This is a genomic window from Luteibacter sp. PvP120, assembly GCF_054055715.1.
This window is the reverse complement of record NZ_JBSRXP010000008.1, coordinates 1-56,303: the sequence shown is the minus strand read 5'-3', so window position 1 is coordinate 56,303 and position 56,303 is coordinate 1. Positions and strand designations below refer to the sequence as shown.

At 66.5% G+C, this 56,303-nt stretch carries 53 protein-coding genes, 2 tRNA genes and 1 other RNA gene (1 of these 56 running past the window's edge); 45 read left to right on the top strand and 11 right to left on the bottom strand.

From position 1 onward, the window contains the following. The 6 genes from ACVKN3_RS15715 to recR all read left to right on the top strand — a co-directional run. On the top strand, positions 1 to 728 hold the 3' portion of the coding sequence (locus ACVKN3_RS15715) for an MBL fold metallo-hydrolase (protein WP_354516395.1). It extends 31 nt beyond the left edge of the window; only the last 728 of its 759 coding nucleotides appear in the window; its start codon lies off the left edge, out of view; its stop codon occupies positions 726 to 728. Between the two features lie 80 nt (positions 729 to 808). Beyond that, a tRNA-Ser gene (locus ACVKN3_RS15710) sits at positions 809 to 899 on the top strand. Positions 900 to 921: 22 nt separating this feature from the next. After that, positions 922 to 1,018: signal recognition particle sRNA small type (gene ffs / locus ACVKN3_RS15705), an RNA gene on the top strand. Positions 1,019 to 1,094: 76 nt separating this feature from the next. Beyond that, on the top strand, positions 1,095 to 2,885 hold the full coding sequence (gene dnaX, locus ACVKN3_RS15700; RefSeq protein WP_354516393.1) for a DNA polymerase III subunit gamma/tau: 1,791 nt from the start codon (positions 1,095 to 1,097) through the stop codon (positions 2,883 to 2,885). After that, a complete protein-coding gene (locus ACVKN3_RS15695) occupies positions 2,882 to 3,205 on the top strand; it encodes a YbaB/EbfC family nucleoid-associated protein (RefSeq protein WP_036142510.1) in 324 nt (107 codons plus the stop codon). The genes dnaX and ACVKN3_RS15695 overlap by 4 nt, the downstream gene beginning before the upstream one ends. A 13-nt stretch (positions 3,206 to 3,218) precedes the next feature. Then, the gene (gene recR / locus ACVKN3_RS15690) at positions 3,219 to 3,821 is read left to right on the top strand and encodes a recombination mediator RecR (protein ID WP_036142506.1); all 603 of its coding nucleotides are present in this window, start codon (positions 3,219 to 3,221) and stop codon (positions 3,819 to 3,821) included. Position 3,822: 1 nt separating this feature from the next. Here the strand turns inward: recR and ACVKN3_RS15685 are convergent, their stop codons facing one another. The 6 genes from ACVKN3_RS15685 to ACVKN3_RS15660 all read right to left on the bottom strand — a co-directional run bounded on the left by ACVKN3_RS15685 (position 3,823) and on the right by ACVKN3_RS15660 (position 9,383). Further along, the gene (locus ACVKN3_RS15685; protein ID WP_354516390.1) at positions 3,823 to 4,167 is read right to left on the bottom strand and encodes a histidine triad nucleotide-binding protein; all 345 of its coding nucleotides are present in this window, start codon (positions 4,165 to 4,167) and stop codon (positions 3,823 to 3,825) included. A 97-nt stretch (positions 4,168 to 4,264) separates the two neighbouring features. Next, complete coding sequence (locus ACVKN3_RS15680) at positions 4,265 to 4,693, bottom strand: GFA family protein (protein ID WP_354516388.1); 429 nt, start codon at positions 4,691 to 4,693, stop codon at positions 4,265 to 4,267. Between the two features lie 165 nt (positions 4,694 to 4,858). After that, positions 4,859 to 5,455, bottom strand: coding sequence for a Slp family lipoprotein (locus ACVKN3_RS15675; RefSeq protein ID WP_354516386.1), 597 nt, complete (start codon positions 5,453 to 5,455; stop codon positions 4,859 to 4,861). A 42-nt stretch (positions 5,456 to 5,497) separates the two neighbouring features. Continuing rightward, positions 5,498 to 7,489, bottom strand: coding sequence for a transglutaminase TgpA family protein (locus ACVKN3_RS15670; protein WP_354516384.1), 1,992 nt, complete (start codon positions 7,487 to 7,489; stop codon positions 5,498 to 5,500). Beyond that, positions 7,486 to 8,430, bottom strand: coding sequence for a DUF58 domain-containing protein (locus ACVKN3_RS15665; RefSeq protein WP_285400903.1), 945 nt, complete (start codon positions 8,428 to 8,430; stop codon positions 7,486 to 7,488). The genes ACVKN3_RS15670 and ACVKN3_RS15665 overlap by 4 nt, the downstream gene beginning before the upstream one ends. A gap of 11 nt (positions 8,431 to 8,441) precedes the next feature. After that, positions 8,442 to 9,383 carry an AAA family ATPase gene (locus tag ACVKN3_RS15660; protein WP_354516382.1) on the bottom strand — a complete coding sequence of 314 codons (942 nt, stop codon included), beginning with the start codon at positions 9,381 to 9,383 and terminating at the stop codon, positions 8,442 to 8,444. Positions 9,384 to 9,388: 5 nt separating this feature from the next. Between ACVKN3_RS15660 and ACVKN3_RS15655 the strand changes: the two genes are divergently transcribed. Further along, positions 9,389 to 10,996, top strand: a complete 1,608-nt coding sequence (locus ACVKN3_RS15655; RefSeq protein WP_354516380.1) for an ArnT family glycosyltransferase — start codon at positions 9,389 to 9,391, stop codon at positions 10,994 to 10,996. A 43-nt stretch (positions 10,997 to 11,039) separates the two neighbouring features. Here the strand turns inward: ACVKN3_RS15655 and ACVKN3_RS15650 are convergent, their stop codons facing one another. Further along, positions 11,040 to 11,618 carry a Maf family protein gene (locus ACVKN3_RS15650; RefSeq protein ID WP_285400897.1) on the bottom strand — a complete coding sequence of 193 codons (579 nt, stop codon included), beginning with the start codon at positions 11,616 to 11,618 and terminating at the stop codon, positions 11,040 to 11,042. A gap of 1 nt (position 11,619) precedes the next feature. Then, entirely contained in the window at positions 11,620 to 12,066 is a 447-nt protein-coding gene (locus ACVKN3_RS15645; protein ID WP_354516378.1) for a hypothetical protein, read from the bottom strand. Positions 12,067 to 12,300: 234 nt separating this feature from the next. On the opposite strand from ACVKN3_RS15645, the gene ACVKN3_RS15640 reads away from it, so the two are divergent. The 27 genes from ACVKN3_RS15640 to ACVKN3_RS15510 all read left to right on the top strand — a co-directional run bounded on the left by ACVKN3_RS15640 (position 12,301) and on the right by ACVKN3_RS15510 (position 36,989). Further along, entirely contained in the window at positions 12,301 to 12,738 is a 438-nt protein-coding gene (locus ACVKN3_RS15640) for a YceD family protein (RefSeq protein ID WP_345782875.1), read from the top strand. Between the two features lie 18 nt (positions 12,739 to 12,756). Then, entirely contained in the window at positions 12,757 to 12,951 is a 195-nt protein-coding gene (rpmF, locus tag ACVKN3_RS15635) for a 50S ribosomal protein L32 (protein ID WP_036112167.1), read from the top strand. 90 nt (positions 12,952 to 13,041) lie between these two features. Then, on the top strand, positions 13,042 to 14,010 hold the full coding sequence (locus tag ACVKN3_RS15630; RefSeq protein WP_036144697.1) for a beta-ketoacyl-ACP synthase III: 969 nt from the start codon (positions 13,042 to 13,044) through the stop codon (positions 14,008 to 14,010). Between the two features lie 91 nt (positions 14,011 to 14,101). Continuing rightward, positions 14,102 to 15,052 carry an ACP S-malonyltransferase gene (fabD, locus tag ACVKN3_RS15625; protein ID WP_354516375.1) on the top strand — a complete coding sequence of 317 codons (951 nt, stop codon included), beginning with the start codon at positions 14,102 to 14,104 and terminating at the stop codon, positions 15,050 to 15,052. 46 nt (positions 15,053 to 15,098) lie between these two features. Continuing rightward, positions 15,099 to 15,842, top strand: a complete 744-nt coding sequence (gene fabG, locus ACVKN3_RS15620) for a 3-oxoacyl-ACP reductase FabG (RefSeq protein WP_354516373.1) — start codon at positions 15,099 to 15,101, stop codon at positions 15,840 to 15,842. Between the two features lie 169 nt (positions 15,843 to 16,011). Next, positions 16,012 to 16,257 carry an acyl carrier protein gene (gene acpP, locus ACVKN3_RS15615; protein ID WP_285400887.1) on the top strand — a complete coding sequence of 82 codons (246 nt, stop codon included), beginning with the start codon at positions 16,012 to 16,014 and terminating at the stop codon, positions 16,255 to 16,257. A 159-nt stretch (positions 16,258 to 16,416) separates the two neighbouring features. After that, on the top strand, positions 16,417 to 17,706 hold the full coding sequence (fabF, locus tag ACVKN3_RS15610; RefSeq protein ID WP_285400885.1) for a beta-ketoacyl-ACP synthase II: 1,290 nt from the start codon (positions 16,417 to 16,419) through the stop codon (positions 17,704 to 17,706). Beyond that, entirely contained in the window at positions 17,706 to 18,731 is a 1,026-nt protein-coding gene (gene mltG / locus ACVKN3_RS15605) for an endolytic transglycosylase MltG (protein WP_354516370.1), read from the top strand. Before fabF ends, mltG begins: the two co-directional genes overlap by 1 nt. Continuing rightward, positions 18,722 to 19,684 carry a DNA polymerase III subunit delta' gene (gene holB / locus ACVKN3_RS15600; protein ID WP_285400881.1) on the top strand — a complete coding sequence of 321 codons (963 nt, stop codon included), beginning with the start codon at positions 18,722 to 18,724 and terminating at the stop codon, positions 19,682 to 19,684. The genes mltG and holB overlap by 10 nt, the downstream gene beginning before the upstream one ends. Before the next feature lie 62 nt (positions 19,685 to 19,746). Then, on the top strand, positions 19,747 to 20,709 hold the full coding sequence (locus ACVKN3_RS15595) for a PIG-L deacetylase family protein (RefSeq protein WP_285400879.1): 963 nt from the start codon (positions 19,747 to 19,749) through the stop codon (positions 20,707 to 20,709). A 34-nt stretch (positions 20,710 to 20,743) separates the two neighbouring features. Then, positions 20,744 to 21,103, top strand: a complete 360-nt coding sequence (locus tag ACVKN3_RS15590; RefSeq protein ID WP_354516367.1) for a PilZ domain-containing protein — start codon at positions 20,744 to 20,746, stop codon at positions 21,101 to 21,103. Between the two features lie 318 nt (positions 21,104 to 21,421). Beyond that, complete coding sequence (locus ACVKN3_RS15585; protein WP_036142456.1) at positions 21,422 to 21,778, top strand: NADH-quinone oxidoreductase subunit A; 357 nt, start codon at positions 21,422 to 21,424, stop codon at positions 21,776 to 21,778. Further along, entirely contained in the window at positions 21,769 to 22,323 is a 555-nt protein-coding gene (locus tag ACVKN3_RS15580; protein WP_036142453.1) for a NuoB/complex I 20 kDa subunit family protein, read from the top strand. Before ACVKN3_RS15585 ends, ACVKN3_RS15580 begins: the two co-directional genes overlap by 10 nt. A gap of 15 nt (positions 22,324 to 22,338) precedes the next feature. Continuing rightward, entirely contained in the window at positions 22,339 to 23,067 is a 729-nt protein-coding gene (locus ACVKN3_RS15575; protein ID WP_285400874.1) for an NADH-quinone oxidoreductase subunit C, read from the top strand. Positions 23,068 to 23,094: 27 nt separating this feature from the next. After that, positions 23,095 to 24,324 carry an NADH-quinone oxidoreductase subunit D gene (locus ACVKN3_RS15570; RefSeq protein WP_285401204.1) on the top strand — a complete coding sequence of 410 codons (1,230 nt, stop codon included), beginning with the start codon at positions 23,095 to 23,097 and terminating at the stop codon, positions 24,322 to 24,324. 21 nt (positions 24,325 to 24,345) lie between these two features. Continuing rightward, a complete protein-coding gene (gene nuoE / locus ACVKN3_RS15565; protein WP_036142443.1) occupies positions 24,346 to 24,873 on the top strand; it encodes an NADH-quinone oxidoreductase subunit NuoE in 528 nt (175 codons plus the stop codon). Positions 24,874 to 24,883: 10 nt separating this feature from the next. Further along, complete coding sequence (nuoF, locus tag ACVKN3_RS15560; RefSeq protein ID WP_354516364.1) at positions 24,884 to 26,227, top strand: NADH-quinone oxidoreductase subunit NuoF; 1,344 nt, start codon at positions 24,884 to 24,886, stop codon at positions 26,225 to 26,227. Then, positions 26,224 to 28,536, top strand: a complete 2,313-nt coding sequence (nuoG, locus tag ACVKN3_RS15555; protein WP_354516362.1) for an NADH-quinone oxidoreductase subunit NuoG — start codon at positions 26,224 to 26,226, stop codon at positions 28,534 to 28,536. The genes nuoF and nuoG overlap by 4 nt, the downstream gene beginning before the upstream one ends. A 3-nt stretch (positions 28,537 to 28,539) precedes the next feature. Further along, complete coding sequence (gene nuoH / locus ACVKN3_RS15550; protein ID WP_285400869.1) at positions 28,540 to 29,562, top strand: NADH-quinone oxidoreductase subunit NuoH; 1,023 nt, start codon at positions 28,540 to 28,542, stop codon at positions 29,560 to 29,562. A 5-nt stretch (positions 29,563 to 29,567) separates the two neighbouring features. Further along, positions 29,568 to 30,059: an NADH-quinone oxidoreductase subunit NuoI gene (nuoI, locus tag ACVKN3_RS15545; RefSeq protein WP_036112213.1), complete on the top strand. Its 492-nt coding sequence runs from the start codon at positions 29,568 to 29,570 to the stop codon at positions 30,057 to 30,059. Positions 30,060 to 30,080: 21 nt separating this feature from the next. Then, entirely contained in the window at positions 30,081 to 30,746 is a 666-nt protein-coding gene (locus ACVKN3_RS15540; protein ID WP_285400867.1) for an NADH-quinone oxidoreductase subunit J, read from the top strand. Further along, positions 30,743 to 31,048 carry an NADH-quinone oxidoreductase subunit NuoK gene (gene nuoK, locus ACVKN3_RS15535; protein ID WP_036112219.1) on the top strand — a complete coding sequence of 102 codons (306 nt, stop codon included), beginning with the start codon at positions 30,743 to 30,745 and terminating at the stop codon, positions 31,046 to 31,048. The genes ACVKN3_RS15540 and nuoK overlap by 4 nt, the downstream gene beginning before the upstream one ends. A 4-nt stretch (positions 31,049 to 31,052) precedes the next feature. After that, positions 31,053 to 33,134 carry an NADH-quinone oxidoreductase subunit L gene (nuoL, locus tag ACVKN3_RS15530; RefSeq protein ID WP_285400857.1) on the top strand — a complete coding sequence of 694 codons (2,082 nt, stop codon included), beginning with the start codon at positions 31,053 to 31,055 and terminating at the stop codon, positions 33,132 to 33,134. Positions 33,135 to 33,148: 14 nt separating this feature from the next. Beyond that, positions 33,149 to 34,660, top strand: a complete 1,512-nt coding sequence (locus ACVKN3_RS15525; protein ID WP_036142427.1) for an NADH-quinone oxidoreductase subunit M — start codon at positions 33,149 to 33,151, stop codon at positions 34,658 to 34,660. A 13-nt stretch (positions 34,661 to 34,673) separates the two neighbouring features. Further along, complete coding sequence (gene nuoN / locus ACVKN3_RS15520; protein WP_036142424.1) at positions 34,674 to 36,134, top strand: NADH-quinone oxidoreductase subunit NuoN; 1,461 nt, start codon at positions 34,674 to 34,676, stop codon at positions 36,132 to 36,134. A gap of 440 nt (positions 36,135 to 36,574) precedes the next feature. Beyond that, positions 36,575 to 36,651 (top strand) — tRNA-Met (locus ACVKN3_RS15515). 95 nt (positions 36,652 to 36,746) lie between these two features. Next, positions 36,747 to 36,989: a hypothetical protein gene (locus ACVKN3_RS15510; RefSeq protein ID WP_185754441.1), complete on the top strand. Its 243-nt coding sequence runs from the start codon at positions 36,747 to 36,749 to the stop codon at positions 36,987 to 36,989. On the opposite strand, the gene ACVKN3_RS15505 is transcribed toward ACVKN3_RS15510, so the two are convergent. Continuing rightward, positions 36,950 to 38,224: an MFS transporter gene (locus ACVKN3_RS15505; protein ID WP_354516357.1), complete on the bottom strand. Its 1,275-nt coding sequence runs from the start codon at positions 38,222 to 38,224 to the stop codon at positions 36,950 to 36,952. The genes ACVKN3_RS15510 and ACVKN3_RS15505 overlap by 40 nt on opposite strands. A gap of 110 nt (positions 38,225 to 38,334) precedes the next feature. Here ACVKN3_RS15505 and ACVKN3_RS15500 point away from each other — a divergent pair, with 110 nt between their 5' ends. Both ACVKN3_RS15500 and ACVKN3_RS15495 read left to right on the top strand, forming a co-directional pair. Beyond that, positions 38,335 to 38,781: a winged helix-turn-helix transcriptional regulator gene (locus ACVKN3_RS15500; protein ID WP_285400848.1), complete on the top strand. Its 447-nt coding sequence runs from the start codon at positions 38,335 to 38,337 to the stop codon at positions 38,779 to 38,781. Between the two features lie 358 nt (positions 38,782 to 39,139). Then, positions 39,140 to 39,922 (top strand): hypothetical protein, encoded by a 783-nt coding sequence (locus ACVKN3_RS15495; protein WP_051938903.1) that lies wholly within the window; start codon positions 39,140 to 39,142, stop codon positions 39,920 to 39,922. An 88-nt stretch (positions 39,923 to 40,010) separates the two neighbouring features. Here the strand turns inward: ACVKN3_RS15495 and ACVKN3_RS15490 are convergent, their stop codons facing one another. Further along, positions 40,011 to 41,861: a glycoside hydrolase family 35 protein gene (locus ACVKN3_RS15490; protein ID WP_285400843.1), complete on the bottom strand. Its 1,851-nt coding sequence runs from the start codon at positions 41,859 to 41,861 to the stop codon at positions 40,011 to 40,013. A 138-nt stretch (positions 41,862 to 41,999) separates the two neighbouring features. Between ACVKN3_RS15490 and ACVKN3_RS15485 the strand changes: the two genes are divergently transcribed. Continuing rightward, positions 42,000 to 42,467, top strand: coding sequence for an antitoxin Xre/MbcA/ParS toxin-binding domain-containing protein (locus ACVKN3_RS15485; RefSeq protein WP_285400842.1), 468 nt, complete (start codon positions 42,000 to 42,002; stop codon positions 42,465 to 42,467). 380 nt (positions 42,468 to 42,847) lie between these two features. Continuing rightward, positions 42,848 to 45,115 (top strand): protease pro-enzyme activation domain-containing protein, encoded by a 2,268-nt coding sequence (locus ACVKN3_RS15480; RefSeq protein WP_354516353.1) that lies wholly within the window; start codon positions 42,848 to 42,850, stop codon positions 45,113 to 45,115. Between the two features lie 349 nt (positions 45,116 to 45,464). Here the strand turns inward: ACVKN3_RS15480 and ACVKN3_RS15475 are convergent, their stop codons facing one another. Continuing rightward, positions 45,465 to 46,094, bottom strand: coding sequence for a GIY-YIG nuclease family protein (locus ACVKN3_RS15475; protein ID WP_354516351.1), 630 nt, complete (start codon positions 46,092 to 46,094; stop codon positions 45,465 to 45,467). A gap of 332 nt (positions 46,095 to 46,426) precedes the next feature. On the opposite strand from ACVKN3_RS15475, the gene ACVKN3_RS15470 reads away from it, so the two are divergent. The 7 genes from ACVKN3_RS15470 (at position 46,427) to pnp (ending at position 55,898) form a co-directional block, all read left to right on the top strand. Continuing rightward, positions 46,427 to 46,972 (top strand): ribosome maturation factor RimP, encoded by a 546-nt coding sequence (locus ACVKN3_RS15470; protein WP_285403171.1) that lies wholly within the window; start codon positions 46,427 to 46,429, stop codon positions 46,970 to 46,972. Between the two features lie 44 nt (positions 46,973 to 47,016). Further along, on the top strand, positions 47,017 to 48,531 hold the full coding sequence (nusA, locus tag ACVKN3_RS15465; protein ID WP_036142412.1) for a transcription termination factor NusA: 1,515 nt from the start codon (positions 47,017 to 47,019) through the stop codon (positions 48,529 to 48,531). Between the two features lie 133 nt (positions 48,532 to 48,664). After that, on the top strand, positions 48,665 to 51,586 hold the full coding sequence (gene infB / locus ACVKN3_RS15460; RefSeq protein ID WP_285403174.1) for a translation initiation factor IF-2: 2,922 nt from the start codon (positions 48,665 to 48,667) through the stop codon (positions 51,584 to 51,586). A gap of 78 nt (positions 51,587 to 51,664) precedes the next feature. Beyond that, on the top strand, positions 51,665 to 52,039 hold the full coding sequence (gene rbfA, locus ACVKN3_RS15455; RefSeq protein WP_285403175.1) for a 30S ribosome-binding factor RbfA: 375 nt from the start codon (positions 51,665 to 51,667) through the stop codon (positions 52,037 to 52,039). A 395-nt stretch (positions 52,040 to 52,434) separates the two neighbouring features. Then, the gene (gene truB / locus ACVKN3_RS15450; protein ID WP_354516348.1) at positions 52,435 to 53,352 is read left to right on the top strand and encodes a tRNA pseudouridine(55) synthase TruB; all 918 of its coding nucleotides are present in this window, start codon (positions 52,435 to 52,437) and stop codon (positions 53,350 to 53,352) included. A 143-nt stretch (positions 53,353 to 53,495) separates the two neighbouring features. After that, a complete protein-coding gene (gene rpsO / locus ACVKN3_RS15445; protein WP_036142401.1) occupies positions 53,496 to 53,762 on the top strand; it encodes a 30S ribosomal protein S15 in 267 nt (88 codons plus the stop codon). 30 nt (positions 53,763 to 53,792) lie between these two features. Then, positions 53,793 to 55,898, top strand: coding sequence for a polyribonucleotide nucleotidyltransferase (gene pnp / locus ACVKN3_RS15440; RefSeq protein ID WP_036142398.1), 2,106 nt, complete (start codon positions 53,793 to 53,795; stop codon positions 55,896 to 55,898). The last annotated feature ends 405 nt before the right edge of the window (positions 55,899 to 56,303 follow it).

Here is a 56,303-nt window from a genome sequence, read left to right as displayed (position 1 = left end):
GTGCCGCCCACGCGGTCGAGCTGGGCTCCTCCGCCGTGGTCGTGGAGCGTGACGGCGCGCCGCTGCTGCTGGTCGATTGCGGTCCCGACACGCTCGATCGTTACGTGGCGGCGTACGGTGCACCACCGGCGGCCCTCTACATCACCCATGTGCACATGGACCACGTGGCCGGCATGGAGCGACTGTTCTTCCGCCTGTGGTTCGACGAGGCCCTGCGCGGGCGCACGAAGGTCTACCTGCACGCCGCCCTGTTGCCCTGGCTGCAGGGCAGGGTGGCCGACTACCCCGGCGCCCTGGCCGAAGGCGGCGTCAACTACTGGGATGCATTCCACCTCATCCCGTGCACCCGCGGCTTCTGGCACGAAGGCCACTGGTTCGACGTGTTTCCCACCCGCCACCACGTGCAGGGCACCTCGTACGGCCTGGCCCTGCGCGGCAGCCTGGTCTACACCGGCGATACCCGGCCGGTGCCGGAGGCGATCGCGCTGCACGGCATGCGCGGCGAGCTGATCGCCCACGACTGCGGCGTCGTCGGCAACCCCTCGCACACCGGCGTGGACGACCTTGAGCGCGAATACTCCGGCGAAGCCCGCTCGCGCATGGCGCTCTACCACTACGGCAGCGCCGCCGACGGCGAGGTGCTGGTCGCGCGGGGCTACCGTATCGCCCATCCCGGCGAACGCCTGCCCCTGCCGCAGCCCGAGCCACCCCACCCCACGGCCGGCTGAGACTTGCCCCGCCGCGGCGGGAACGTTATCCTTCCGCTTCTTTGCCGGACAGGATGCCGGGGAAGAGGATGTACCGGTGTGGAGAGGTGTCCGAGTGGTTGAAGGAGCACGCCTGGAAAGTGTGTATACCCTAATAAGGTATCGCGGGTTCGAATCCCGCTCTCTCCGCCAAATGTAAGTCTTATGGTGACCCTGTCGGTCCCCCCGCGACGATAGTCCGTAAACTCCGCCAGGTCCGGAAGGAAGCAACGGTAGCGGATGACTCGGGCGCCGGGGTGTGGCTGGCAGGGTCATCGCCTTTTCGGGGCTGGGGTGCGCCCGACGCGTGTCCTTGGCACAATCCACTGTCGCCCCAAGGTACTACGCATGTCCTATCAGGTCCTCGCACGCAAGTGGCGCCCCCGCAAGTTCGCTGAACTCGTGGGCCAGGAGCATGTGGTCCGGGCGCTGACCAACGCGCTCGACTCCGGCCGCATGCACCATGCCTACCTCTTCACCGGCACCCGCGGCGTCGGCAAGACCACCATCGCCCGCATCTTCGCCAAGTCGCTCAACTGCGAGCGTGGCGAATCGGCCGATCCCTGCGGCGTCTGCTCGGTCTGCACCGCGGTGGACGCCGGCCGCTTCGTCGACCTGCTGGAGATCGATGCGGCCAGCAACACCGGCGTGGACGACGTACGCGAAGTGATCGAGAACGCGCAGTACGCCCCCTCGCGTGGTCGTTTCAAGGTGTACCTGGTGGATGAGGTGCACATGCTGTCCAAGCCGGCGTTCAACGCGCTGCTGAAGACGCTGGAAGAACCGCCGCCGCACGTGAAGTTCCTGCTCGCTACCACCGACCCGCAGAAGCTGCCGGTCACGGTGCTGTCGCGCTGCCTGAAGTTCAACCTCAAGCGGCTGCTGCCGGACCAGATCTCCGGGCAGATGCGCCACATCCTCGGCGCCGAAGGCATCGAGTACGAAGAAGACGCCATCGGCGAACTCGCGCACGGCGCGGACGGTTCGTTGCGCGACGGGCTCTCGCTGCTCGACCAGGCTATCGCCTATGGCGGAGGCGCCGTGCGCGCCGACGACGTGCGCGCCATGCTCGGCAGCGTCGAGCGTGGCCAGGTGCTGGGCGTGCTCGAGGCGCTGGCCGCCGGTGACGGTGCCACCCTGATGGGCGAGGCCGAGCGCATCGCCTCGTTCTCGCCGGACTTCGCCGGCGTGCTCGACGACTTCGCCACGGTGCTGCACCGTATCCAGCTGATCCAGCTGGTGCCCGGGTACCGCGAGGAAGAAAGCGACGCCGGCCTGGCCGACCTCGCCGCGCGCATCGCGCCCGAGGACGTCCAGCTCTACTACCAGGTCGCCACCACCGGCCGTCGTGAGCTGCCGATGGCGCCGGATGCACGCATCGGCTTCGAGATGGCGCTGCTGCGCATGTTCGCGTTCCGGCCGGCCGAAGGCGGGCAGCCTGTCTCGGGTTCGCCGGCGCGTACGGCCGCCGGCGCCGCCGCGCCACGGGCGCCCGCACCGGGGGCCGCGGCAGGTCACGCACCGCAGCCTGTTGCGCCGACGCAGGCGTCTGCTCCGTCGCGTGCTGCCGCGACCTCGCATTCAGCCCCGCCGGCGCGTCCGGCATCGGCATCGGCACCGGCGGTTCCGGCAGCCCCGCGGCCCGCCGCACCCGCCGCACCGGAGCCCGCCCGCGCTGCCGGTCATTCCGCGCCGCCGCCCACGCCTGAGCCAGCTGAGCCGCCGCGTCCCATCACCCTCGGTGCGGATGGCCTGCCGGACTGGCACGAGGTGGTGGAGCGCGCCCACCTGCGCGGTCCCATTGGGCAGCTGGCGCAGAACTGTTCGCTGCGCGAGGTGGACGGCGAGAGCATGGTCCTCGCATTGCAGCCGCAGCACATGCACCTGGCCGTCGAGCCGTTGACCAGCCAGATGGAAGAAAAAGTCTCGCAGGCCCTGGGCCGGCGCATTCGCTTCCGCTTCGTGGCCGATCGCGGCAACCTCGGCACCCCGGCGGAGCGCCGGGCGCAGGCCGCCACCGATGCCCAGGCCCGCGCCGAGGCCTCGATGGAATCCGATCCCTTCGTACAGGCGCTCAAGCGCGACTTCGACGCGCGCGTCATTCCCCAATCGATCAAACCCGTGGAGCCAGGAACGTGAAAGGTCAAATCGGTCAGCTGATGCAGCAAGCCCAGCGCATGCAGGATGAAATGAAGCGTGCGCAGGACGAACTCGCCAAGACGGAAGTCACCGGTTCCGCCGGCGGTGGGTTGGTCACGGTCACCATGAGCGGTGGCCACGAAGTGCGCGCGGTGCACATCGATCGGCAGTCGTTCGCCGACGATCCGGAAATGGCCGAGGACCTGGTGGCTGCGGCCATCAACGACGCGGTCAACAAGATCGCCGAACTCAGCCGCAACCGGCTGGGCGGCGTTACCGCGGGGCTGAACCTGCCCCCCGGCTTCAAGATGCCGTTCTGATCGGCCTTCGGCGATGAGTAACGGGTCCCGCCTGCTGGGCGAACTGATCGACGCCCTGCGTTGCCTGCCGGGCGTCGGCGCCAAGAGCGCCCAGCGCATGGCCTTCCATCTGCTCGAACGCGAGCGGCAGGGCGGCCTGCGCCTGGCCTCGGCGCTGGAATCGGCCATGCGCGACGTGGGCAACTGCACGCGCTGCCGCAACTTCAGCGAGACGCCGGTGTGCTCCGTGTGCGCCAGTCCCACGCGCGACAAGCACGTGCTGTGCATCGTGGAGTCGCCGTCCGATCTGGCCGCCATCGAACAGGCGACGGGCTTCCGGGGCCATTACTTCGTGTTGCTGGGGCGCCTGTCGCCCCTCGACGGCCTGGGTCCGGACGAACTCGGCCTGCCGTTGCTGGTGGAGCGGCTGGGCGAGGGCGAGATCGAGGAAATGATCATCGCCACCAACCCCACCGTGGAAGGCGAGGCGACCGCGCATTACATCGGCCAACTGGCCCGTGCCGCCGGCATCCGTGCCACGCGTCTGGCCCACGGCGTGCCGTTGGGCGGCGAACTGGAGTTCGTCGATCGCGGCACGCTGGCGCACGCGTTCGGCAGCCGGCAGTCCGTCGGCTGATTCAGCCCGGCGGCCACTGCATCTGGCGCCCGGCCAGCAGGTGCACATGGATGTGGAACACCGTCTGCCCACCGTGCCCGTTCGTGTTGATCACGGTGCGATAGCCGTCCTTCGAGAAACCCTGTTCGCGCGCGTAGGCCGCGGCGGCGAGCAACAGCTTGCCGAGGACAGTCGCGTCGTCGGGTGTCGCATCGTCCAGCGTGGCGATGGCGCGCTTCGGGATGAAGAGCACATGCACCGGCGCCTGCGGGTTGAGGTCGCGGAAGGCCAGCACGTCGTCGTCTTCGTAAACGACGTCGGCGGGGATCTCGCGGCGGATGATTTTTGAAAAGATGGTTTCGGTCATGGCGCTTCTTCTGACGATGTGATTGGCGGGGATCGCGGACATCGTCCGCTCCTACCGAGGATTATGCAGGAGGGGCGATCGCGGACATCGTCCGCTCCTACACGGTGGGGATGTAGCGGAGGTGGGCGATGGGCTCGCCGGTTTTCCGGCCGTGGTCGGCGGGATGGTTGACGCCGTCCAGCACGGGGACATCCTCGAAGTCGAAGGGGCTGATACCTTCCAGGCAGGCGACGTTGATGCCGTACTGGGTGGTGTTCGACCGGCGCTGGTGGAAGGTGTAGATGCCGCACTTGGAGCAGAAGAAGTGCTTGGCCGTGCCGGTGTTGAACTGGTAGACGCTCAACGCGTCCTCGCCCTGTTCGATGGTGATGCCGTCGAGGTTGGCGGAGACGACCACGGCGCCGCGCATGCGGCAGTAGGAACAGTTGCAGCGGCGCGCGGTGCGCAGGCCGTCGGTGAGTTTCACCGTGAAGCGGACGGTGCCGCAATGGCAGGCGGCGCGGGATTCGGTGATGTCGGGGAGCATGGGAGCCTTTTTGGGTTTGGAGCATCGGGTTGTGTCCGATGCGGCGCATGGTGTCGTTCGCGGAGGTTGGGCTGAGGAGATCGCGGACATCGTCCGCTCCTACGGGGCGAGCATAAAAAAACCCGGCGCCTTGCGGCACCGGGTTTTTTTGCCGCCAGCCGGGGATCAGTGGGCGCGGGGCTGGGGCGGCGGGCGCACGATGATGGTGCGCGGGCGGTAGTAGAACGGATCACCCCATGGGCCGTAGCCGTACGGGCCGAAACCGGGGCCGAAGCCCGGACCCCAGAACGGGTCGTAGAAGCCCGGGCCGTAGGCGCGGTTGATCGGGACGCGTTTGGGCCAGAGGTAGACGACGTCGGCTTCGACACGCGGGTAGGCGTAGTCGAAATCGCCGACCTTCTGCGACACGGCGCCGTGCAGGGTGCCGGTGACAGTGATCTCGCGACCGCGGGTGAAGACTTCCGGATCGTAGAAACCGTCGCGGCAGGCGACGAAGCGACCCTGGCTGTCCGACTTGCTGGCCGTGGGGCGCGCCTCGGCGTCGAGCGGTTCCGACAGCACGAAGAAGCAGGTCTGCTGCGGGCCCGGCTCGGTCTTGATGATCTCGCCGCCCCAACGCACCTTGGCGCCGGGTGCGCCGCCCTGCTGGGCGCCGGAGGTGGACACGTTGTTGAACTGGCCCTGCAGCGGCTGGGGCACCGTGGCGCAGGCGCCGAGGGCCAGGGTCGCGGCCGCGACGGCCAGCGGTTTGAACATGGACATGAAACATCTCCCAGGGGTGCCGGGCACAGCCGGTACCATGACCTATTTGACCACGCGGCGCGTCTTTAATTCGTCCACCCCGCGCCTGAATTCGGTGACCAGTTCAGGCGGCGGTTTGTCATGGGCGTAACGCGAGCGCAAGTAGACCTCGCTCAACCTTTCCAAGGCATTTCGGTGTTCCGGCAGCGCACGGGCCGCCCGGGCCAGGAAATGCCTGGGTCCCTCGCCCGCGCGTCGGGAGACACCGGCCCTGGCGAGTTTGCGCCGCAGCCGCTGCATCGACGCATCCAGCGCATCGCCTTCACGCCGCTGGAACAGCGCCCAGCCCAGGGCACCCACCACCAGCACCGCGAAACCGACCGCGAGGACCAGGGCAAGGTCGCCCACCTCCGCACGGCGGATGCCGAACGGCTGCAGCAAACCTTGCTGACGAAGCGAATCGAAGCCGTTAACGGCCTGGTTCCACCATTGGTTGACCACATCCCAGCGATCGCGTGTGTTGCGCCACCAGGCGGCGTCGAACAGGCCCTCACCACCGCCGTCCCCTGCGGCCGCCGCCGCGGCGCCCAGGGTGACGCGTTCGGGACGCACGGCGCCGGTCGGATCGAAGCGAACCCAGCCGCGGCCCTCGATCCACAATTCGGTCCAGGCGTGCGCGTCGGCGCGGCGGACCAGGAGATAGCGGCCGAGCGAGTTCCAGTAACCGCCCTGGTAACCGGTGACGACCCGTGCCGGGATGCCTGCGGCGCGCATGAGGAAGGTGAAGGTGGAAGCGTAATGCTCGCAGTAGCCCTCGCGGGTACCGAACAGGAAATCGTCGATGCGATCGCGGCCCAGCGGCGCGGCGGCCAGCGTGTAGCGGAAGCCGCCATCGTGGAACATCGCCAGCGCCGCGCGGGCGATCGCCGGGGCATCGCCGCCGTACTGGCTCACCCACGCGGCGGCCTGGGCGCGTGCGCGGGGGCCGACGCGGTCGGGCAACTGCAACGTGGCGCGGCGGGCCAGGGGGTCCAGGGCAGCGTCGAGGCGGTAGTCGGCAACGGCACTCGCCTCGTAGTTGTAGGTCTTCTCCAGGCGCTGGTTGGCCACGGCCGTGCGATCGCCGCGCAACGTGGCGTCCGTGGGTGCGTCCGGGGGCATGTCGAGCAGGGGCAGGACACGCTCCCGCGTCGGCTCCAGGGTGACCCGGTAATGAAAACGCGGTTGGCCCTCCAGCGTGCCGGTGTCGCGGCCGCCGAACCCGGGGCTCCATGCCTGGCCGTCGAACCGTGTCATGGTGAAGGCACGGAAGTAACGTGACGACGCGATCGGCGTGGGGCCGTCGAAGGTCACCCGCATGGCGGGTGTGTCGTCGGTGAGCACCTCGGCCATGTCGCCCGGCGCCATGCGGTCGGACAGTCCCGTGGTGGCGCGGTCCATCGTCGGCGCGCCCCACAGGGGCGAGCTGAGGCGGGGAATGAACAGGAAAGCGAACAGCGCCAGCGGCACCGACACCAGCAGCGCGAGCAGTACCGGGGTGAGTTCGACGCGCCAGGACGGAACGCGCGGTCCGGCCGTTTCCAGTGCACGCAGCGTCATCATCGCGGGTACGACGCCGGCGGCCACGATGGCCGTGGCGACGATGCCCTGGTCGAACAGCAGCGCGCTCATGAGGGCGAACGCTGCGAACGCCACGCCGACACGCGCATCACGCAGGCGTTCGCTTTCCAGCAGCTTGAGCACCAGCAGGCCTACGGCGAACGCGCTGCCCGGCTCGCGGCCGAACAGGCTGCCGTAGGTGAGGATCACCAACGCCAGTAGCAGGCCGATCAGCGGCAGCTTGATCCAGCTCGGCGTGTGGCGACCGCCGCGACGGCGTTGTTGCCAGCGCGCGACCAGGATCACGGCCAGGCCGGCCGTCAGCCACCACGGCAGGTGCGGCGCATGCACGCCGAGGACGAAGGCCATGGTGAGGCACAGCAGGTCGAACGACCACGGGGTCAGCGGTGGCTCGCTGGCGGGGCGCTCGCGCAGCGACAGGCGGAAGCGGGTCATGGGCGCAGCGCCAGTGCCGTCATGCAGCGATGGTAGTGCTCGTCACCCTGGGCGATATCGAAATAGCCGTCCGGAAGCCTGAGGCTCCAGCGCCGGCCCGAGGCATGTGCTTCGTCCACCCAGCGGGCCAGTCGGGAGATGCGCGTCTCGTCGTCCAGCCCGTGCATGCTGTCCCAGTCCAGGCGCCAGTCTTCCTGCGGCGCGGGTTGCTCCATGTCCTTCACCAGCAGCGAGTGGTGGCGCGCACTCGGCTTCCAGGCGATCAGGCGGCGTGGATCGCCGGCACGGTAATCGCGCAACGATGCCAGCTCGTCGCCGGGCCGTGGTCGTCCGCGATCGGCATCGCCCTGCGGTTCGAACGGTGCCGGACCCATGCCCTCGGCGCGCGGATACACCAGCAGGGCGCGATCCGGATGGAGCCAGCTCCAGACGCGGAACATGCCCAGCGGCCAGCGGCTGTGCAGGCGCATGCGCGGCACGGCCTGCCACCCGCGAAAGGCCGTCGGCAGGCCGAATTCGACGGTGACGCTGCCGCCGGCCGGCACGACGACGACATGCTCGTGGCCTTCCACATCCAGGCGCACCGCCATGCGCTCGCGCTGCGAAGCACCAATGTCGAGGAACACGCGCAGGGTTTCGCCGGCGCGCGCGGAGCCGGCGCGCAGCCCGCCGATGGTGAGTCCGTTGAGTACGCGAAAGGCCACCAGCATGCTTCCCGCGCTCACCGATCCCACCAGGCAGGTGAGCAGGAGGGCGGCATTGTTGGCGTAGTTCAGCGCGCCGATGAGCATCACGCCGAGCAGCGCGGCGAACGCGAGGCCGAAGCCCGTGGGCAGGATGTAGATACGCCGACGGTGCAACTGGATCGGCAGCGGCTCGCGGGGGCGTAGCCGCGTGAGCGAAGGCAGGCGGCGCTCCGCCCAGGCGGTGAGTCGCTGCACCCCATCCGGCATCAGGGCACCGCGGTCTCGGCCAGGATGCTGCGGGCGATCGCCTCGCGCTGGCCGCCACGCCCCGGCACCAGTCGATGCGCCGCGATGGGCACGAACACCGCCTGCACGTCTTCGGGAATGACGTAGTCGCGCCCGCTCAGCATCGCCCAGGCGCGTGCGGCGGCGAGCAACGCCAGGCCTGCCCGCGGCGACAGGCCGACACGCACGTCGCCATGCTTGCGGCTGGCGCTGAGCAGGGCCTGCAGGTAGTCGAGCAGGGTGCCGGTGACCTTGATTGCCTGCGCCGCGGCATGCAACTGGTCGATGGCGGCGATGTCCAGTCGCGGGCGCAGGGTCGCCATCATGTCGCGGCGGTCCTCGCCGGTGAGCAGCGCGCGTTCCGCGGCCGGGTCGGGGTAGTCGAGGCTGAGGCGCAGCATGAAGCGGTCCAGCTGCGAATCGGGCAGGGGAAAGGTGCCTGCCAGGTCGATCGGATTCTGCGTGGCGACGACGAAGAACGGCCGTGGCAAGGCGTGTGTCACGCCGTCGACGGTGACCTGTCCCTCGGCCATGGCCTCGAGCAGCGCGCTTTGCGACTTGGGCGTGGCCCGGTTGATTTCGTCGGCCAGCAGCAGGCTGGTGAAGATCGGGCCGGGGTGGAAGCGGAATTCGCCGGTCTCGCGCTCGTACACGCTGACCCCGATAATGTCGGAAGGCAGGAGGTCGCTGGTGAACTGTATGCGCTGGAATTCGAGATCGAACGTGGCGGCCAGGGCGTGTGCCAGCGTGGTCTTGCCCACGCCCGGCACGTCTTCCAGCAGCAGGTGCCCGCCGGCCACCAGGCAGGTGAAGGCAAGCTTGACCTGGCGCGGCTTGCCCAGCAGCACGCCATTGACCTGGGCCAGCGCGGCGTCGAGCCGGTGGCGGAGCATTTCATCGTTGAGCGGATGCGTGGCGGACATGATCGATGCGTAAGCTCCCCGGGCGGGCCCTGTCGAAGCAGGACGGATTCAGTGTAGCGGTGCCCGCGCGATCGTGGCGAGGCGCCTTCCTGGTGCTGTTCACCGTCGTCTGCCTGGGCAAGCTCGTCATCGCATGCACCCTGTCGCCCTTTGGTGACGAAGCCTTCTACTGGCAGGAAAGCCTCGCGCCCGCCTGGGGCTATAGCGATCTTCCGCCGTTGACCGCGTGGCTGATCGCGGTGTCGGAGGCCTGCTTCGGCCACGGTCTTCTGCCGCTGCGCCTGCCGTTCCTGCTCATCGGTGCGCTGCTGCCGTGGCAGGTCGGCGCGATCGCGCGGCGCTACGGTGGCGAGCATGCGTGCTGGCAGGCGGCAACGTTCGCCCTGTGCCTGCCGTTGATCGGTTCACTCGGCGTACTGGCGCTGCCGGACGTGCCGCTGACCTTCGCCATCGTGCTCGCCACCCAGGGCCTGGTCGCGGCGCTTGAGGAAAACCGTATTCGTGACTGGGTGGTGCTCGGCGTCGGTCTGGGCATCGCCTGGGCAACCCACTACCGTGCGGCGATGCCGATGCTCGGCGGGCTGCTGTTCCTGCTGGTGACGCCCCGCGGCCGGACGCAGTGGCGGCGACCCGGGCTGTGGCTGGCCATGGCGATCGCGGCGATCGGCCTGCTGCCGCTGCTGCTCTACAACGCGGCATCACACGGCGCGGGACTGGCTTTCCAGCTGGTCGAGCGCAATCCCTGGCAGTTCCATGCCGATGCGCTGGTGCAGCCGCTGGAGCAGGCGGTGGCCTGCACGCCATTGGCCTGGGTGGTCGCGATGTGGGCACTTTGGCAGACGTGGCGCCGTCGCGACGAAGCGCCGTTCGACGTGATCTCGGTGCTGGCGGGAACCTTCGTTCTCGGCTACTTCGGACTCGGCCTGTTTGCCGATGACGTGCGGTTTCGCGCGCACTGGCCGTTGCCAGCCTACGCAATGCTGTGTGCTGGCCTGCCGCTGTTGCTGCGCGATGCGTCGCGGCGTGCCCGACGATTGACCTTCGTGGCCTTCGGCCTGGCCGCCGTGGGCCTGGCGATCGGCCTCGGTTACCTGGCGCTGGCCGCGTCGCCCTCCGGTGCCCGTGCGCTTTCCGGGGTGAAGGCGTTTCCGTCCAACTTCACCGGCTGGCGCGAATCGTCCGCGGCCGTGGCGCCCTTCCTGCACGAGCATCCCGACGCCATCCTGGTGGCGGACAATTTCATGCTGGCGGCGGAACTGCGTTTCGCGCTCGGTCGCGACCGCACCGTCTACAGCCTGGACAGTCCGCTCAACATCAAGCATGGCCGTGCGCCGCAACTGGCCGACTGGGGCCTGGACGAAAAGGGGTTGGCCGCGCATGCGGGTACGCCGCTGCTGCTGGTCGTGGACGAAACCGCGCTGCGCGAGCGGGAGCGGCGCGCGTGGCTGGGTTCGCTGTGCACGCGCGTTGCGATGGGCGACGCGGTCGCGCGGCGCGATCTGTTCGACGGGCGCCGCCGCTTCGCGTTGTATCGGGCGACCGTGCCCGCGCACGGGCCGGTCGACACCGATGCCTGCATGGTGTGGCAGGCCGCGGCCCGCGCCGGCGGTTGATGGCACGCGTCGGGAAGGTCGCGCAGCTTCGGCGACGGCGCCGTCAGGGCAGGGCGATTCCCGCCGCGCGCAGCAGTCGCGCCGTGGCGATCAGGGGCAGGCCCACGAGCGCGGTCGGATCGTCATTGGCGATGCGTTCGAACAGCGCGATGCCCAGGCCTTCGCACTTGAAGCTGCCCGCGCAGTCGAGCGGTTGCTCGCGGGCCACGTAGCGTTCGATGGTGTCGGCGGTCAGCGTGCGGAACGTGACCCGTGTCTCGTCGATATGGGTGAGCGCCTTGCCGGTCGCGTCGATCACGCAGACGGCGGTATGGAACACCACGTCCCGGCCGGAACTGGCCGCCAGCTGCTGCTGCGCTTTGTCGGCACTGCCGGGTTTGTCCAGCACCGTGCCGTCCAGGTCGGCCACCTGGTCCGAACCGATCACGACGGCACCGGGGCGCTGGTCGGCCACGGCGCGTGCCTTGGCCTCGGCCAGCCGTGCCGCGCGTGTCGCAGGCGCTTCGCCGGGATGCGCCGCTTCGTCGGTGCCCGGCGCGGCCTGGTCGAAATGATCGAGCAGTCGGCGCAGCATCGCCGCGCGATAGCGCGAGGTGGAGGCAAGCACGACGGGGGAAGGCATGTCAGAAGTCCTTGTGGATGTGTTCGCGAACCGCGGTGTCCAGCGCCGCGTGGGCGTCGTCCAGCGCGCGCAGCCGCGGTTCCAGCTGGTGCCTGGCCCGGACCAGGGCCGCGACGGCATCGTCCAGCTCCCGCTGACTGGCCTCGGCGCCGCGGTCGCGAATCCACAGGCGCTGCCGGAGCAGGGCGCGCAGGCCCGAGTCCACTGCCTGCTGGGCTTCGACCTCGCCCGCGGCAGGCACATCGGGGCTGACCGACATGACGGCGTGCGCGCGCTGGAGGCGGTCGCGGCAATCCTTCAGGTCGGCTTCCAGCCGGTCGGCGTTGTCCATCAGGCTTTGCAGGGCGCCGTGCCGGCGGTGGACGCGCTGGTGCCGCAGTACCCAGGCGCAGCCACCGATGGCTAGCGCTGCGACGACGGCAAGTGCATAATAAGCAAAGGAAAACACGCGACCTCTTTCGCCCCGGCGGGCATCCGCGCCGCCTGGGGCAGCCAGTGGGAAGTCTGCACGAAAGCCGTACATCGGCGCAAAACCGTGGTTCTCGCGCCCCGCATCGTCTAACCGGTTGACTTCAAGGGTGTTGATGCCTACCATTTCCCGATTATGTCCGTGACTTTGCCATCGTCCGTGGACGCCTGGCGCGAAGTTCGTGCGCGGCGTTCGTTCCAGGGTCAGCTTCCCGTGTCGGCGTTCACCCGCCTCGGTGAGGTCATTGCGTCCACCGAAGGTGACGTAACCTACGAACTGGACTTCGGCACCGACGACTTCGGCAGCAAATACGTAGCCGTGCGTGCAACAGCGCCGTTGACCCTGATCTGTCAGCGCTCGCTCGAGCCCTTCGTGCTGACGGTCGAAGTCGATACACGTCTCGGGCTGATCGTGCATGAGAACGAGGAAGCCGGGCTTCCTCCGGGGTACGAGGCCTTGCTGGTCGAAGAAGACGGCAAGCTCGATCCCCGTGCCACGATCGAAGATGAACTGCTGTTGGTGCTGCCCCTGGTTCCGGTCAACCCGGACTACGAGTTGCCCGACGACATGCTTGGAGCCGGCGAGGAAGAAGAACCCTCGCAGGATAAAACCGATAACCCGTTCGCGGCACTCCGCGGACTCATCAAGTAATTTCGCTGGAGATTAGCCATGGCCGTTGCCAAGAGCCGCAAGACCCCTTCCACCCGCGGCATGCGTCGTTCGCACGATGCGCTCACGACCGTGCAGCTGTCGACCGACCCGACCAGCGGTGAAGTCCACCTGCGTCACCACGTGACCAAGGACGGCTTCTACCGTGGCAAGAAGGTCATCGACACCCGCGGCGCGGTTGAAGTCGAAGACTGATCCGCTCCCCCTGGGGGCGATCGGAACGCAGGCGGCGCGGCAACGCGCCGTTTTGCGTTGCAGGACATACATAACGATGGGGATACGGATCTGAAATACGCCCGCATCATCGGTACCGGCAGTGCGCTTCCCGAGAAAGTGCTGACCAATGCCGATCTCGAAAAAATCGTCGATACAAGCGACGAATGGATTCGCACCCGCACGGGTATCACCGAGCGCCACATCGCTGCGGATGGTGAAACCACCGGCGACCTGGCCTTCCTCGCCGCGCAACGCGCGCTCGAGGCCGCCGGCGTCAAGGCGGCGGACATCGACCTGATCGTGCTCGGCACCACCACGCCCGACCTCATCTTTCCGTCCACGGCCTGCCTGGTCCAGCATCGGCTGGGCGCGAACGGCTGCGCCGCGTTCGACGTCAACGCGGCGTGCTCGGGCTTCGTCTACGCGCTGGGCGTGGCCAACGCGTTCATCCGCAGCGGCCAGGCGAAAAGGGCCCTGGTGATCGGTGCCGAAACGCTCACGCGCATGGTCGACTGGACGGAGCGCGAAAGCTGCGTCCTCTTCGGCGACGGCGCGGGTGCCGTGGTGCTCGACGCGTCCGACGAGCCGGGCATCTACACCACGCGCATGCGCGCCGACGGCGGGTTCAAGCACCTGCTGTTCAATCCCGTGGGCGTGTCCGCCGGCTTCACCGATGGCCCCAACCACGGCGTGCGTATCACCATGCTGGGCCGCGAGGTCTTCAAGGTGGCCGTCAAGACCCTGGATGCCCTGGTCGGCGAGACGCTGGCCGATGCCGGCATGACCGAGGACGAAGTGGACTGGCTGATTCCCCACCAGGCCAACCTGCGCATCATCGAGGCGACGGCCAAGCGCCTGAACATGTCGATGGACCGCGTCATCGTGACCGTCGACAAGCATGCCAACACCTCGTCCGGTTCGGTGCCGCTCGCGCTCGACTACGCCATTCGCTCCGGCAAGGTGAAGCGGGGGCAGAACCTGCTGCTGGAAGCGTTCGGCGGCGGCTTCACCTGGGCATCGGCGCTGCTGCGCTACTGACGGGCGGGGCGTCACCACACGCCCGCGAATGGTGCATTCCTCCCCGGGTTGCTGGCACCATTCGCGGTTTGACGCTCCGGAAACCCCATCGATGACCGCCACCCGCGCCTCGCTCGCCTTCGTCTTCCCCGGTCAGGGATCGCAGTCGATCGGCATGCTCGCCGACCTCGCCGCCGCGCATCCCGACGTTCGCGCCACGTTCGACGAGGCGTCGGCCGGCGCGGGGGTGGACCTGTGGCAGATCAGCCAGGAAGGTCCGGAAGAAAGTCTCAACCGCACCGAGAACACCCAGCCGGCGCTGCTGGCCGCCAGCGTCGCCCTCTGGCGTGTCTGGGTGAAGCAGGGTGGCGCCATGCCGGCCTTGCTGTCGGGTCACAGCCTGGGCGAGTACAGCGCGTTGGTCGCCGCGGGCGCCGTGTCGCTCACGGATGCCGCCGCACTGGTCGCGGAGCGGGGCAGGTTGATGCAGGCGGCCGTGCCCGCCGGTGTCGGTGCCATGGCCGCCATCCTCGGTGGCGACGATGCCCAGATCGCCCAGGTCTGCGCGGAGGTGGCCCAGGACCAGGTGGTGGCCCCGGCCAATTTCAATTCGCCCGGCCAGCTTGTCATCGCCGGCCATGCCGACGCGGTGGATCGCGCGTTGGCGCGGCTGGCCGAACTGGGCGTGAAGAAGACCGTCAAGCTGGCCGTGTCGGTGCCGTCGCATTGCATGCTCATGCGCGACGCGGCGGATCGCCTGGGCGAACGGATGGCCGACCTGGACTGGCGCATGCCGGTCATTCCGGTGGTGCAGAATGCCGACGCCGCCGTACACATCTCCGTCGAGGCCATCCGCGGCGCCCTGATGCGCCAGCTTTACCTTCCCGTCCGCTGGACCGAATGCGTCCAGGCGCTGGCCGCCGCAGGCGTCACCCAGGCGCTCGAATGCGGGCCGGGCAAGGTGCTGGCGGGGTTGATCAAGCGCATCGACAAGTCGGTGGACGCCCGGCCGCTCGGCACGCCGGCCGATCTGGATGCCGCGCTGGCCGCCGCACAGGCCTGACCCCGTTCCCTCATCCCTCTCCTCCCAGGTACGACAGGACATTCCCATGACCCAGACCCTCAAGGGCGAAGTCGCCCTCGTCACCGGTGCCAGCCGGGGCATCGGCGCGGCCATTGCCGACCTTCTCGCTGCGCAGGGCGCCACCGTGTTCGGCACGGCGACCAGCGAAGCGGGTGCGCAGGCCATCGGCGAGCGCCTGAAGCCCCACGGCGGCCATGGCCGCGTGCTGGACGTCACCGATCCGGCGGCCATCGAGGCGCTGGTCGAGGCCATCGGCAAGGAGGCCGGCACGGTCTCCGTCCTGGTGAACAACGCCGGTATCACCCGCGACCAGCTGCTCATGCGCATGAAGGAGGAGGACTGGAGCGCGATCATCGATACCAACCTCACCTCGGTGTTCCGCACCTCCAAGGCAGTGATGCGCGGCATGATGAAGGCACGCAAGGGCCGCATCATCAGCATCGCGTCCGTCGTGGGCCTGACGGGCAACCCCGGGCAGACCAACTACGCCGCCGCCAAGGCCGGCATCATCGCGTTTTCCAAATCGCTGGCCCGCGAGATCGGCTCGCGTGGCATCACCGTCAACGTCGTCGCACCGGGCTTCATCGATACGGACATGACGCGTGCCCTGCCGGACGAGCAGCGTGCCGGCCTCCTGGCCGGGATCGCCCTGGGGCACCTGGGCGACGCCGACGATATCGCCCAGGCCGTGGCCTTCCTGGCCTCGCCGGCGGCTCGCTACATCACCGGCGAGACGCTCCATGTCAACGGCGGTATGTACATGCCTTGACGATCGTCGTCGGCGGCAGTCGCCACCGGCACGTTTTTGAGAGACAATCGCTGTTTCGCGCCTGGCCCAGAAAAGTCGGGCGTTATCTACGTGGCGGCGTTGTGTTGGCGGGCTCCGGCCTTAGCGACTACAATGCCGCCGAATTTTTCCCTCGGGAGGTAAAGGCAACATGAGCACCAACGAAGAGCGTGTCAAGAAGATCGTCGTAGAGCAGCTTGGCGTTAAGGAAGACGAAGTCACCAACAACGCTTCGTTCGTAGACGATCTCGGCGCCGACTCGCTCGACACCGTCGAGCTCGTGATGGCTCTCGAAGAAGAGTTCGAGTGCGAGATCCCGGACGAAGAAGCTGAAAAGATCACGACCGTCCAGCAGGCTATCGACTACGTCACGAACCACGCTCCCAGCAAGTCCTGAGAAGGACACCCCGGCGGCGGTTTGTCGATCGGAGGCTTGCCTCCCGTCGATCTCCGAGCGACATGGAAGCTGCGCCTAACGGCGCAGTTTTCGTTTGCGGCAAACGCAACCTGCGCCCGCGTATGGTCTGTGTGCGGAAACAGTTGAGGATGAGAACGCATGAGTAAGCGACGTGTGGTAGTGACCGGCATGGGCATCATCTCGCCGGTCGGCAACGATGTAGCCACCGCCTGGAAGAACGTGGTCGAAGGCAACAGCGGCATCGGTCCGGTGTCCGAATTCGATGCCACCGCCTACTCCACCCGTATCGCGGGTGAGGTGAAGGACTTCGACCCGGTGGACGCCTTCTTCGTCGGCACCGACATGCCCGACGACGAGCGGCGCGCCGTGGCGAAGGACTTCAAGCGGATGGATCCGTTCATTCATTACGGCATCGTCGCCGGCACCCATGCCTTCCGTCAGTCGGGCCTGGTCGTCACGGCCGAGAACGCGGGCCGCATCGGCGTCGCAGCCGGTGCCGGTATCGGCGGCCTGCACACCATCGAGGGCACGGCGCTGGAGCTGGCCGAGAAGGGGCCGCGCAAGGTCTCGCCGTTCTACGTGCCCAGCTCGATCATCAACATGGTGGCCGGCAACCTGTCGATCTACCACGGCCTGAAGGGCCCGAACATCGCACTGGTGTCGGCATGCACCACGGCTGCGCACAACATCGGCATGGCCATGCGCCTGATCCAGTACGGCGACGCCGATGCCATGATCGCCGGCGGCGCGGAGTTTGCCACCACGCCCACGGCCATGGCGGGTTTCTGCTCGGCCAAGGCCATGTCCACGCGCAACGACGACCCGGTGCACGCCAGCCGTCCGTGGGACACGGGGCGTGACGGCTTCCTGCTGTCCAACGGCGCGGGCATGCTGATGCTCGAGGAATACGAGTTCGCCAAGGCGCGGGGTGCCACCATCCTCGCGGAACTGGTCGGCTTCGGCATGAGCGGCGATGCGTTCCACATCACCTCGCCCAGCGGCGACGGTGCGGAACTGGCCATGCGCAACGCGCTGCACGACGCCGGTCTGAAGGCCGAGGACGTCCGCTACGTCAATGCGCACGGCACCTCCACGCCGGTGGGCGACCTGGGCGAAGCCAAGGCCATCCGCAACGTGTTCGGCGACCACGCCACGAAGAAGGGCGCCTTCTCGGTCAGCTCGACCAAGTCGGTCACCGGTCACCTGCTGGGTGCCGCGGGCGGCGTGGAAGCCATCTTCTCGATCATGGCCATCCGCGACGGCATCATGCCGCCGACGATGAACCTGGAAACGGTGGATCCCGAGGTCGCCGCGCTCGGTATGGACCTCGTGCCCAACCAGGCGGAGAAGGCGGATATCGACGTCGTCGTATCCAACTCGTTCGGCTTCGGCGGCACCAACGGTACGCTCGTATTCCGTCGCCTCTGATGCGCGGCATCGCCCGGTGGCGGGTCGTCCTCCTGCTCGTGTTGCTGGGAGGTATCTTTGCGGGCGGCTGGCTGTGGTTCGACTGGGCGCGCTTCGCCCGTACGCCGTTGACCGTCGCCGCCGCCGGACAGAGCATCGACGTGGCGCGCGGCGCGTCGTTCCGGGACATCGTGCGCGACCTGCGCTCGCGTGGCGCCACCCGCGCCTCGCCGTTCTACTGGCGGCTGCTGGCCATGGAAATGCGCGTCGCCGGTCGTCTCCATGCCGGCGAGTTTGCCCTGCGTCCGGGCATGACGCCGCGTGACCTGCTGGGCGACATGGCCAACGGCCGGGTCATGCAGCGCAACCTGACCATCGTGGACGGCTGGACCTTCGCCGACCTGCGTCGCACGCTGGCCGCGGCACCCGTGCTTACCCACGACACCGCCGGGCTCGACGATGCCGCCATCATGCGACTGGTCGGCGGCCCGGAAGGCGACAATCCGGAGGGGCGTTTCCTTCCGGAGACCTATGCCTACGTCAAGGGCGACAAGGATTCGAGCATCCTCAAGCGGGCCTATGTGGCGATGGGCAAGACGCTCGACACCGCGTGGGCCTCGCGCGCGCCCGACCTGCCGCTGGCCTCGCCGTACGAGGCGCTGATCCTGGCGTCCATCGTGGAGAAGGAAACGGGCAGGGCGGATGAGCGCCCGCGAATCGCCGGCGTCTTCATGCGGCGGCTGGAAGGGCGCATGCTGTTGCAGACCGACCCGACGGTGATCTATGGCATGGGCGCGGCGTACGCGGGCAAGATCCACAAGAGCGACCTCACCACGGATACTCCCTACAATACGTACACGCGGGTGGGTCTGCCGCCGACACCGATCGCGCTGCCTGGCCGCGCGGCGATCGAGGCGACGTTGCATCCCGCCGACGGCAAGGCGCTGTATTTCGTCGCCCGTGGCGACGGCAGCCACGTTTTCTCGGATACCCTCGACGAACATAACCGGGCCGTGGCCTGTTACCAGTTGAAGCGATGCCAGTAACGACACCCCCGCACCACGTCGGCCTGCGCCCCTGGCACGCGGAGGCCTGGGACCGCCTGCAGGCCCGCCGCGACCGCGACGCCTTGCCCCATGCGCTGCTGCTGGCCGGCCCTGCCGGGCTGGGCAAACGGGATTTCCTTTCGGTGTTCGTCCGTGGGCTGCTTTGCCTGCAGCCGGTCAACGGCGCGCCGTGTGGACAGTGCCGCAGCTGCCAGTTCCTGGCGGCGGGCACCCATCCGGACCGGGTGACCCTGTCGTTCGGCCTGCGCAAGGACGGCGTCACCCGCAGCGAGATCGTCGTCGACCAGATTCGCGACCTGTCCCAGCGGCTGGCCATGTCCAGCCAGTTCGGCGGCTGGCAGGTCGCCACCGTGGACCCGGCCGATGCGATGAACGCGGCCGCCGCCAACGCCCTGCTGAAAACGCTGGAAGAACCCACGCCGGCCACGCTGCTGGTGCTGGTGGCCGACGAGCCGGCCCGGCTTCCGGCCACGATCCGCAGCCGGTGCCAGCGCATCGATTTCCTGGTGCCCTCGCGGGACGTATCGCTCGCTTGGCTGGCGGCCGAGGGCGTGGCCGATGCGCCCGCCGCGCTCGAGGCCGCGGGCGGTAACCCGGGCATGGCGCGCGAGTGGGCCGCCGACGGCGCCCTGCGCCAGCGCGACGAGGTGCGCAAGGACCTGCGCGCCCTGGCCGCCGGGCGCGGCGACGCCATGGAAGTGATCAAGCGCTGGCAGGCCGCCCAGCCGGCGCGTTACCTCTGGTTTGCCGCGCAGGCCGTGGCCGACGAACTGCGCGCCCGCACCACGGGCACCCCGGCGCCACTGGAAAGCCAGCTGGACGACGAAACGCTGGACCAGTGGTACGGCCGGGCCAACCGGGCGCGGGATGCCCTGCGTGGTCCCCTGCGGGTCGACCTGATCCTGCTCGAACTGCTCGCGGCCTGGCGTTGACGCGGCCTTATCGGCCGGTCGGTCTTAATGCGCCTGTCATAATGATGTGCAAGGAATCCGCTTTGTATCGTGACCCCGTCATCGACGGCGGCACCCGCCTGCTCGTCGTCGCCCCCCATCCGGACGACGAGTCGCTGGCCGCCGGCATGCTTATCCAGCGCACCCTGGCCCAGGGTGGCCGGGCTGACGTCCTGCTGTTGACCGACGGGGACAACAACCCCTGGCCGCAGCGCTGGCTGGAGCGCCGTGTGCTCATCGACGCGGCGGCCCGTCGCCGCTGGGGTGCACGCCGTCGGCGCGAAGTGGCCGGCGCGCTGGGCCGGCTGGGCGTCCCGCCCGACCAGCTGCATGCGCTGGGCTGGCACGACATGCAGGTCACCGACGAACTGCGCCTGCGGCACACCGCGGCCCTGACCTCCGTCAAGCGGGTCATCGAGCGCGTGCGCCCCACGCTGGTGGTCATTCCCGACCTGGGCGACGCGCATCCGGACCATGGCTCCGCCCACGTGCTGGCGCGCCTGGCCCTGGCGGCCGCGGGCTCGACGGCCGACATCCTCACTTATATGGTGCACGGCACCGAGCGCAGCGCGCCGGACGACCTGATCGTTCCCGACCTGGATGCCGAGCGCCAGGCGACCAAGCTGGCCGCCGTGCTGGAGCACGAAACCCAGGTGGCGCTCAGTCGCAAGCGCATGCTCGCTGTGGCGTCGCGCCCCGAGCGCTTCGACCGCCCGGCCGCCGCGCCGGGCACCGGGCTGTTGCCCTTGCCGTGGCATCCGGGCGTCCTGGCCCGCCGCCGGTTGCGCATCGTGGTGGCGGACGGGCAGGGCGTGGTGGCCTGGCCGTGGCGCAAGGCGCCGCTGGAGGCCGTGGACGGTGGCTGGCAGTTGCGCCTGCGCGGCGCGCCCGGCCCGGCTTTCGTCAAGCTCACCGCCGATCTGGCCACGCCGTGGATCTACGACCACTACGGGTGGGCGTGCGAGGCCCCGGAGCCGGCCGGGCTTGTGGCCCGGACGGTCGGCTAGCTAGGATGGCCCTCAATACGGGGAAATCGCTTGCATGAACGCCACCGCCTCATCGCCGCGTCAGGGCATCCTTTCGCTGAAGATCAAGGACGTCAACGCGCTGTACATCGCGTACATGCCTTTCCTGAAGACCGGCGGCCTGTTCGCGCCCACTGCCCAGCGCTACGGCCTGGGCGATGAAGTGGCCCTGCTGGTCACCCTGATCGACGATAACGAGCGCCTCTCGGTCGCCGGCAAGGTGGTCTGGATCACGCCGGTGGGCGCCCAGGGCAACCGTACCGCCGGGGTCGGCATCCAGTTCAGCGAATCGCCCGAAAGCGAGGCCGCCCGCCAGCGGATCGAGGCCCTGCTCGCCGGCAGCCTGGCCTCGGAGCGCCCGACCCAGACGATGTAACCGCGCGCGCCGCCCGGCGTCGCGTGCAGGCCGTGTGACGGCAAAAGCGTGCGAATGCGTCGCGGCTACCGCTTTTCCGCCTTACGGCGATGTTTTTCCCGCATTAAGGCTTGTAGGTATACCTGCACGCACTGGTACAATAGTCCGGTTCCCCAACGTGAGATTGTGGATATCCGGAGTCGTTGGCGCGCCCATCGCGTCGACACGGATCGGCCCGTTTGGATCGATTCGAAAAAAGCTTCGGCGACCCTAGCCGGACCGCTCGTCCCCGTCGACGGTCACTGATGCGCCCAGTGAGGCGCGGAGGTACGCAGCATCGTGCTTGCCCAATATTGGCCCGTCCTGTTGTTCATCGGCGTCGCTGTCGGCCTGGGCGTCGTGCTCATGACGCTCGGCATGCTCGCCGGCCCGCGTCGTCCCGACGCCGAGAAGCTCTCGCCCTACGAGTGCGGCTTCGAGGCCTTCGAGGACGCGCGCATGAAGTTCGACGTGCGCTACTACCTCATCGCCATCCTCTTCATCATCTTCGATCTCGAAATCGCCTTCCTGTTCCCGTGGGCGGTGGTGTTCGACAAGATCGGCCTGATCGCCCTGGTCGAGATGGCGCTGTTCCTCGCGCTGCTCGTCGTCGGCTTCGCTTACGTCTGGAAGAAGGGAGCGCTCGAATGGGAGTGATGACCACCATCGACCGGGTGATGCACAACCCGGCGCCGCTCAACCTCGTCGACGACATCCTGCGTCCCAACGGCGACGCGCCGGTGGCCAACCGCGGTTTCGGCGTGACCAGCATCGACGCCCTGATGAACTGGGCGCGCACCGGCTCCATGTGGCCGATGACCTTCGGCCTGGCCTGCTGCGCGGTCGAGATGATGCACGCGGGTGCCGCGCGCCTCGACCTCGACCGCTTCGGCGTCGTGTTCCGTCCCAGCCCGCGCCAGTCCGACGTCATGATCGTGGCCGGCACGCTGGTCAACAAGATGGCTCCGGCGCTGCGCAAGGTGTACGACCAGATGCCCGAGCCGAAGTGGGTCATCTCGATGGGTTCCTGCGCCAACGGCGGCGGGTACTACCACTATTCGTATTCGGTCGTGCGCGGCTGCGATCGCATCGTGCCGGTGGACATCTACGTGCCGGGTTGCCCGCCGACGGCCGAAGCGCTGATCCACGGCATCCTGCAGCTGCAGAAAAAGATCCGCCGCACCCACACGATCGCGCGCTGAACAGGGCTTTCGAACATGAGCGTTACTAACGAGACCTCGCTGGTCGAACGGCTCGCCGCGCGTTTCGGCGACATGCTGACGGTGAAGGTCGAGCGCAACGAGGTCACCGCCGAGGTGTCCCCGCGCGACCTGACCGCCGTCGCCACGGCGCTGCGCGACGAGACCGGCTTCCGCTTCACCATCGTCATCGACGTCTGCGGTATCGATTACCTCAGCTACGGCCAGACCGAGTGGGATACCGACACCGCGCACGGCGAAAGCTTCTCGCGCGGTGTCGAAGGGCAGGGCGCCGGCCGCTTCACCTGGGCGGAGCGTCCGCGCCAGGTCGAGCAGCCGCGTCGCTATGCCGCCATCATCCACCTGCTGTCGATCGAGCTGAACCAGCGCATCCGCCTGCGCGCGTTCTGCGAGGACGACGCGTTCCCGGTGGTGCCGTCGATCACGCCGATCTTCCCGGGTGCCGACTGGTTCGAGCGCGAAACCTTCGACCTGTTCGGCATCATCTTCGACGGCCACCCCGACCTGCGCCGCATCCTCACGGACTATGGCTTCGTCGGCCATCCGTTCCGCAAGGATTTCCCGCTCATCGGCAATGTCGAGGTCCGCTACGACCCCGAGCAGAAGCGTGTCGTCTACGAACCGGTCTCGATCGAGCCGCGCGTGCTGGTGCCGCGCACGATCCGCAACGATGCCGACCTCGATCAGGCCAGGGCGGAATCCGCCGATCACTGGCGGGAGAACTAAGCCGTGGAAGAAATCCGCAATTACACGATGAACTTCGGCCCGCAGCATCCCGCTGCGCACGGCGTGCTGCGCCTGGTGCTGGAGATGGACGGCGAGACCATCGTGCGCGCCGATCCGCACATCGGCCTGCTGCACCGTGGCACCGAGAAGCTGGCCGAGTCCAAGCCGTTCAACCAGTCCATCGGTTACATGGACCGCCTCGACTACGTGTCGATGATGTGCAACGAGCACGCCTACGTGCGCGCCATCGAGAACCTGATGGGGATCGAGGCGCCGGTGCGTGCGCAGTACATCCGCACCATGTTCGACGAGATCACCCGCATCCTCAACCACCTCATGTGGGTGGGTTCGAACGCGCTCGACCTGGGCGCCATGGCCGTGTTCCTCTATGCGTTCCGTGAGCGCGAGGAACTGATGGACGTCTACGAGGCGGTGTCGGGCGCGCGCATGCACGCCACGTACTACCGTCCGGGCGGCGTCTACCGCGACCTGCCCGAGCAGATGTCGAAGTACCGCGAGTCGCCCTGGCACAAGGGTGGCGACCTCAAGCGCCTGAACGCCTGGCGCGAAGGCTCGATGCTGGACTACCTCACGGAGTTCACCAACGACTTCCCGGCGCGCGTCGACGAATACGAATCGCTGCTGACCAACAACCGTATCTGGAAGCAGCGTACGGTGGGCATCGGCGTCATTCCGCCCGAGAAGGCCCAGGCCTGGGGCATGACCGGCGCGATGCTGCGCGGCTCGGGTATCGCCTGGGACCTGCGCAAGAAGCAGCCGTACGCTGCCTACGCGGACATGGATTTCGATATCCCGGTGGGCGTCAACGGCGACTGCTACGACCGCTACCTGGTCCGCGTCGAGGAAATGCGCCAGTCCAACGCGATCATCAAGCAGTGCGTGGCCTGGCTCAAGGCCAACCCCGGTCCGGTCATGGTGCAGAACTACAAGGTCGCACCGCCCAGCCGTGAAGAAATGAAGAACGACATGGAAGCGCTCATCCATCACTTCAAACTCTTCACCGAAGGCTACGGCGTACCCGCCGGCGAAACCTACGCCGCGGTCGAGGCGCCCAAGGGCGAATTCGGCTGCTACCTCGTGTCCGACGGTGCCAACAAGCCCTTCCGCGTGCACCTGCGCGCGCCCGGCTTCGCGCACCTGTCTTCCATGGACGCGATCGTGAGGGGCCACATGCTCGCCGACGTCGTCGCGATGATTGGCACCTACGATCTCGTCTTCGGCGAAGTCGACCGCTAAGTCGACGGAGTGAACTGAATCATGAAAGCCACCGGTCATTTCGAGCAGGTCAAGGACGTCGATCCCCTTGCCGTGCTCAACGATCACACCCGTCAGCACATCGACCACTGGGTGTCCAAGTTTCCGCCCGACCGCAAGCGTTCGGCCCTCATCCAGTCGCTGATGGCGGCGCAGGAACAGAATGTCGGCTACCTGACCGACGAGCTGATCACCGCGGTCGCCAAATACCTCGACCTGCCGCCGATCTGGGCCTACGAGGTCGCCAGCTTCTACTCGATGTTCGAGACCTCGCCGGTCGGCCGCAACAACGTCGCCATCTGCACCAACATCTCGTGCTGGCTGAACGGGGCCGAGGGCCTCGTGCGCCATTGCGAGAAGAAGCTGGGCATCAGGACGGGCGAAAGCACCGCCGACGGTCGCGTCTACCTCAAGCAGGAAGAGGAATGCCTGGCCGCGTGTGCCGGTGCGCCGATGATGGTGGTCAATGGTCATTACCACGAGAAGCTGACGACCGAATCGGTCGATGCGATCCTCGACGGTCTGAAGTGAGGTAAGGGCAATGGCTAGCACCACTGGTCCGGTCGGACCCGCACCGCAGGAACACCAGGTCGTCTACACCACGTTGCATTTCGAGAAGCCCTGGGCGCTCGACAGCTACGAAAAAGTGGACGGCTACAAGGCATGGCGCAAGATCCTGGCCGAAAAGCCGGACCCCGCCGCGCTGATCGAAGAGATCAAGAAGAGCGCGCTGCGCGGTCGCGGCGGCGCCGGCTTCCCGACGGGCCTGAAGTGGTCCTTCATGCCGCGCACGGCACCGGGTCAGAAGTACATCCTGTGCAACTCGGACGAATCCGAGCCGGGCACCTGCAAGGACCGTGACATCCTGCGCTTCAACCCGCATGCGGTCATCGAAGGCCTGGCGATCGCGTGCTACTGCACCGGTTCGACCGTCGCCTACAACTACCTGCGCGGCGAGTTCCACCACGAGCCGTTCGAGCACATCGAGGAAGCGCTGGCGGAAGCCTACGCAGCCGGCCTGCTCGGCAAGGATATCGGCGGCACGGGCATCGACGTCGACATCTACAACGCGCTGGGCGCCGGCGCGTACATCTGCGGCGAAGAAACCGCGCTGATGGAATCGCTGGAAGGCAAGAAGGGCCAGCCGCGCTTCAAGCCGCCGTTCCCGGCCGGCTTCGGCCTGTACGGTCGTCCGACCACGATCAACAACACCGAGACCTACGCCTCGGTGCCGGCCATCCTGCGCAACGGTGCGGAGTGGTTCCTCAACATCGGCAAGCCGAACAATGGCGGCCCGAAGATCTTCTCGGTGTCCGGCCACGTGGCCAAGCCGGGCAACTTCGAGATCAAGCTGGGCACGCCGTTCGCCGACCTGCTGCAGATGGCCGGCGGCATGCGCGAAGGCCGCACGCTCAAGGCGTGCATCCCGGGCGGCTCGTCGATGAAGGTGCTGCCGGCCGAGAAGATCATGGAATGCACCATGGACTACGACTCGCTGCAGAAGGCGGGTTCGGGCCTGGGCTCCGGCGCGGTCATCGTGATGGACGACACCACCTGCATGGTGCGTGCGTGCCATCGCATCTCGCGCTTCTACATGGCCGAGTCGTGTGGTCAGTGCACCCCGTGCCGCGAAGGTACCGGCTGGATGCACCGCGTGCTGTCGCGCATCGTGGACGGCAAGGGCACGGAAGACGACCTGCACCGCCTCAAGGCCATCGCGGGCCAGATCGAGGGCCACACCATCTGCGCGTTCGGCGAAGCCGCGGCGTGGCCGGTGCAGGGTTTCCTGTTCCACTTCTGGCACGAATTCGAATACTACGTGACGCATGGCCGGTCGATCGTCGACGGCCCCGCCGGCACGGTCACCACTGGAGTCGCTGCATGAGTGCGCAGCCCGTAGCCAATGCCGCGCCGGATCTCGTCAATGTCGAGATCGACGGCGTACCGGTGCAGGTAGCCAAGGGGTCGATGATCATCCAGGCGGCCGATGCCGTCGGTATCGCCATCCCGCGCTTCTGCTACCACCGCAAGCTTCCGATCGCCGCCAACTGCCGCATGTGCCTGGTGGAAATCGAGAAGATGCCCAAGCCTGCACCGGCCTGTGCCACGCCGGTGGGCGAGGGCATGAAGGTGTTCACGCGCTCGGACAAGGCGCTGAAGTCGCAGCGCAACGTGATGGAATTCCTGCTGATCAACCATCCGCTGGACTGCCCGATCTGCGACCAGGGCGGCGAATGCGAACTGCAGGACGTCTCGCTGGGCTACGGCCGCTCGGTGTCCCGCTATACCGAGCGCAAGCGCACGGTCGCCGACGAGAACATCGGGCCGCTGATTGCCACCGAGATGACCCGCTGCATCCAGTGCACGCGCTGCGTCCGCTTCACCAGCGAGATCGCCGGCACGTACGAACTGGGTGGCATGAGCCGCGGTGAAAACCTCGAGATCGGCACGTACATCGGCAAGACCATCGAGAGCGAACTGTCGGGCAACATCATCGACGTCTGCCCGGTGGGTGCGCTGACCAACAAGCCGTTCCAGTTCCAGGCGCGCGCCTGGGAGCTGATCGCCCGCCCGTCGGTGGCCTACCACGACGCGCTCGGCTCCAACCTGTGGCTGCATGCGCGCCGTGGCGAAGTGCTGCGCACGGTGCCCCGCGACAACGAGACGATCAACGAGTGCTGGCTGTCCGACCGCGACCGCTACAGCCACCAGGGCCTGTACGCCGCCGATCGCGTGAAGACGCCGATGGTCAAGCGCAACGGGCAATGGGCCGCCACCACGTGGGACGACGCCCTGGCCGTGGCCGCCGAGTCGCTGAAGAGCGTGTCCGGTGCGGATCTGGGCGTGCTGGTGCATGGCGCCACGTCGAACGAGGAAGGCGAGCTGATCGTCCGCCTCGCGCGCGGCCTGGGCAGTGCCCATGTGGACCACCGCCTGCGCCAGCTCGACTTCGCCGACAACGCGTTCGCGCGGCCGTTCGCCTCGCCGATCGCCTCGATCGACAAGGTGAAGGCGGCGCTGCTGGTCGGCTCCGACCTGCGCCACGAAGTGCCGCTGCTGAACCATCGCCTGCGCCAGGCGGTGAAGAAGGGCGCCAAGGTGTATGCGGTCAACCCCGCGCACTTCAACTTCAACTACCCGCTGGCCGGCGAATCGGTGGCCGCGCCGCATGCGCTGGTCAACGAGCTGCTGGTGCTGGCAAAAGCCGCCGGCGAGCACGGTGCCACGGTGCCCGACGCCCTGGCCTCCGCGCTGAACGGCGTCGAGACCACGGACGCCCATCGCGACGCCTTCAAGGCCCTGGGTGACCAGGCCATCGTGATCTTCGGCCATGCCGCAGTCACCCATCCGGAAGCCTCGTGGCTGCGTGCCATCGCGCGCTTCATCGCGCAGGCGGCCGGTGCGGCGTTCAACGAGATCCCGGTCGGCGCCAACGCGCTGGGCCTGTCGTCGGTGGGCGTGCTGCCCGGCGCCGGCGGCCTCGACGCGCGCGGCATGCTGGCCCAGGCCCGCAAGGGTTACATCCTGTACAACGTCGAGCCGCCGCACGACTTCGCCGACGGTGCACTCGCGCAGCAGGCGATGCATTCGGCGCAGACGGTGGTGGCCTTCGCGGCTTATGCCAGCGAGGCGTTGAAGGATTCGGCCGATGTGATCCTGCCGATCGGCCTCACGCCGGAGATCGACGGAACCCTGGTCAACGTCGAAGGCACGGCCCAAGCCGTGGTGGCGGGTGCCAAGGCCCCTGGCGATGCCCGTCCGGGCTGGAAGGTGCTCCGTGCACTGGGCGGCCTGCTGAACGTGCCGGGCTTCGAGTTCGAGGACCTTGCCGGTCTTCGCGAGGGTGTCACCGAGCGCGCGACCGAGGCGCGCCAGGTGCTCGCCCCGCGTGCCTCGGGTGTCACGCTGTCGCGCCTGGCCACCACGCCGATCTACCGCGGCGACGCGGTCCTGCGTCGCGCCGGTGCACTGAACGCGCATCCGCTCAACCGCCCGGCGGCTATCCGCATCGGCGCGGACGAGGCGGGCAGGCTGGGTCTTGCCGATGGCGCCAACGCGCGTATCGGCGACAGCGTGCTGCCCGTGGTGTTCGACGAGGCGGTGCCGGCGGGTGCCGTCTGGATCGAAGCCGCGCATTCCGAAACCGCCATGCTGCCCCCGTACGGCGCGGCCATCACCGTGAGCAAGGCATAACCCATGGCCGATCAACTCTTCGACCACCTGTTGCTGCCGATCCTCTACATCCTGGCGATCGTGCTGCCGCTGGTCATCGGCGTCGCACTCTTCGTCTGGTGGGAGCGCAAGGTGCTGGGCTGGATGCACGTCCGCATGGGGCCCAACAAGGTTGGCCCGGCGGGCCTGCTGCAGGCCTTCGCCGACGTCGTCAAGCTGTTGCTGAAGGAAGTCATCCTTCCGACCAACGCCAACCGGGCGCTGTATTACCTGGCTCCGCTGCTGGCCCTGGTGCCGGCACTGGCCGCCTGGGCCGTGGTGCCGTTTGGTCCTGAAGTGGTGCTGGCCAACGTCAACGCCGGCGTGCTGTACCTGCTGGCGATGACCTCGATGGGCGTCTACGGCATCATCCTCGCCGGCTGGTCGTCCAACTCGCGTTACGCGATGCTCGGCGCCATGCGCGCGGCGGCCCAGGTCATCTCGTACGAGCTGGCCATGGGCATGTCGATCGTCTGCGTGCTGGTACTGACGGGCAGCCTCAACCTGTCCGCCATCGTCAACGCGCAGTCGGGCAACTTCTTCACGTGGTACTGGCTGCCGTTGCTGCCGGTGTTCGTCATCTACTTCGTCTCGGGTGTCGCGGAAACCAACCGCGCACCGTTCGACGTGGCCGAAGGCGAATCCGAGATCGTCGCGGGCTTCCACGTCGAATACTCCGGCTCGCCGTTCGCGCTGTTCTTCCTGGCCGAGTACGCCAACATGATCCTGGTCAGCTTCCTGACCTCGATCTTCTTCATGGGCGGCTGGCTGTCGCCGTTCCCGGAATCTTGGGGCCTGCTGGGCCACGGCGGTTTCCATTGGCTGTTCATCAAGGCCTTCTTCTTCGCCTTCCTGTTCCTGTGGTTCCGCGCCAGCTTCCCGCGCTACCGCTACGACCAGATCATGCGTCTCGGCTGGAAGGTCTTCATCCCCATCACCATCGTCTGGGTCCTCGTCGCCGGCTGCATGAAATATTTCGGCTGGGTCCACCTCGGCACGGGAGCCTGATCGCCATGACCCGCGTTATCCATTACCTCAAGAGCCTGCTGCTGCTCGAGCTGTTCGCCGGCATGGGCCTGACCATGCGCTACATGTTCAGCCCGAAGTACACCATGCGCTACCCGTTCGAGCACATTCCCAAGTCCAACCGCTTCCGCGGCCTGCACGCGCTGCGTCGCTACGCCAACGGCGAAGAGCGCTGCATCGCCTGCAAGCTGTGCGAGGCGGTGTGCCCGGCGCTGGCGATCACCATCGACTCGGCCCCGCGCCCGGAAGACGGCCAGCGTCGCACCACGCGCTACGACATCGACCTGTTCAAGTGCATCTTCTGCGGTTTCTGCGAAGAGAGCTGCCCGGTCGATTCCATCGTGGAGACGCACGTGCACGAGTACCACTTCGAACATCGCGGCGAGAACGTGGTCACCAAGGGCCAGCTGCTGGCCATCGGCGACCGCTTCGAGCAGGACATCGCTGCCGCCCGCGCGCAAGACGCGGCTTACCGCTGAGGCGCCCGGAGAAATCACGCGATGAATACCGATCTGCTCCAACTCATCTGTTTCTACCTGTTCGCGGGTATCGCCGTCATCGGCGCGCTGATGGTCATCAGCGTGAAGAACTCGGTGCATGCCGTGCTCTCGCTGGTGCTGACCTTCTTCAGCATGGCCTGCGTCTGGCTGCTGGCCGAGGCCGAGTTCCTGGCCATCGCCCTGGTGGTGGTCTACGTCGGCGCGGTCATGGTGTTGTTCCTGTTCGTGGTCATGATGCTGGACATCAAGCAGGAGGTGGTCCGCGAGGGCTTCATCCGCTACCTGCCGGTGGGCATCATCGTCGCGCTGGTCATGCTGGTCGAGATGCTGGCGATGATCGGCGTCAAGGCCATGCACGCGCACACGCTCGGTCCCAACCCGGCCGGTGAATCCAACGTGGCTTGGCTGGGCCAGGCGCTGTACACCGACTTCCTGCTTCCGTTCGAGATCGCCGCACTGATCCTCACCGTGGGTGTGGTGGCCGCCGTGGCACTGACCCTCCGCCAGCGCCTGGGCGTCAAGCACCAGACGGCCTCGCAGCAGGTCGCCGTGCACGCGACCGACCGCGTCCGCGTGGTGAAGGTGGCCACCGAAACGATGGCTTCCGTCAGCCCGGCCCCCGCACCGGCCCCGGTGGTCGACCCGACGCAGGAGAACGCCAAGTGATCACGCTTTCCCATTACATCGTCCTCGGCGCGATCCTCTTCTGTATCGCGGTCGCCGGACTCTTCATCAACCGCAAGAACGTGATCGTGCTGCTCATGGCGATCGAGCTGATGCTCCTGGCGGTGAACACCAACTTCGTGGCCTTCTCGCGCTTCTTCGGCGATGTCGGCGGCCAGGTCTTCGTGTTCTTCATCCTCACCGTGGCCGCGGCGGAATCCGCCATCGGCCTGGCGATCCTGGTCCTGCTGTTCCGTAACCGCAGCACGATCAATGTCGCCGAAATCGACAGCATGAAGGGTTGATCCGATGAGTCTCTCGCTTTCAATCCTGCTGACGATCGCACTGGCACCGCTGGTGGGGTCGATCCTGGCCGGCCTGTTCGGACGGATGATCGGCCGGGCAGGGGCGCACACCGCGACCATCCTCGGTGTGGGCATCTCCTGCGCCCTCTCGTTCTACGTCCTGTACCAGCTGGTCTTCGCCGGTGCGCAGAACTTCAACCAGGACATCTACACCTGGTTCGAGATCGGCAAGTACCACGCCTCGGTCGGTTTCATGGTCGACCGCCTCACCGCCATGATGATGGTGGTGGTGACCTTCGTGTCGCTGCTGGTGCACCTGTACACCATCGGCTACATGGAAGAAGACCCGGGCTATACGCGCTTCTTCAGCTACATCTCCCTGTTCACCTTCTCGATGCTGATGCTCGTCATGAGCAACAACTTCATGCAGCTGTTCTTCGGCTGGGAAGCGGTGGGCCTGGTGTCGTACCTGCTGATCGGCTTCTGGTACAAGCGCCCCACGGCGATCTTCGCCAACCTCAAGGCGTTCCTGGTCAACCGCGTGGGCGACTTCGGTTTCCTGCTGGGTATCTCGGCCATCCTGTACTTCATGGGTACGCTCGACTACCAGACCGCCTTCGACCACGCTCCGGAGCTGGTCGGCAAGACGCTGCAGATCACGCAGAACCACGCGTGGGATGCCGCCACGGTGATCGGCATCCTGCTGTTCATCGGTGCCATGGGCAAGTCGGCCCAGGTACCGCTGCACGTGTGGCTGCCGGACTCGATGGAAGGTCCCACGCCCATCTCCGCGCTGATCCATGCGGCGACGATGGTCACGGCGGGTATCTTCATGGTCGCGCGCATGTCGCCGATCTTCGAGCTTACCGAAGGTGCGCTGTCGTTCATCCTGGTGATCGGTTCGACCACGGCGTTCTTCACGGGCCTGATCGGCATCGTCCAGAACGACATCAAGCGCGTCATCGCGTATTCCACGCTGTCGCAGCTGGGCTACATGACCGTGGCGCTGGGTGTGTCCGCCTATAGCGGCGCGGTGTTCCACCTGATGACCCACGCCTTCTTCAAGGCGCTGCTGTTCCTGGGTGCGGGCTCGGTCATCATGGGCATGCACCACGAGCAGGACATGCGCTACATGGGCGGCCTGCGCAAGTACATGCCGGTGACCTGGATCACGATGTGGATCGGCTCGCTGGCTCTGGCCGGCACGCCGTTCTTCTCGGGCTTCTACTCGAAGGACGCGATCATCGAGGCCGTCGGCGAGTCGCATCGCTGGGGTGCGTCGTACGCCTACTTCTGCGTGATGGGTGGCGTGTTCGTCACCTCGCTCTACAGCTTCCGCCTGCTGTACATGACCTTCCACGGGAAGGAGCGCTTCACCGTCGCGCACCACGCCCATGGTCATGGCGCGCACGGCCACGACGTCCATGCCGTCCACCACGATGCGCATCATGACGACGCGCATCACGACGACGACCACGGCCACCACACGCCGGGCGTCCTCGAGCACGCGCCGCACGAGTCGCCGTGGGTCGTCACCGTCCCGCTGGTGTTGCTGGCCATCCCGTCCATCCTGATCGGCTTCTTCACCGTCGGCCCGATGCTGTTCGGCGACTGGTTCGGCAAGGCGATCCACGTGAACGAGGCCAACAACGTGCTGGGCGAGCTTGCGCACGAGTTCCACGGCGCTTTGGCCGCCGGCCTGCACGGCTTCATGCAGCCGCCTTTCTGGATCGCGGCCGCCGGCTTCATCGTCGCCACCTACGTCTACCTGTTCAACCCGTCGATCGCCGACAAGGCGAAGAACGCGCTGAAGCCGGTGTTCAACCTGCTCGACCACAAGTACTGGATCGATGAACTCTACTTCGCGGTGTTCGCGAAGGGCGGCGTGAAGCTGGGCGAAGGCCTGTCGAAGGTGGGCGATACCGCCATCATCGACGGCGCCATCGTCAACGGCTCGGCCGGCCTCGTGCAGCGCATCGCGAGCGGCGCCCGTCGTCTGCAATCCGGATTCCTCTTCCACTACGCGTTCGCCATGATCCTCGGTCTTATCCTGCTTCTCGGCGGGTACTGGCTGATCGGGCAATAAGGGAAACGAGCTCTATGTCGAATCACTTGCTCAGCCTGCTGATCTGGCTTCCGGTCGTCGGCGCCATCCCGGTGCTGTTGGCCGGTTCCGGTCGCCCAGGCCTCGCCCGCTGGATCTCGCTGCTGGTGGCGGTTGCCACGTTCGCCGCCAGCCTGGCCCTCCTGCCTGCCTACGACGCCGCCACGGGTACGATGCAGCTCAACGAAACGCTGAGCTGGATTCCCTCGCTCGGCATCAACTACTCGCTGGCCGTCGACGGTATCTCCGTCGCGCTCATCGTCCTGACCACCTTCACCCAGATCCTGGTGATCGTGGGTGCCTGGGAAGTCATCCAGAACAAGCCGCACCAGTACATGGCGGCGATGCTGATCCTCGAAGGCCTGATGATCGGCGTGTTCTGCGCGACGGACGCGTTGCTGTTCTACGTGTTCTTCGAAGCCATGCTGATCCCGATGTTCATCCTCATCGGTATCTGGGGTGGCCCGCGTCGCGTCTACGCCACGCTGAAGTTCTTCATCTACACGTTCTTCGGCTCGATCTTCATGCTGGTCGGCCTGATTTACCTGTACCACAAGACCGGCGGCAGCTTCGCGCTGTCGGACATGGCCAACGTGCACCTGACGCTCACCGAGCAGAGCTGGCTGTTCTTCGCCTTCCTGCTGGGCTTCGCCATCAAGGTCCCGATGGTGCCGGTGCATACGTGGCTGCCGGATGCCCACGTCGAGGCACCCACGGGCGGCTCGGTGGTGCTGGCGGCGGTGATGCTGAAGATCGGTGGCTACGGTTTCCTCCGTTTCAGCCTGCCGATCGTGCCGGACGCCTCGCACCACTTCGCCTGGCTGGTCATCGTGCTCAGCCTGATCGCGGTCTGCTACATAGGCTACATCGCGCTGGTGCAGCAGGACATGAAGAAGCTGGTGGCGTACTCGTCCATCGCGCACATGGGTTTCGTCACCCTGGGTATCTTCATCGCCTTCCTGCTGGTGCGTGACTCGGACAATGTCGAGGCGGCACGCCTGGGCATGCAGGGCGCCATGGTCCAGATGATTTCGCACGGTTTCATTTCCGGCGCGATGTTCAGCTGCATCGGCGTGCTGTACGACCGCATGCATACCCGACAGATCAAGGATTACGGCGGCGTCATCAACGTGATGCCGATCTTCGCCCCGTTCTACGTGCTGTTCGCCATGGCCAACAGCGGCCTGCCGGGTACCAGCGGGTTCGTCGGCGAGTTCATGGTCATCCTGGCCTCGTTCAGCGCCAACCCGTGGATCGCGTTGTTCGCCGCGTTCACCCTGATCATCGGCGCGGCTTATACGCTGTGGATGGTCAAGCGCGTCCTCTGGGGCGACATCAAGAACAAGCACGTCGCGGAACTGACGGACGTCAACGGTCGCGAGATCTTCATGCTGAGCGCGTTCGCCGCCGGTGTGCTGGTCTTCGGTATCTGGCCGGAGCCGCTGGTCCACCTGATGGATGCCTCGGTTGCTCGGATCGTCGAGCAGCTGGCCATCACCAAAGTCTGAGCGGGAACTATCCATGCCTGGTATCAACGACATCCTGATCCTGCTCCCCGAGGTTTACCTCGTGCTGGCGGCCTGCGTGCTCCTGCTCCTGGACGCCTGGCTCGCGCCGGCGCAGAAGGGCGCGGTGCACTGGCTCTCCATCCTGGTCCTCGTGATCGGCGCGTACCTCGTCGTCAGCGGCCAGCCGGATGGCACGGTCACCGCCTTCGGCGGCATGTTCATCCGCGACGGCGTGGCCGAAGTGCTGAAGCTGTTCTCGCTGCTGATCACGGCCGTGATCTTCGTCTATGCGCGTCCGTACTTGCGCGAGCGGGCCATCCCGTTCGGTGAGTTCTACACGCTGACCCTGTTCGCTACCGTCGGCACGATGTTCCTCGTGTCGGCGGGCAGCTTGGTCACCGTGTACCTGGGCCTCGAGCTGCTGACGCTTTCGTCGTACGCCCTGGTCGCCCTCAACCGCGACTCGCAGCTGTCTTCCGAAGCCGCCATCAAGTACTTCGTGCTGGGCGCGCTGGCCTCGGGCATGCTGCTGTACGGCATGTCGATGATCTACGGCGCCACCCACAGCCTCGACCTGCACACGATCCACGCGGCCATCGTCACCACCGAGTGGAAGACGCTGCTGCTGTTCGGCCTGGTCTTCATGATCGTCGGCATCGGCTTCAAGCTCGGCGCCGCGCCGTTCCACATGTGGATTCCGGACGTCTACCAGGGCTCGCCCACCGCCGTGACCATCTTCATCGGTTCGGCGCAGAAGCTGGCGGCGTTCGGCATGGCCTATCGACTGCTGTCCACCGGCATGGGCGATGCCGCGGGCGGCGCGACCGGCCTGGCACCGCAGTGGCAGATGATGCTGGCCACGCTGGCCGTGCTGTCGCTGGCCATCGGTAACCTGGTCGCCATCGTGCAGACCAACCTCAAGCGCTTGCTGGCCTATTCGACCATCTCGCACATGGGCTACCTGCTCTTGGGCCTGGTCAATGCCAGTCCGGAAGGCTACTCGGCCTCCATGTTCTATGCCGTCAGCTACGCGCTGACCAGCGCCGCGGCGTTCGGCATGATCCTGGTGCTGTCGCGCTCGGGCTTCGAGTGCGAGGAGATCGACGACCTGCGCGGCCTCAACCAGCGCTCGCCGTGGTTCGCCTTCCTCATGCTGCTGGTGATGTTCTCGCTGGCCGGTGTGCCGCCGCTGTTCGGCTTCTTCGGCAAGCTGCTGGTGCTGAAGGCGGCCGTGGACGCGGGCTTCCTCTGGCTGGCGCTGGTCGGTGCCGTGTTCGCCATCGTCGGCCTGTACTACTACCTGCGCGTGGTGAAGGTGATGTACTTCGACGCCCCGCTGGAAGGCACCGACGTGCGTGCCCGTGCCGACGCGCCGGCACGCTGGGTGCTTTCGATCAACGCCCTCGCGCTGCTGGTCCTGGGCTTCACCTGGGCACCGCTGCTGGCCTGGTGCCAGAAGGCCTTCGCCGGCTGATCGGGCAGGGCGGTTTGCAGTGAAAAAAAGCGCCGGTCTCCGGCGCTTTTTTTTGGAACGACGCCGGGGCGTGTGGTGATGTGGAGCATTGGGGGTAGGAGCGCACGATGTGCGCGATCCCTCGACATGGCAACGGCGACGGAAGCCATGCATGGCATCCGTGCAGGCGTTTCCGGACGCCGGGGAAAACACATACCGGACGCACGGAACGGCCTTGGATCCATGGGGCGCATGGTTTCATTCGCGACATATGGGTTTGGGGTTCGCACACATCGTGCGCTCCTACCGACCTTGTGCGGTGTGGCCCGAATATCCCGCGTTGCGCGCGCCACGAGGTCGCGTTTTGCGTCGTGTCATGGTCCGCCGCGCATCTTTTTCACACGAATGTAAAAAAGGGGCTTGCAAGAAACCGGCCACATCCATATACTTGCTGACTCTGATGCGGGGTGGAGCAGTCTGGCAGCTCGTCGGGCTCATAACCCGAAGGTCGTAGGTTCGAATCCTACCCCCGCTACCAGTTTTAAATGAAACGGCGCGATCTCTACCGGGATCGCGCCGTTTTCTTTTGTGGCGTTTGTTATGCAACGCCCGCCGCAGCGCCATAATGGCCGCATGTCCCTGCATGCCATCGTTGCCGCCAACCTTACGACCGTCGCCGTCGGCGTGTTGATCGTGGTGGTCTCGTTCAACCGGCTGTTGCACCTGATCTGGCCGTTCGCGCTGGTGATGCCTTTGATACCGACGTTCGCAGTAGCGTATTCTGGGTATCCCGATGGCGTGTACCTGTGGAGCTACCTTCCGATCGGTCTGGCCATCTATGCAAGACGCCGTATCGGTACGTTTCCGCGAGGGTAGGAGCCCGGCGTCGCGGTGGCTGCCGTTCGCCGCGTCACCCACCAGAACAGCAGCGCCAGCAGACTGACCGCCGCGCCCAGCAGGCACACGCCGCGCCAGCCGGCGTGGGCATAGGTCACCGTCGTGCTGATCGCGCCGACCCCGCTGCCGACGGCGTAAAACAGCATGTAGAGGCCAACCAGTCGGCTGTGCGCCTCGGGGCGGCTGCGTAAAATCATGCTCTGGTTGGTGACGTGAAGCGCTTGGCCGCCCAGGTCGAGCAACACGATGCCGACCATCAGTGCCCCGAGTGACCCTTCCATCAGCGACAGCGGCCACCAGGCCAGCAGCATCAGCGTCAGCGCCATCGCGCTGGTGCGCTGGGCGTATCCACGATCTGCCCATTGCCCGGCACGTGTAGCGGCAGCGGCTCCGACCACGCCAACCAGGCCGAACGCGCCGATGATCGTATGCGAGAAATTGTAGGGAGGTGCGCTCAACGGCAGTACCAGCGCGCTCCAGAAGATGTTGAACGCCGCGAACATCAATAGCGCCAGCACCCCGCGGACTTGCAGCATTTTTTCCTGGCGTAGCAGTGTCAGCATGGAGGCGATCAGGCGCAAATAGCGCATCGGATTCGCCACGGGAGGCAAGCGGGGCAGTCGCCGCCATAACGGTACCGCGATCAGCAGCATGAGTACGGCAGCGCAGACATACACACCGCGCCAGCCTGCCAGGTCACTGACGCCACCGGCGAACACCCGTGCCAACAGCAGGCCGATGAACACACCGCTTTGCGCTGTGCCGACCACCCGCCCTTGTTCGTAGGGTGTGGCGGCGCTGGCTGCGTAGGCGATCAGGCCCTGCGTCATCGCCGTGCCCAGCAAGCCCACGGCCAACATGCCCGCCAACAGTACCGGCGAGGACTGCGCGATGCCGACCGTCGCCAGTGCTACCGCCAAGGCGGGCAGTTGCACCGCCATCAAGCGGCGACGGTCTAAGCGATCACCCAATGGCACCAGCAACAGCAGGGCCAAGGCGCAACCGACCTGCGTGGCTGTCACCACACCGCCGACTGTCGCATGGCTGATGCCTAAATCCCGCGCCAGCGCGTCCAGCAGCGGCTGCGCGTAATAGACGTTTGCCACGCTCAATCCGCTCGCGACGGCGAACAGCCACATCAGGCTGCGCGGCATGCCGTGGGGCCGGGGCTGGACGTTGCCTTGGTCCGGCAGTGAGGCACGAGAAGCCTTCATGAGGTCAGGTCCATTCAATCTGGTTGCAGAAAAAAACCGATTGAAGGCTGCGCCATCTAGTTTTAAAATGCAACCGGAAGCCATCCCCACTTAGCAAGCAGGCCGATTCCATGCCGACGCGCAAAGCCATGAACGACGAACCTTGTCCTGTTGCGCGCGCTGTCGATCTGGTCGCAGATCGCTGGTCGTTGCTTATCGTGCGCGATGCCTTCGATGGCATGCGCCGTTTTGGTGATTTCCAGCGGAGCTTGGGCGTGGCGCGCAACATCCTCTCCGGCCGGCTTCGCAAGCTGGTTGATGCAGGCATCCTCCAGACGCAGGACGCCTCCGACGGCACGGCTTATCAGGAATATGTGCTGACAAAGCAGGGGGAAAGCCTGTTTCCCGTCGTGGTGGCGCTGCGTCAATGGGGCGAACAGCATCTGTTCGAGCGTGGCGAACGGCATTCGGTACTGATCGATATGCGCACGGGCAAGCCTATTCCGCGCATGGCGCCTCAGGCCAACGATGGCTCCGTGCTGCTGCCCGCGGCCACTAAAGTGCGGAAAGTGACGTAACAGGCGCGCGCGTAGGAGCCCACGATGTGGGCGAATGGCGATGGCGTTGGTGTGCGGCGGGTTTATCGCCCACATCGTGGGCTCCTACACGATGGCGGGCGTTGGCTTGGACATAAAAAAAGCGGCGCACGAGGCGCCGCTTGAAGATCACTGCCCAGGGGGAGCGGACAGTGATGTGGCACGGGGCGCGCTGTGCGGGTAGCACGGCGCTTGCTGGACAAGATAGCGGTCACGCGGGCGTTCGTCTGTCAGTGTTCGCCTACACGAATCCGGTAACCGGCCTGGATCCAAGGGCGGCTTGCGCCCGGCGTTCTTCCATGAATACTCTCCGCCATCAGGGACTCAGGATGGGGACGACATGGCTCGGATGATGCGTTGGATGAGCGCAGCGCTACTGGCGCTATGCATGGTGGGATGCAATCAGGATGCGCTGGTCGCAAAGTTCGCGCCTCACCCGCAGTCTGAAATCGCCAAGAAGGCGCTGGACGACTGGCACGCAGGACGCAACGACGCACTGCGCGCCGAGATGGACCCGGCCTTGCGCGATCAGGCGAGCGACGGTGCCCTTACCCGGATGACAGATCAGCTGCCTAAAGGCGAGCCCGATCAGAGCAAGCTGGTCGGGTCGAAATTCTTCTCGCAGGATGGGCAGACTCGCTACGACATCACGTACGAGTACCGATTCGCCGATCGGCGCATGCTCGGCACGGCGACGCTGATGACCCGCGACGGCAAGACGTCGGTGATCGGGCTGCATGCGTGGATGATATCGGCTGAGCAGGAGCAGGCCGGCACCTTCACGTTGACGGGGAAGGGTCCCGCGCAACTCGCGATGCTGTTTCTTGCCATTGCGGTTCCGGTGTTCTGCCTGGCCGTTTTCGTCATCTGTGTGCGCACGCCGAAATTTCGCTGGAAGCGGACCTGGGCCTTCTTCACCCTGCTCGGCGTGGTGACGCTTCGGATGAATTGGGCCACCGGTCATATCCGTCTCGACCCGCTGTCTTTCCAGCTATTCGGTGCATCTGTCCTCAAAGACGGCTACAACCCCTGGGTCATCGGAGTCTCGTTTCCCCTGGGCGCCGTGTTGTTCCTGTGGCGGCGCAGGCGATTGCCGCCCCCGGTACCCACCGAAGCCGTGTGATAAACGAGCCATGACATGAATAGGCGCGACCGCTATGCGCCAGGAACGCACGGATGAGCGGTCGAGTCGGCTTCGCCAAGAAACGCGCTCACGGTGCCGGTTTGGTTGAAAAAACCGGATTCGCCATGCCGGCGAGGCTATGCGAGCCGCTGCCCTGCATCTCGAGCACGACCACGTCGTTCTTGCCTTTGCGCAGCCACGCGGCCGGCACGTACAGCGACTGCTGAGGCCCGATGTCCCAGAACCGGCCCAGGTGGTGGCCGTTGATCCACACGTTGCCCTTGTGCCATCCGCGCAGGTCGAGGAAGGTGCCGGCTACGGTCGGCACGTCCAGCGTGCCGTGCCAGAACGCGGGGCCCGTGGGTGTGGCACCCGTCTTGAAGGCAAGGCCCGAGAGGTTGTCCAGCGGCAGCGGGTAGGTGGTCCACTGGGTAAGGTCCTCGCCGCCGGCCTGCACGGACTGGGTGATGCCCTTGGATTCCTCTTCCATGCCCGTGCCGATGTTGATCCGTCCCATGTTTTCCACCACGAGGTCGAGCGTGCTGCCGGCATGCAGGTCGACGGGCAGGGCATGTTCGTCCTTGCGACGGTCGAGCGTGCCGATGAGGCGTCCATCGACCAGCAGCGTGGCGTAATCGCGTACGTCGGCCACATCGAGCTTGCCCTGCGCGTCGCTGTCGAGCTTCTTTCGGTAGAGGATCAGCCCGTAGTTCTGGCCGAAGGTCTCCATGCCCTGCGGCGTCACGGTGGTACGGGGATGCGGGGACAGGGTCGGCAAGGCGTCGAGCAGGCCGATCGACTCGCGTAACTCGACACGCGCCACCGCCGTGGTCGGCGACGATGGCGGTGGTGCGGGAAGTCGCTCGCCCTTGGGCAGGTGGGCCGCGATCACCTTGCGCAAGGCCGCGTATTTCGGTGTCAGCCGGCCGGCTTCGTCGATGGGCGAGTCGTAGTCGTAGCTGGTGGTAACGGGCAGGTAATGGCCATCGTCGTTATTCGCCCCGTTCATCCAGCCGACGTTGGTGCCGCCGTCCACCATGTAGAGGTTGAACGAGATGTCGTGGTCGAGCATCCAGCCGACCGCGCCGGTCACTTCGTCGCTGCTGCGTGTGTTGTGTTTTTCGCCCCAGCGGTCGTACCAGCCGCTCCAGTATTCGCCGGCCATCTTCGGCATGCCTTGCATCGACGTGGCCGATCGCGCGAATGCGCGTTGCGTCTTGACCGCGTCGCCGGTGAAGTTGATGACGGAAAGCATGCCGGGCAGTGTGCCGCGGCTCATCCAGGTGGGGCCGGGTCCGTTGGACATGAAAAACGGCACGTCGAAACCTGCATCGAGCATCTGCTGGCGTATCGCTTTCATGTAGTCGGCGTCGTTGCCGACGTAGCCGTACTCGTTTTCGACCTGCATCATCAGGATGGGGCCGCCGTGGGTGGCTTGCAGCGGCGCCAGTTCCTTGCCGAGGCGCTTGAACCAGGCGGCGCTGGCCGCGAGGAAACGCGGGTCGTACGAGCGCACGCGCAGGCCGGCCGTGCGCAGCAGCCACGCGGGAAAGCCGCCGAACTCCCACTCCGCGCAGACGAAGGGGCCGGGACGCACGATGACGTTGAGCCCTTCTTCCTGCGCCGTGCGCACGAAGGTGGCGATGTCGTTGTCGCCGGTGAAATCGAAGTGGCCCGGCTCCGGTTCGCTCACGTTCCAGAACGCGTACGTGGTGATCGTATTGAGGCCCATGGCCCGCGCCTTGCGCAGGCGATCGCGCCAGTCGGCGTGCGGAATGCGTGGGTAATGCATCTCGCCGGAACGGATGACGTACGGCTTGCCGTCGAGCAGGAACTGCCCGTCCTGCACGGTGAAATGGGCTGGCGTAGCCGAAGCGGCGACGGGCAGCAGGCCGGCAGCGGCCAGGCAGGTGGAAAGCAGCAGGGGTAGTGGCTTCACGCAGCGCTCCGGCAGGGCAGTCGTTCGACGTTACACACGGCGATCCCGCCGTCGCAAGGGCCAACGGTCGTCGATCTCAAGACTGCGCCCGGTCGCCGTGGCACGGTGGCAGACCCCTCGCCATCCGGACCGCTCGTTATGGCATCTCCCAGGCGCCGCAAGGGCGTATCGCCGGTGTACGCCGAACTGGCATGCGCCACCCCGCTCGAGCGTATCGAGTTGATCCGGCGTGGCCTGCCACCCGCGCTGATCCTGGACCTGGCCTGCGATCTTCGGCTCAGTGAGGACAACCTGATGGTGTACCTGGGGCTGGTGCGGGCCGGTGTCCGCCAGAAGCTGGCCGACGAGGAGCGACTGACGCCGCAGGAGTCCGATGGGGTGATGGCGCTGGCGGTCTTCCTCGGCGACACGCTGCGCGGACACGACCCGGTGGCGGCCTTGCCGGCCGATGCGCAAATGGCCGCCGCGGCGTGGCTGGGCAGGTGGCTGCGCTCGCCGCATGTCGAACTTGAGCACCGGGCGCCGCTGCAGTTCGTGGACATTCCCCATGGCAGGGCGTTCGTGGCGAGCCTGCTGGCGAGGGCGCGAAACGCACGTCGTCGTTGACAACCAGCATGTGCATTTTCGGCAATAACGCAAGATCGTACGAGGGCGTTTTCATGGACGTTCGCGTCGCCGCACCTGTCCGTCGTCATCCGGCCTGTCGTCCGGCGCGTTTTTTTGTGCATTCCGTCGCGCGAAACCTTCGACCTGGCTCCACGACGTTCTCCTTGAAAGCCTGATGAAAGCTTAGCGTCGCATGGCTGTAATGACAGGGGGGAGAACGGGCGGAATGGTGGGGGGCTTCGCGATTTCCTGCGGTTTTAAGGGCTTAAGCGCAGGGGATCCGATGTGCCAGGGGGCGAGAAGGTCGCTTCGACCCAGGACGCCGATGTATCGGGCCACCGTTTCCGGTGGACCACTTACGGGCAGACGAAGGATCATCCATGAAGATCGACGCTTTTGGTTTCGGGGCAACGCGCAAGACGGCTTTGACGGTGGCTATCGCCTTGGCGATGTCCTCCCTTTCCGCGCATGCGGACGACGCCTGGGTCAGCACCCATACGCAGGCGGCCATGTCGCAGTCCGCGAACACGCAGACTCTCCTGGCCACCAGCAGCACGTCGGCCGCGCCAACCGGCGGCTACGTGCTGAACATGACCGGCTCACCGCGGATCGAAGGCGCCGCCGTCACCGCGATGGCCGCGGACCATCCGCTGCATGTCGAGGTCGCGCTAAAGCTGCGCAACCCCGATCAGTTGCAGACGTTCCTTGCCGGCGTGACCACGCCGGGCAACGCGCTGTTCGGCCAGTTCCTCACCCCGGCGCAGTTCACCGAGCGCTTCGGACCCACGCAGGCCCAGGTGGATGCCGTGGTGGCCCACCTGCGGCAGGCCGGATTCTCCAACATCGAGGTGTCGCCCAACCGCTTGCTGGTATCCGCCGACGGTAACGCTGGCGCGGCGACCAACGGCTTTCGCACCTCGATCAAGCGTTTCACCGCGAACGGTCGCGAGTTCTTCGCCAACGACGCCCCGGCCCTGGTGCCCGCTGCACTCGGCGACAGCGTCAACGCCGTGCTCGGCCTGCAGAACGTCTCCGTCAAGCACACGCTCCACCACGTCTACCATCCGGAGAATGTGGTCGTTCCCGGACCGAACATGCGCACCCAGGCGGCCGCTGCCGTCGCCGCGCACAAGCCCCAGGATTTTGCCGCGATCTACGGTGCGGGCAGCATGCCCGCAGCGACCAATACGGCCGTCGGCATCATCACCTGGGGGTCGATCACCCAGACCGTCACCGACCTGAACACCTTTACCTCGGGTGCGGGCCTGTCCAAGGTCAACGCGACGATCACCAAGGTCGGCAGCGGCACCTTCGCCAACGACGCGGACTCCAACGGCGAGTGGGCGCTGGACAGCCAGGACATCGTCGGCATGGCCGGTGGCGTCAAGCAGCTGATCTTCTACACCTCGGCCAACGGCGACTCGAGCTCATCCGGCATCACGGATGCGGGCATCACCGCGAGCTACAACCGGGCCGTGACCGACAACATCGCCAAGCTGATCAACGTGTCGCTCGGCGAAGACGAAACAGCCGCCCAGCAGTCCGGTACGCAGTCCGCGGACGATGCGATCTTCCAGCAGGCCGTGGCCCAAGGACAGACCTTCTCGATCGCCGCGGGCGATGCGGGCGTGTACCAGTGGTCGACCGATCCCAGCTCGGGTGCGCCGGGCTACGTGGCCAATTCCGCCGGTACCGTGAAGATCGACCTGACCCACTACTCGGTCAGCGAGCCGGCCAGTTCCCCGTACGTCATCCAGGTGGGCGGGACGCAGCTGTCCACCAGCGGCACGACGTGGTCGGGCGAAACGGTATGGAACGAGGGGTTGTCGGATACTGGCAGCGGCAACCTGCGCCTGTGGGCGACCGGCGGTGGCACCAGCCTCTACGAGACGGCCCCGTCGTGGCAGTCGTCGGTGTCCAGCTCCAGCAAGCGCGTGGGTCCGGACGTGTCCTTCGACGCGGCGTCCGCGTCCGGTGCGCTGATCGTCGTCAACGGCTCGACCGAGCAGGTGGGCGGCACCAGCCTGGCGTCCCCGCTTTTCGTCGGTGCGTTTGCGCGTATCGAGTCGGCGGCGAACAACGGCATCGGCTTCCCGGCGTCCAAGTTCTACCAGGCGTTCCCGACCCAGACCTCGCTGCTGCATGACGTCACCTCCGGCAACAACGGCTACCAGGGCCATGGCTTCGTGGCAGGCACCGGCTTCGACGAGGCCACCGGCTTCGGTAGCTTCGACGTGGGCAAGCTCAACACGTATGCCCAGGCCAACTGGGTCAGCGGCAGCACCGGTGGTGGTGGCACGGGCGGTGGCGGTACGGGGGGCGGCACCTCCAACGGCAATACGCTGCAGAACGGCGTGGCCGCGACGGGCCTGTCCGCGGCGAAGGGTGCCAAGCTGAACTACACCGTGGCCATTCCGGCGGGCGCGAAGAACCTGAAGGTGTCGATCTCGGGTGGCACGGGCGATGCCGACCTGTACCTCAAGGCGGGCTCGGCGCCGACCACCTCCAGCTACGACTGCCGCCCGTATGTCACGGGCAACACCGAAAGCTGCTCCGTGGCGTCGCCGCAGGCGGGTACCTACTACGTCATGCTGAACGCCTATGCCGCGTTCTCGGGCGTGTCGCTGACGGCTTCGTGGACCAACTGATCCGCGGTTGAGGATCGACCGGGCGTCCCTCCGCGAGGAGGGGCGCTTTTTTTGGGTTCTTCACGCATGACGGGGGCGTCTCGAAGCCGAAGCCGAAGCCAGAGCCAGAGCCAGAGCCCGTCGCTCGTATGGCGCGGCGAGGAGGCGCTGGGTGGTCACACTCTGCGCTCGGGCAGCGGCCGCAAGCGGCCGAACTCGCTCAGAGCGTAACCACCCAGCACCTCTGCGACGACAGAGGCAAACGGGGGTGGAGAGCGAAGCGGCGGCGACTTCGGGGTGCCATCCTGGAGACGCCTCCTCCCCGGTAACGCGCGAGAACCCTTTTTTGTCCGGTGCAGGATTCCCGGGCTCAGCGGAACAGGCGCCGATGATCGCCATTGGCGTACCAGTCCGCTACGCGATCGGGCACGAGGGACTCGATCGACAGCTCAGCGGCCACGAACATGTCCAGCGTGTCGATGAGGGCCATGCGCAACCGGTCGGCACCGGGGTCGCCGGGTGCGTTGTGGGCCGCCCATTCCAGCGTGTCCAGCATCCGCAGCGACCAGTCGTGCAGGAGATCGGCGCGCGCCGAAAGGTACTCGGACAGCCATCCGGTCAGGCCGAGGTCGAGCGGGAAGCCCTCGGTCTGCGCGATCTCACTCAGTAACGAGACGGCCTCGGCGTAGACGCCCCGGTACCATTCCGTATGTCCCGCCGCGGACATCGGCACCACCAGCGGGGCCATGGCCCGTTCCGCGGCGAAGGTTTCGATCAGCCGCCGCTCGATCCGCCGGGCGTCCTTTACTTTCTCGGTATCCAGCAGCAGGGCCCGGTCCAGATCGAAGAAGTCGAAGAAACGGCGGTGCAGGGTACGGAAGCGCGTGAACGGGTCCCGCGAGAAGCCGACCTTCAGCAGGTCCTGGTCGCGGCACGGCAGCACGTAGACGTGCGCCCGGCCCTGGGAGGCGAAGCGGGGGTAGGGGACATCGTTCTCCATGCCGTCCAGTATCCCGGAGCCGTGTCGTCGGGGCGTCGCCGACCTTGCGCGGGCGCCGGTAAATACGATAGACTCAGTGAATCTTAAGCACCATTGGCAAGGGCTTCGGCCTCTCACCGCAGGTGGCTTCAAGGAACTTTCTTTTTACAAGAAAGCCTCCTCGTGAGGCTTTTTTGTTGGGCGCACGGAGGCGTCCTGCGTCATTTTCGTGAGCGCCGTCAGGGCATCGCGGCGTACGCGGGAGGAAAGTGTCGGATACATCGGCGAACGAAAGGAAGGGGCCGTTCGCGCCCTTTTCTTGTTTCTGGCGACCGGAAAATACCGCAGGTAACGTGGATACAAACGCACTTTCACAACGCTTTTCAGGCATCGTGGCCGAACTGGGCCTCGAGGTTCTGGGCATGGATTTCGGGCCGTCCGACGGGCAGATCACGCTGCGCGTCTACCTTGACGTGCTGGCTGCCGAACGCGAGCGTCGCGAAGCGGCCGAGCAGTCGGTCGAGGTCACCGTCGAGGACTGCGAAGCCGCCAGCCGCGAGTTCTCCGCGTACCTGGATGTTGAAGACCCGATTCCCGGCAACTATGTACTGGAGGTCTCCTCCCCCGGTATCGATCGTCCCCTGTTCACGGCGGAGCAGTTCGCCCGCGTGAGCGGCCAGGAGGTCAAGGTGCTGCTGAGGGCCCCGATCGAGGGGCGCCGGCGCCTGAAAGGCAAGGTCATGGACGTCGCCGGCGAGCACATCGTGGTCGAGGGCGATGCGGGCCGATTCGAATTCGAGCATGCGGACGTCGAAAGCGCTCGCGTGGTTCCCGACTGGGTGGCACTCGGCTATGCGCCGCAGCCGAAGCCCACGCCGGGCGGCAAGAAACCTAAATAACGATTGATGGGGTGCCTCGGGGCATCCTTACGGGAGTAGCGGCAATGAGCAAAGAACTTTTGCTGGTAGTCGACGCGGTCGCCAATGAAAAAGGCGTACCGCGCGAAGTCATTTTCGACGCCATGGAAGCGGCGCTGGCCTCGGCCGCGAAGAAGCGCTACCCCGATGAGGATCCGGACATCCGGGTCGAAATCGACCGCAATACGGGCGACTACGAGACCTTCCGTCGCTGGGAGATCATCGAGGACGACGGCGAGATGGAGGATCCGTCCTTCCAGATCCGCCTGATGGACGCCCAGGACGAAGCCGGCGAAGGCGAAGTGGCCGAGGTCGGTGGCTGGATCGAGCACCAGATCGAGAACGCCGAGTTCGGCCGCATCGCCGCGCAGGCCGCCAAGCAGGTCATCGTGCAGCGCGTTCGCGAAGCCGAGCGCCAGCAGGTGGTCGACGCCTTCGTCGATCGCGTCGGCGAACTGGTCACCGGCATCGTCAAGCGCGTGGAGCGCGGCAACGTCTACCTCGACCTGGGCAGCAACGCCGAGGCGTTCATCCCGCGCGACAAGACGATTCCCCGCGAATCGGCCCGCGTCGGCGATCGCGTCCGCGGTTACCTGTACGAAGTGAAGTCGGAAGTCCGCGGTCCGCAGCTGTTCGTGTCGCGCAGCGCGCCGGAATTCATGATCGAACTGTTCAAGCTCGAAGTGCCGGAAGTCGGCCAGGGCCTGGTCGAGATCAAGGGGTGCGCCCGCGATCCGGGCGATCGCGCCAAGATCGCCGTGGTGGCCCACGACAGCCGCACCGATCCCATCGGCGCGTGCATCGGCATGCGCGGTTCGCGTGTGCAGGCGGTGTCCAACGAGCTCAATGGCGAGCGCGTCGACATCATCCTGTGGCACGAGAACCAGGCGCAGTACGTCATCAACGCCATGGCGCCGGCCGAAGTCCAGTCGATCATCATGGACGAGGAAAAGCACTCCATGGATATCGCGGTGGCCGAGGACAAGCTGTCCCAGGCCATCGGTCGCGGCGGCCAGAACGTGCGCCTGGCCAGCAAGCTCACCGGCTGGCAGCTCAACGTGATGACGCAGGACCAGGTCACGGCCAAGACCGAGGCCGAGCAGGCCGCGGCCCTGGCCCTGTTCCAGGACAAGCTCGAAGTGGACGAGGAAATCGCCAGCATCCTGGTGCAGGAAGGCTTCTCGTCCATCGAAGAAATCGCCTATGTGCCCAGCGGTGAACTGCTGGCAGTGGAAGGCTTCGACGAGGATATCGTCGAGGAACTCCGCGCCCGCGCCCGCGACGCCCTGCTCACGCAGGAGCTTGCGGCCGAGGAAGGCGTCGAGGAAATCACGGTCGACGAGGAACTGCTCGGCCTGGATGGTATGGACGAAACGATCGCCATCGCGCTGGCGGATCGTGGTGTTAAGACGCTCGACGACCTGGGCGACCTCGCCGTCGACGAGCTCATCGATATCGAAGGCATGACGGAGGAGCGCGCATCGCAGCTGATCATGGCTGCGCGCGCCCCGATGATCGCCCGCCTGGAGAAAGGTGGTTAAGCGCGAGACCGGAAGCGTCCTGGACGGACGCCTCGAGGGAGGCCACGAGGTCTCCCGCCATGGATGGAGGCAGCCGTACGGGTCATCGTCGGCACGTAAGGTTACGCGCGGGAACGGCGGAGAATAAAGAACGATGTCGGACGTCACTATCAAACAACTCGCCCATCAATTGGGCCTTCCGGTCGACAAGCTGCTCGGGCAGCTCGGCGAAGCCGGTATGAAATTTTCCGATGCGGAGCAGGTCATCAGCAGCACCGAAAAGGTGAAACTGCTGGGCTTCCTGCGTCGCACGCATGGCAAGAACGATGCCGCTCCCGAAGGGGAAGGCACCTCGCCGCGCCAGATCACCCTGAAGCGCCGCACCGTCGGCGAGCTGAAGGTGAACTCGGGCTCGGGTCGTGGCGCCGGTCCGGCCAAGACGGTCAACGTCGAGGTCCGCGCCAAGCGCACGTACGTCAAGCGCAGCGCCATCGCCGAAGATGCGTCGCACGAGCCGGAGCGCGAGGACGCCGTGCGCAAGCTGGCCGAATCGCAGGCCCAGCGCGAGCAGGAAGAATCGCAGCGTCGCGAGGAAATCGAGCGCCGCGAGCAGGCCGAAGCGGCCCGCCGCGAAGCCGAGGCCGAAGCGCACCGCCAGGAAGCCGCTGCCGCCGAAGCGCGTCGCCAGGCCGAAGAGGCCGAGCAGCGTGCGCGTGCGGAAGCCGCTCGCGCCCAGACCGAGGCCGCACCGGCTCCGGCGCCGGCGGATGCCGCGCCCGAGGCCACCGCGTCCGATGTCACGCAGCCCGCGCCCGCGGCGCTGGGTGAGGACGGCTTGCCGACCCACCAGACGGCCAAGCTCGACAACCGCAAGCTCGGCATGATCCTGCCGCGCATCCACGAGCCGCGTAAGCGCGAGCGTGTGGTGTCCAAGCCGGTTCCGCCGCCGCCGCCCGCTCCCGCACCGGCACCGGTGGCTGCCGCCCCGGCACCGGCCGCGGCGCGTGCCGCCGCGCCGGCGCCTCGTCCGGCGCCCGGCGCCGTGGCAGCCGCCAACGACACCCGTGGCAACGCCCGTCCCAAGCATGGCGGCGGTGGTGGCTCGCCCGGCGGCGGTGGCGGTCGTAACGACCGCGAAGCCGGCGGCAAGCGCTTCGCCGGTGGCGAAATGCACCTGTCCGAGGCCGATCGCGCCCGTCGCTCGTCCAGCAACAACCGGCGTGGTGGCGGCAAGGATCGCGGCCGCATGACGGCATCGCGCGGCGCCGCCTCCTCGGGCGGTCCGCACGGCTTCACGCGTCCCACCGCCGCGGTGGTGCGTGACGTGATGATCGGCGACAACAACCTCGTGACCGAGCTGGCCCAGAAGATGGCCGTCAAGGGTGCCGAGGTGGTCAAGGCGCTGTTCAAGATGGGCGTCATGGCCACGATCAACCAGACGATCGACCATGACACCGCCGCGCTGGTCGTCGAGGAACTGGGCCACAATCCGGTCCGCGCCACCGACAACGACGCCGAAGCCGCGCTTGCCACGCATACGCAGAACGCGGAGCTGGAAGGCGACAAGGTCACGCGTCCGCCGGTCGTCACGATCATGGGCCATGTCGACCACGGCAAGACCTCGCTGCTGGATTACATCCGTCGCACCAAGGTCGCCTCGGGCGAAGCCGGTGGTATCACGCAGCACATCGGCGCGTACCACGTCGAGACCAGCCGTGGCGTCATCACCTTCCTCGACACCCCGGGCCATGCGGCGTTCACGTCGATGCGTGCCCGCGGTGCGCAGTCCACGGATATCGTGGTGCTGGTGGTGGCCGCCGACGACGGCGTCATGCCGCAGACGCAGGAAGCCGTGAAGCACGCGCGCGCCGCCAAGGTGCCGCTGATCGTCGCGGTCAACAAGATGGACAAGTCCGGCGCCAACCCGGACAACGTCAAGCAAGGCCTCGGCCTTCTTGAAGTCATCCCTGAAGAGTGGGGCGGCGACACCCCGTTCGTGCCGCTTTCGGCGAAGACGGGCGACGGTGTCGATGCACTGCTCGACGCCATCTCCATCCAGGCCGAAGTCATGGAACTCAAGGCGGTGGCCGATGGCCGCGCTTCGGGTGTCGTGATCGAATCCAGCCTCGACCGCGGTCGCGGTCCGGTGGCCACGGTGCTGGTGCAGCAGGGCACGCTGAAGAAGGGCGACTTCGTCGTCTGCGGTGTCGAATACGGCCGCATGCGTGCACTGGTGGACGAAACCGGCAAGCAGGTCAACGAAGCCGGTCCGTCGATCCCCGTGCAGGTGCTGGGTCTGTCCGGCGTGCCCGAATCGGGTGACGACTTCGTCGCCGTGAAGGACGAGCGCTTGGCCCGCGAAGTGGCGGCCGAGCGTCTGCTCAAGCGTCGCGAAACCCGCCTGGTCTCGAAGTCCAACCGCCTGGAAGACATCATGGCGCAGATGGGCCAGGGCCAGGGCCAGCAGACCCTCAACATCCTGGTCAAGGCCGATGTGCAGGGTTCGGTCGAAGCGCTGCGCGATTCGTTGACCCAGATCGGCAACGAACTGGTCAAGGTGAACGTCATCTCGTCCGGCGTGGGCGGCATCACCGAATCCGAAGCCACGCTGGCGGCGGCCTCCAAGGCGCTGGTCATCGGCTTCAACGTCCGTGCCGATGCATCGGCACGCAAGGTGATCGACACCAACGGCCTGGATGTCCGTTACTTCTCGATCATCTACGACGTCATCGACCAGGTGAAGCAGGCGGCCTCCGGCCTCCTGGGCGTGGAGATCCGCGAAGAGATCATCGGTATCGCGCAGGTCCGCGACGTGTTCCGCTCGTCGAAGTTCGGCGCGGTCGCAGGCTGCATGATCACCGAGGGCCTCGTGAAGCGCTCCAAGCCGATCCGCGTGCTGCGCGACAACGTGGTGGTGTTCCAGGGTGAACTGGAATCGCTGCGCCGCTTCAAGGAACTCGTCGACGAGGTCCGCAACGGCATGGAATGCGGTATCGCGGTCAAGCAGTACAACGACGTGAAGGTCGGCGACCAGATCGAGTGCTTCGAGCGTATCGAAGTGCCGCGCACGCTGTAAAAGCGGGCAATGCGCCTCCCCGGCTCACGCCGGGGAGGCTTTATGCGTTTATGCACCCTATTAAAACTGGAGGCGGATATGCCGTCCCGTGATTTCAAGCGCACCGACCGCGTGTCCGCCCAGCTCCGCCGCGAAATCGGCGAACTGGTCCACGCCGCCGTGCGCGACCACGCGCTGCCCTCGGTCAGCGTGTCCGACGTGGAAGTAACCCGCGACCTCGACTGGGCCACCGTGTGGGTCACCGCGCTCATGCCGGATCAGTCCGCCGAAGTGGTCAAGGCGTTGAAGGAATTCGCCCCCGAGTTTCGTCACGCGCTGTCCAAATCGATGATCCTGCGCAAGGTGCCCCAGCTGAAGTTCAAGTACGACGAGTCGGTCGACAACGGCGAACGCATCGAGCGCCTGCTCCGCGAAAACCCCGTCCCGCCGGCCGATCCGGCCGACGAAGCCTGATCCACCCGCCCTAACCAAACCCACCCGCCCGTAGGAGCGCACGATGTGCGCGATCCAGGGCTCGCGATGGGGTGGGGTGGGGTGGGGTGCTGCGTCCGGCTCGCGATAGGTGGGGGGCTGCGTCTCCGCTTGTTGGCTTTGCGCGCAAGGGTGAGAGGTGCCACGTCGCCGCTTTGTTGGCTTTTTGCGCGAGCGGGTGAAGGGTGCCGCGTCGCCGCTTTGTTGGCTTTTCGCGCGAGCGGGTGAAGGGTGCCGCGTCGCCGCTTTGTTGGCTTTTCGCGCGAGCGGGTGAAGGGCGCCGCGTCTCCGCTTTGTTGGCTTCGCGCAAGGGTGAAGGGTGCCGCGTCGCCGCTTTGTTGGCTTTTCGCGCACAGCGTGCGCTCCTACATGTACTTATGACACGCCGAACTTTCCTCGACATCCACGGCATTCTCCTCCTGGACAAGCCGCTGGGCCTCAGTTCCAACCAGGCGTTGCAGACGGCGCGTCGGCTGGTGGGCGCGGCCAAGGGCGGCCACACCGGCAGCCTCGATCCGCTTGCTACCGGGCTGTTGCCGCTGTGCTTCGGCGAAGCGACCAAGATCGCCGGCTGGCTGCTGGGCTCGCGCAAGGCCTATGAGGCCGAGGTGCGCCTGGGCGCCACCACGACCACGGCGGACCTGGAAGGCGACATCGTCGAGACGCGGCCGGTGCCGCCGCTGGACGACGCGACGATCGAAGCGGCGCTGGCCCCGCTGCGCGGGCACATCGTGCAGATCCCGCCGGCGTATTCGGCGATCAAGCAGAATGGCGTGCCGCTCTACGTGCGCGCCCGTCGCGGCGAGGCGGTGGACGTGCCGGCCCGCGAGGTGGACGTCTACCGCCTTGAGGTGATCGAACGCCAGGGCGACACCGTTCGGCTCCATGTGGAGTGCGGCTCGGGCACCTACGTACGCAGCCTGGCGGTGGATTTCGGCGCCCACCTGGGCTGCGGGGCGCACCTGACCGGCCTGCGTCGGCTCTGGGTCGAACCGTTCATGGCGCCGGCCATGGTCACCCTCGACCAGTTGCGCGCTGCCGCCGAGACCGGTCCCGAACCGCTCGAGGCCCTGATCCTGCCGGTGGCCGCCGGCCTCAGTCATATTCCCCGGGTGGAACTCGACCCGGAGCAGACCCGTGTCTTCGGCTTCGGCCAGCCGGTGCCGCTGGGGCAGGGCGCGACGTCCGGCCGCTGCGGTGTCTGGGGCGCCGATGGGCGCCTCATGGCACTGGGTGAAACCGGCGAAGACGGCGTGCTGAGGGTGCTGCGGGGCTTCAATCTGCCGCCCGTGTGAACGGGCTTGTTGCCGCTACGCGCAGGACGTTACAATTACGTGCTCGTTTAACAGCTTTCATTCAAAAGCGAGGCTTGCGCAACTTCATCGGTAGCCGTTGAGGTTGCGCAAGTCTCGCATCCGCTTTTAAGGAATCGATACACATGCTTACTCCTGAACAGACCGGTCAGATCATCAAGGATTTCGGCCGCAAAGAGAACGACACCGGCTCGTCGGAAGTCCAGGTCGCCCTGCTGTCCGCCAACATCACCGCGCTGCAGGAGCACTTCGCAGCACACAAGCAGGACCACCACTCGCGTCGCGGTCTGCTCAAGATGGTCAACCAGCGCAAGAAGCTGCTTGCCTATCTGAAGAAGAGCGATCTCGCTCGCTACCAGACCCTGATCGAACGCCTCGGCCTGCGCCGCTAAATCACCGGAACAGGACGAGGAGAGATCGAAGTGGCGAAAGTAACCAAGTCATTCCAGTACGGTTCTCACGAAGTCACACTGGAGACGGGCGAAATCGCCCGGCAGGCCTCCGGTGCGGTCATGGTCAGCATGGGCGGCACGGTCGTCCTGGTGACGGTCGTCGCAGCGCCCAAGGCGCGCGAAGGCCAGGACTTCTTCCCCCTCACGGTCGACTACATGGAGAAGTTCTACTCCGCGGGTCGCATTCCGGGTGGCTTCTTCAAGCGCGAAGGCCGTCCGACCGAGAAGGAGACGCTGACTTCGCGCCTCATCGATCGTCCGCTTCGTCCGCTGTTCCCGGAAGAGTTCCGCAACGAGATCCAGGTCATCGCCCAGGTCGTCTCGCTGAATCCGGAAGTGGATGGTGACATCCCGGCGCTGCTCGGCGCCTCGGCAGCCATGTCGCTCGCCGGCGTGCCCTTCAAGGGTCCGATCGGCGCGGCACGCGTCGGTTACGCCAACGGCCAGTACATCCTCAACCCGACCGCCACCCAGCTGAAGACCTCCGACCTCGACCTCGTCGTGGCCGGCACCTCCAGCGCCGTGATGATGGTCGAGTCGGAAGCGAAGCTGCTCAGCGAAGACGTCATGCTCGGCTCGGTGGTCTTCGGCCACCAGCAGATGCAGGCCGCGATCGACACGATCAACGCCTTCGTCGCCGAAGCCGGCGTCAAGACGTTCAAGTGGGACGCCCCGGTCGCCAAGACGGCGCTGTACGACGCGGTCAAGGCCGCCGTCGGCAACCGTTTCGCCGAAGCCTTCCAGATCCGCGACAAGCTGGCCCGTCGTGACGTCATCAGCGCGCTCAAGAGCGACGTGAAGACGGCCATCGCCGCCGACGCCGAAGCCAACGGCTGGACCGATGGCGACATCGGCAACGCTTTCGGTGAAGTCGAGTACCGCACCCTGCGCGACGGCGTGCTCAGCACGAAGGTCCGCATCGACGGTCGCCAGCTCGACGACGTCCGCCCGATCTCGGTGCGTGTCGGCGTCCTGCCGCGCACGCACGGTTCGGCGCTCTTCACCCGCGGTGAAACGCAGGCCCTGGTGGTCGCCACGCTCGGCACCACGCGTGACTCGCAGATCATCGACGCGCCGGAAGGCGAGTGGAAGGACACGTTCCTGTTCCACTACAACTTCCCTCCGTTCTCGGTCGGTGAAACCGGTCGCGTCGGTAGCCCGAAGCGTCGCGAGATCGGCCACGGCCGTCTTGCCAAGCGCGGCGTGCAGGCCGTCAAGCCGACGATCGAAGAGTTCCCGTACGTCGTCCGCGTCGTCTCGGAAATCACCGAGTCGAACGGTTCCTCGTCGATGGCGTCGGTCTGCGGTTCGTCGCTGGCCATGATGGACGCGGGCGTTCCGCTGAAGTCGCCGGTCGCCGGTATCGCCATGGGCCTGGTGAAGGAAGGCAACGACTTCGTCGTGCTCTCCGACATCCTCGGTGATGAAGATCACCTGGGCGACATGGACTTCAAGGTAGCCGGTACCGCCGATGGCGTGTCCGCGCTGCAGATGGACATCAAGGTCGACGGCATCACCGAGGAAATCATGCGCACGGCGCTGGCCCAGGCCAAGCGTGGTCGCCTGCACATCCTCGGCGAGATGGCCAAGTGCATCACCGAAGCCCGCTCGGAAATGAGCGAGTTCGCACCGCGCCTGCTGACCATCAAGATCCACCCGGACAAGATCCGCGAAGTGATCGGCAAGGGCGGCGCCACCATCCGTTCGATCACGGAAGAGACCGGCACCACCATCGACATCACCGATGACGGCAACGTCGTGATCGCCTCGGTCAACCGCGAAGCGGCCGAAGCCGCCCGCAAGCGCATCGAGCAGATCGTGTCGGACGTCGAGCCGGGCCGCATCTACGAGGGCAAGGTCGCCAAGCTGATGGACTTCGGCGCATTCGTCACGATCATGCCGGGCAAGGATGGTCTGGTGCACGTGTCGCAGATCTCCAGCGAGCGCGTCGAGAAGGTCTCCGACAAGCTCAAGGAAGGCGACATCGTCAAGGTCAAGGTGCTGGAAGTCGACAAGCAGGGCCGCATCCGCCTGTCGATGAAGGCCGTCACCGAAGACGAAAACGTCACCGGCTGATCCATCGCCCTCGACGCATGAAGAACCCGGCGCTGCGAGGCGCCGGGTTTTTTCGTTCAGGGCTCGCCTTCGGCATCGCGTTTGGCCTCGGAGCAAGAGCCTTGGGCACTGGAGCAAGAGCCGGCGGGTAGCCCCCTCGGGGCCACGCCTGCGGCGACCCGTCAAGGAAAGGCCGCTGGCGCGGCCGTGTATTGATTGCCCTACGGGCCCGGGTCGGGCTTCGCACGGGGATTTTCGATTCGCCATCCATGGCTCAGCGAAAATGGCCGGCCGTCCTGGCCGGCCCCCTGCGGGCCTTTTCCGTTCGAAGCCCTCGCCTGCGGCTACCGGCCCCGAGGGGGCTACCCGCCGGCTCTTCCCAAGACTGAGGTGGGTTGTGACGCGAGCGGTCGCAGACGTGCAGGG

Excerpts from the sequence above, each read along its gene's own strand:
- infB (WP_285403174.1), top strand. The coding sequence starts at position 48,665 with ATGTCGGACGTCACTATCAAACAACTCGCCCATCAATTGGGCCTTCCG.
- fabF (WP_285400885.1), top strand. The coding sequence starts at position 16,417 with ATGAGTAAGCGACGTGTGGTAGTGACCGGCATGGGCATCATCTCGCCG.
- holB (WP_285400881.1), top strand. The coding sequence starts at position 18,722 with ATGCCAGTAACGACACCCCCGCACCACGTCGGCCTGCGCCCCTGGCAC.
- nuoG (WP_354516362.1), top strand. The coding sequence starts at position 26,224 with ATGAGTGCGCAGCCCGTAGCCAATGCCGCGCCGGATCTCGTCAATGTC.
- fabG (WP_354516373.1), top strand. The coding sequence starts at position 15,099 with ATGACCCAGACCCTCAAGGGCGAAGTCGCCCTCGTCACCGGTGCCAGC.
- ACVKN3_RS15510 (WP_185754441.1), top strand. The coding sequence starts at position 36,747 with ATGTCCCTGCATGCCATCGTTGCCGCCAACCTTACGACCGTCGCCGTC.
- truB (WP_354516348.1), top strand. The coding sequence starts at position 52,435 with ATGACACGCCGAACTTTCCTCGACATCCACGGCATTCTCCTCCTGGAC.
- mltG (WP_354516370.1), top strand. The coding sequence starts at position 17,706 with ATGCGCGGCATCGCCCGGTGGCGGGTCGTCCTCCTGCTCGTGTTGCTG.
- recR (WP_036142506.1), top strand. The coding sequence starts at position 3,219 with ATGAGTAACGGGTCCCGCCTGCTGGGCGAACTGATCGACGCCCTGCGT.
- rpmF (WP_036112167.1), top strand. The coding sequence starts at position 12,757 with ATGGCCGTTGCCAAGAGCCGCAAGACCCCTTCCACCCGCGGCATGCGT.
- ACVKN3_RS15500 (WP_285400848.1), top strand. The coding sequence starts at position 38,335 with ATGCCGACGCGCAAAGCCATGAACGACGAACCTTGTCCTGTTGCGCGC.
- ACVKN3_RS15525 (WP_036142427.1), top strand. The coding sequence starts at position 33,149 with ATGTCGAATCACTTGCTCAGCCTGCTGATCTGGCTTCCGGTCGTCGGC.
- ACVKN3_RS15580 (WP_036142453.1), top strand. The coding sequence starts at position 21,769 with ATGGGAGTGATGACCACCATCGACCGGGTGATGCACAACCCGGCGCCG.
- ACVKN3_RS15505 (WP_354516357.1), bottom strand. The coding sequence starts at position 38,224 with ATGAAGGCTTCTCGTGCCTCACTGCCGGACCAAGGCAACGTCCAGCCC.
- nuoL (WP_285400857.1), top strand. The coding sequence starts at position 31,053 with ATGAGTCTCTCGCTTTCAATCCTGCTGACGATCGCACTGGCACCGCTG.
- ACVKN3_RS15660 (WP_354516382.1), bottom strand. The coding sequence starts at position 9,383 with ATGTCCGCCACGCATCCGCTCAACGATGAAATGCTCCGCCACCGGCTC.
- rpsO (WP_036142401.1), top strand. The coding sequence starts at position 53,496 with ATGCTTACTCCTGAACAGACCGGTCAGATCATCAAGGATTTCGGCCGC.
- acpP (WP_285400887.1), top strand. The coding sequence starts at position 16,012 with ATGAGCACCAACGAAGAGCGTGTCAAGAAGATCGTCGTAGAGCAGCTT.
- rbfA (WP_285403175.1), top strand. The coding sequence starts at position 51,665 with ATGCCGTCCCGTGATTTCAAGCGCACCGACCGCGTGTCCGCCCAGCTC.
- ACVKN3_RS15540 (WP_285400867.1), top strand. The coding sequence starts at position 30,081 with ATGAATACCGATCTGCTCCAACTCATCTGTTTCTACCTGTTCGCGGGT.
- ACVKN3_RS15670 (WP_354516384.1), bottom strand. The coding sequence starts at position 7,489 with ATGACCCGCTTCCGCCTGTCGCTGCGCGAGCGCCCCGCCAGCGAGCCA.
- ACVKN3_RS15590 (WP_354516367.1), top strand. The coding sequence starts at position 20,744 with ATGAACGCCACCGCCTCATCGCCGCGTCAGGGCATCCTTTCGCTGAAG.
- ACVKN3_RS15650 (WP_285400897.1), bottom strand. The coding sequence starts at position 11,618 with ATGCCTTCCCCCGTCGTGCTTGCCTCCACCTCGCGCTATCGCGCGGCG.
- ACVKN3_RS15475 (WP_354516351.1), bottom strand. The coding sequence starts at position 46,094 with ATGGAGAACGATGTCCCCTACCCCCGCTTCGCCTCCCAGGGCCGGGCG.
- ACVKN3_RS15680 (WP_354516388.1), bottom strand. The coding sequence starts at position 4,693 with ATGCTCCCCGACATCACCGAATCCCGCGCCGCCTGCCATTGCGGCACC.
- dnaX (WP_354516393.1), top strand. The coding sequence starts at position 1,095 with ATGTCCTATCAGGTCCTCGCACGCAAGTGGCGCCCCCGCAAGTTCGCT.
- nusA (WP_036142412.1), top strand. The coding sequence starts at position 47,017 with ATGAGCAAAGAACTTTTGCTGGTAGTCGACGCGGTCGCCAATGAAAAA.
- ACVKN3_RS15655 (WP_354516380.1), top strand. The coding sequence starts at position 9,389 with ATGCGTAAGCTCCCCGGGCGGGCCCTGTCGAAGCAGGACGGATTCAGT.
- nuoE (WP_036142443.1), top strand. The coding sequence starts at position 24,346 with ATGAAAGCCACCGGTCATTTCGAGCAGGTCAAGGACGTCGATCCCCTT.
- nuoF (WP_354516364.1), top strand. The coding sequence starts at position 24,884 with ATGGCTAGCACCACTGGTCCGGTCGGACCCGCACCGCAGGAACACCAG.
- ACVKN3_RS15480 (WP_354516353.1), top strand. The coding sequence starts at position 42,848 with ATGAAGATCGACGCTTTTGGTTTCGGGGCAACGCGCAAGACGGCTTTG.
- nuoH (WP_285400869.1), top strand. The coding sequence starts at position 28,540 with ATGGCCGATCAACTCTTCGACCACCTGTTGCTGCCGATCCTCTACATC.
- nuoN (WP_036142424.1), top strand. The coding sequence starts at position 34,674 with ATGCCTGGTATCAACGACATCCTGATCCTGCTCCCCGAGGTTTACCTC.
- fabD (WP_354516375.1), top strand. The coding sequence starts at position 14,102 with ATGACCGCCACCCGCGCCTCGCTCGCCTTCGTCTTCCCCGGTCAGGGA.
- ACVKN3_RS15485 (WP_285400842.1), top strand. The coding sequence starts at position 42,000 with ATGGCATCTCCCAGGCGCCGCAAGGGCGTATCGCCGGTGTACGCCGAA.
- ACVKN3_RS15675 (WP_354516386.1), bottom strand. The coding sequence starts at position 5,455 with ATGTCCATGTTCAAACCGCTGGCCGTCGCGGCCGCGACCCTGGCCCTC.
- nuoI (WP_036112213.1), top strand. The coding sequence starts at position 29,568 with ATGACCCGCGTTATCCATTACCTCAAGAGCCTGCTGCTGCTCGAGCTG.
- ACVKN3_RS15570 (WP_285401204.1), top strand. The coding sequence starts at position 23,095 with ATGAACTTCGGCCCGCAGCATCCCGCTGCGCACGGCGTGCTGCGCCTG.
- ACVKN3_RS15685 (WP_354516390.1), bottom strand. The coding sequence starts at position 4,167 with ATGACCGAAACCATCTTTTCAAAAATCATCCGCCGCGAGATCCCCGCC.
- ACVKN3_RS15575 (WP_285400874.1), top strand. The coding sequence starts at position 22,339 with ATGAGCGTTACTAACGAGACCTCGCTGGTCGAACGGCTCGCCGCGCGT.
- ACVKN3_RS15495 (WP_051938903.1), top strand. The coding sequence starts at position 39,140 with ATGGCTCGGATGATGCGTTGGATGAGCGCAGCGCTACTGGCGCTATGC.